The 44818-nt window shown below is 65.0% G+C and carries 48 protein-coding genes and 1 riboswitch (1 of these 49 running past the window's edge); of the genes, 24 read left to right on the top strand and 24 right to left on the bottom strand.

Translation table 11 applies throughout. The annotated features are described in order from the left end of the window. Together M2432_RS07685 and M2432_RS07680 are read left to right on the top strand one after the other, a co-directional pair. Positions 1 to 402 (top strand): integrase core domain-containing protein (locus M2432_RS07685; protein ID WP_280826152.1); only part of this gene is annotated, 402 nt, incomplete at its 5' end. A gap of 55 nt (positions 403 to 457) precedes the next feature. Continuing rightward, positions 458 to 670 (top strand): hypothetical protein, encoded by a 213-nt coding sequence (locus M2432_RS07680; RefSeq protein WP_280826151.1) that lies wholly within the window; start codon positions 458 to 460, stop codon positions 668 to 670. Here M2432_RS07680 and M2432_RS07675 read toward each other — a convergent pair. Next, entirely contained in the window at positions 648 to 1658 is a 1011-nt protein-coding gene (locus tag M2432_RS07675) for a VWA domain-containing protein (RefSeq protein ID WP_280826150.1), read from the bottom strand. The genes M2432_RS07680 and M2432_RS07675 overlap by 23 nt on opposite strands. Positions 1659 to 1832: 174 nt before the next feature. Between M2432_RS07675 and M2432_RS07670 the strand changes: the two genes are divergently transcribed. The 7 genes from M2432_RS07670 to M2432_RS07640 are packed head-to-tail and all read left to right on the top strand — an operon-like array spanning position 1833 to position 8844. Beyond that, positions 1833 to 4694, top strand: a complete 2862-nt coding sequence (locus tag M2432_RS07670; protein WP_280826196.1) for a Na+/H+ antiporter subunit A — start codon at positions 1833 to 1835, stop codon at positions 4692 to 4694. Then, complete coding sequence (locus M2432_RS07665) at positions 4691 to 5188, top strand: Na(+)/H(+) antiporter subunit C (protein ID WP_280826149.1); 498 nt, start codon at positions 4691 to 4693, stop codon at positions 5186 to 5188. The genes M2432_RS07670 and M2432_RS07665 overlap by 4 nt, the downstream gene beginning before the upstream one ends. After that, positions 5185 to 6777, top strand: coding sequence for a Na+/H+ antiporter subunit D (locus tag M2432_RS07660; protein WP_280826148.1), 1593 nt, complete (start codon positions 5185 to 5187; stop codon positions 6775 to 6777). The genes M2432_RS07665 and M2432_RS07660 overlap by 4 nt, the downstream gene beginning before the upstream one ends. Then, positions 6774 to 7307: a Na+/H+ antiporter subunit E gene (locus M2432_RS07655; RefSeq protein WP_280826147.1), complete on the top strand. Its 534-nt coding sequence runs from the start codon at positions 6774 to 6776 to the stop codon at positions 7305 to 7307. Before M2432_RS07660 ends, M2432_RS07655 begins: the two co-directional genes overlap by 4 nt. A gap of 31 nt (positions 7308 to 7338) precedes the next feature. Beyond that, positions 7339 to 7614 carry a monovalent cation/H+ antiporter complex subunit F gene (locus tag M2432_RS07650; RefSeq protein ID WP_280826146.1) on the top strand — a complete coding sequence of 92 codons (276 nt, stop codon included), beginning with the start codon at positions 7339 to 7341 and terminating at the stop codon, positions 7612 to 7614. Then, the gene (mnhG, locus tag M2432_RS07645) at positions 7611 to 7946 is read left to right on the top strand and encodes a monovalent cation/H(+) antiporter subunit G (protein WP_280826145.1); all 336 of its coding nucleotides are present in this window, start codon (positions 7611 to 7613) and stop codon (positions 7944 to 7946) included. The genes M2432_RS07650 and mnhG overlap by 4 nt, the downstream gene beginning before the upstream one ends. Then, positions 7933 to 8844, top strand: a complete 912-nt coding sequence (locus M2432_RS07640; protein WP_280826144.1) for a class I SAM-dependent methyltransferase — start codon at positions 7933 to 7935, stop codon at positions 8842 to 8844. Before mnhG ends, M2432_RS07640 begins: the two co-directional genes overlap by 14 nt. A 95-nt stretch (positions 8845 to 8939) precedes the next feature. Here the strand turns inward: M2432_RS07640 and M2432_RS07635 are convergent, their stop codons facing one another. After that, entirely contained in the window at positions 8940 to 9947 is a 1008-nt protein-coding gene (locus M2432_RS07635) for a serine/threonine-protein kinase (protein WP_280826143.1), read from the bottom strand. Positions 9948 to 10364: 417 nt separating this feature from the next. Between M2432_RS07635 and M2432_RS07630 the strand changes: the two genes are divergently transcribed. Continuing rightward, the gene (locus M2432_RS07630; protein ID WP_280826142.1) at positions 10365 to 10841 is read left to right on the top strand and encodes a hypothetical protein; all 477 of its coding nucleotides are present in this window, start codon (positions 10365 to 10367) and stop codon (positions 10839 to 10841) included. A 32-nt stretch (positions 10842 to 10873) separates the two neighbouring features. Here M2432_RS07630 and M2432_RS07625 read toward each other — a convergent pair whose 3' ends face one another. From M2432_RS07625 to M2432_RS07605, 5 genes are all read right to left on the bottom strand, one after another. After that, the gene (locus M2432_RS07625) at positions 10874 to 11509 is read right to left on the bottom strand and encodes an LON peptidase substrate-binding domain-containing protein (RefSeq protein WP_280826141.1); all 636 of its coding nucleotides are present in this window, start codon (positions 11507 to 11509) and stop codon (positions 10874 to 10876) included. A 2-nt stretch (positions 11510 to 11511) separates the two neighbouring features. Continuing rightward, positions 11512 to 12651, bottom strand: coding sequence for a glutamate--cysteine ligase (locus M2432_RS07620; protein WP_280826195.1), 1140 nt, complete (start codon positions 12649 to 12651; stop codon positions 11512 to 11514). After that, the gene (locus M2432_RS07615) at positions 12641 to 13363 is read right to left on the bottom strand and encodes a superoxide dismutase family protein (RefSeq protein WP_280826140.1); all 723 of its coding nucleotides are present in this window, start codon (positions 13361 to 13363) and stop codon (positions 12641 to 12643) included. Before M2432_RS07615 ends, M2432_RS07620 begins: the two co-directional genes overlap by 11 nt. A 10-nt stretch (positions 13364 to 13373) precedes the next feature. Continuing rightward, positions 13374 to 13850: a LytR C-terminal domain-containing protein gene (locus M2432_RS07610; RefSeq protein ID WP_280826139.1), complete on the bottom strand. Its 477-nt coding sequence runs from the start codon at positions 13848 to 13850 to the stop codon at positions 13374 to 13376. 92 nt (positions 13851 to 13942) lie between these two features. Then, positions 13943 to 14251: a DUF3263 domain-containing protein gene (locus M2432_RS07605; RefSeq protein WP_280826138.1), complete on the bottom strand. Its 309-nt coding sequence runs from the start codon at positions 14249 to 14251 to the stop codon at positions 13943 to 13945. A 117-nt stretch (positions 14252 to 14368) separates the two neighbouring features. Here M2432_RS07605 and M2432_RS07600 point away from each other — a divergent pair, with 117 nt between their 5' ends. The 7 genes from M2432_RS07600 (at position 14369) to M2432_RS07570 (ending at position 22495) form a co-directional block, all read left to right on the top strand. Further along, entirely contained in the window at positions 14369 to 14962 is a 594-nt protein-coding gene (locus M2432_RS07600) for a peptide deformylase (protein WP_280826137.1), read from the top strand. Then, complete coding sequence (locus tag M2432_RS07595) at positions 14962 to 15846, top strand: GNAT family N-acetyltransferase (protein WP_280826136.1); 885 nt, start codon at positions 14962 to 14964, stop codon at positions 15844 to 15846. The genes M2432_RS07600 and M2432_RS07595 overlap by 1 nt, the downstream gene beginning before the upstream one ends. A gap of 108 nt (positions 15847 to 15954) precedes the next feature. After that, positions 15955 to 17421, top strand: a complete 1467-nt coding sequence (locus M2432_RS07590) for a DUF3375 domain-containing protein (RefSeq protein WP_280826135.1) — start codon at positions 15955 to 15957, stop codon at positions 17419 to 17421. Then, on the top strand, positions 17414 to 18073 hold the full coding sequence (locus M2432_RS07585) for a DUF4194 domain-containing protein (protein WP_280826134.1): 660 nt from the start codon (positions 17414 to 17416) through the stop codon (positions 18071 to 18073). The genes M2432_RS07590 and M2432_RS07585 overlap by 8 nt, the downstream gene beginning before the upstream one ends. Beyond that, entirely contained in the window at positions 18066 to 21494 is a 3429-nt protein-coding gene (locus M2432_RS07580) for an ATP-binding protein (protein ID WP_280826133.1), read from the top strand. Before M2432_RS07585 ends, M2432_RS07580 begins: the two co-directional genes overlap by 8 nt. 12 nt (positions 21495 to 21506) lie before the next feature. Next, a complete protein-coding gene (locus M2432_RS07575) occupies positions 21507 to 22292 on the top strand; it encodes an exodeoxyribonuclease III (RefSeq protein ID WP_280826132.1) in 786 nt (261 codons plus the stop codon). Continuing rightward, a complete protein-coding gene (locus M2432_RS07570) occupies positions 22289 to 22495 on the top strand; it encodes a hypothetical protein (protein ID WP_280826131.1) in 207 nt (68 codons plus the stop codon). Before M2432_RS07575 ends, M2432_RS07570 begins: the two co-directional genes overlap by 4 nt. 24 nt (positions 22496 to 22519) lie before the next feature. Here the strand turns inward: M2432_RS07570 and M2432_RS07565 are convergent, their stop codons facing one another. From M2432_RS07565 to M2432_RS07555, 3 genes are all read right to left on the bottom strand, one after another. Then, positions 22520 to 23140: a hypothetical protein gene (locus M2432_RS07565; protein ID WP_280826130.1), complete on the bottom strand. Its 621-nt coding sequence runs from the start codon at positions 23138 to 23140 to the stop codon at positions 22520 to 22522. Positions 23141 to 23322: 182 nt separating this feature from the next. Further along, entirely contained in the window at positions 23323 to 23625 is a 303-nt protein-coding gene (locus tag M2432_RS07560; protein WP_280826129.1) for a hypothetical protein, read from the bottom strand. A 27-nt stretch (positions 23626 to 23652) separates the two neighbouring features. Next, on the bottom strand, positions 23653 to 25422 hold the full coding sequence (locus M2432_RS07555) for an MFS transporter (protein ID WP_280826128.1): 1770 nt from the start codon (positions 25420 to 25422) through the stop codon (positions 23653 to 23655). Between the two features lie 238 nt (positions 25423 to 25660). Then, positions 25661 to 25776: riboswitch (TPP riboswitch) on the top strand. On the opposite strand from M2432_RS07555, the gene thiC reads away from it, so the two are divergent. The 4 genes from thiC to M2432_RS07535 all read left to right on the top strand — a co-directional run bounded on the left by thiC (position 25767) and on the right by M2432_RS07535 (position 29739). Then, complete coding sequence (gene thiC / locus M2432_RS07550) at positions 25767 to 27407, top strand: phosphomethylpyrimidine synthase ThiC (RefSeq protein ID WP_280826127.1); 1641 nt, start codon at positions 25767 to 25769, stop codon at positions 27405 to 27407. It overlaps the preceding riboswitch by 10 nt. Positions 27408 to 28102: 695 nt before the next feature. Next, positions 28103 to 28237, top strand: a complete 135-nt coding sequence (locus M2432_RS07545) for a hypothetical protein (RefSeq protein ID WP_280826126.1) — start codon at positions 28103 to 28105, stop codon at positions 28235 to 28237. 100 nt (positions 28238 to 28337) lie between these two features. Continuing rightward, positions 28338 to 29135: a bifunctional hydroxymethylpyrimidine kinase/phosphomethylpyrimidine kinase gene (gene thiD, locus M2432_RS07540; RefSeq protein WP_280826194.1), complete on the top strand. Its 798-nt coding sequence runs from the start codon at positions 28338 to 28340 to the stop codon at positions 29133 to 29135. Beyond that, on the top strand, positions 29125 to 29739 hold the full coding sequence (locus M2432_RS07535; RefSeq protein WP_280826125.1) for an alpha/beta family hydrolase: 615 nt from the start codon (positions 29125 to 29127) through the stop codon (positions 29737 to 29739). Before thiD ends, M2432_RS07535 begins: the two co-directional genes overlap by 11 nt. 22 nt (positions 29740 to 29761) lie before the next feature. Here M2432_RS07535 and ubiE read toward each other — a convergent pair whose 3' ends face one another. After that, positions 29762 to 30487, bottom strand: coding sequence for a bifunctional demethylmenaquinone methyltransferase/2-methoxy-6-polyprenyl-1,4-benzoquinol methylase UbiE (gene ubiE, locus M2432_RS07530; RefSeq protein ID WP_280826124.1), 726 nt, complete (start codon positions 30485 to 30487; stop codon positions 29762 to 29764). 130 nt (positions 30488 to 30617) lie between these two features. On the opposite strand from ubiE, the gene M2432_RS07525 reads away from it, so the two are divergent. Together M2432_RS07525 and M2432_RS07520 are read left to right on the top strand one after the other, a co-directional pair. Then, positions 30618 to 32105, top strand: a complete 1488-nt coding sequence (locus M2432_RS07525) for an NAD(P)/FAD-dependent oxidoreductase (protein ID WP_280826123.1) — start codon at positions 30618 to 30620, stop codon at positions 32103 to 32105. A 43-nt stretch (positions 32106 to 32148) separates the two neighbouring features. Further along, positions 32149 to 32376 (top strand): hypothetical protein, encoded by a 228-nt coding sequence (locus tag M2432_RS07520; protein WP_280826193.1) that lies wholly within the window; start codon positions 32149 to 32151, stop codon positions 32374 to 32376. Here the strand turns inward: M2432_RS07520 and M2432_RS07515 are convergent. The 4 genes from M2432_RS07515 to M2432_RS07500 form a co-directional block, all read right to left on the bottom strand. Continuing rightward, positions 32331 to 33551 carry a TetR/AcrR family transcriptional regulator gene (locus M2432_RS07515; protein ID WP_280826122.1) on the bottom strand — a complete coding sequence of 407 codons (1221 nt, stop codon included), beginning with the start codon at positions 33549 to 33551 and terminating at the stop codon, positions 32331 to 32333. The two genes, M2432_RS07520 and M2432_RS07515, sit on opposite strands and share 46 nt — an antisense overlap. A 54-nt stretch (positions 33552 to 33605) precedes the next feature. Then, positions 33606 to 34799, bottom strand: coding sequence for an MFS transporter (locus tag M2432_RS07510; protein ID WP_280826121.1), 1194 nt, complete (start codon positions 34797 to 34799; stop codon positions 33606 to 33608). Further along, entirely contained in the window at positions 34796 to 35434 is a 639-nt protein-coding gene (locus tag M2432_RS07505) for a GntR family transcriptional regulator (protein ID WP_280826120.1), read from the bottom strand. The genes M2432_RS07510 and M2432_RS07505 overlap by 4 nt, the downstream gene beginning before the upstream one ends. A 72-nt stretch (positions 35435 to 35506) precedes the next feature. Next, positions 35507 to 36319 carry an LLM class F420-dependent oxidoreductase gene (locus M2432_RS07500; RefSeq protein ID WP_280826119.1) on the bottom strand — a complete coding sequence of 271 codons (813 nt, stop codon included), beginning with the start codon at positions 36317 to 36319 and terminating at the stop codon, positions 35507 to 35509. A 512-nt stretch (positions 36320 to 36831) separates the two neighbouring features. On the opposite strand from M2432_RS07500, the gene M2432_RS07495 reads away from it, so the two are divergent. Next, entirely contained in the window at positions 36832 to 37728 is an 897-nt protein-coding gene (locus tag M2432_RS07495) for a LysR family transcriptional regulator (protein ID WP_280826118.1), read from the top strand. A 70-nt stretch (positions 37729 to 37798) separates the two neighbouring features. On the opposite strand, the gene M2432_RS07490 is transcribed toward M2432_RS07495, so the two are convergent. The 9 genes from M2432_RS07490 to thiO form a co-directional block, all read right to left on the bottom strand. After that, positions 37799 to 38188 carry a hypothetical protein gene (locus tag M2432_RS07490; RefSeq protein WP_280826117.1) on the bottom strand — a complete coding sequence of 130 codons (390 nt, stop codon included), beginning with the start codon at positions 38186 to 38188 and terminating at the stop codon, positions 37799 to 37801. Positions 38189 to 38269: 81 nt separating this feature from the next. After that, entirely contained in the window at positions 38270 to 39727 is a 1458-nt protein-coding gene (locus tag M2432_RS07485) for a M28 family peptidase (RefSeq protein ID WP_280826116.1), read from the bottom strand. Then, positions 39724 to 41208 (bottom strand): M28 family peptidase, encoded by a 1485-nt coding sequence (locus tag M2432_RS07480; RefSeq protein WP_280826115.1) that lies wholly within the window; start codon positions 41206 to 41208, stop codon positions 39724 to 39726. The genes M2432_RS07485 and M2432_RS07480 overlap by 4 nt, the downstream gene beginning before the upstream one ends. Positions 41209 to 41248: 40 nt before the next feature. Then, positions 41249 to 41998: an ABC transporter permease gene (locus M2432_RS07475; protein WP_280826114.1), complete on the bottom strand. Its 750-nt coding sequence runs from the start codon at positions 41996 to 41998 to the stop codon at positions 41249 to 41251. Continuing rightward, positions 41998 to 42915: an ABC transporter ATP-binding protein gene (locus tag M2432_RS07470; protein WP_280826113.1), complete on the bottom strand. Its 918-nt coding sequence runs from the start codon at positions 42913 to 42915 to the stop codon at positions 41998 to 42000. Before M2432_RS07470 ends, M2432_RS07475 begins: the two co-directional genes overlap by 1 nt. Then, positions 42912 to 43679, bottom strand: coding sequence for an SGNH/GDSL hydrolase family protein (locus M2432_RS07465; RefSeq protein WP_280826112.1), 768 nt, complete (start codon positions 43677 to 43679; stop codon positions 42912 to 42914). Before M2432_RS07465 ends, M2432_RS07470 begins: the two co-directional genes overlap by 4 nt. Beyond that, complete coding sequence (locus M2432_RS07460) at positions 43676 to 44431, bottom strand: thiazole synthase (RefSeq protein ID WP_280826192.1); 756 nt, start codon at positions 44429 to 44431, stop codon at positions 43676 to 43678. Before M2432_RS07460 ends, M2432_RS07465 begins: the two co-directional genes overlap by 4 nt. Position 44432: 1 nt before the next feature. After that, on the bottom strand, positions 44433 to 44630 hold the full coding sequence (gene thiS / locus M2432_RS07455; RefSeq protein WP_280826111.1) for a sulfur carrier protein ThiS: 198 nt from the start codon (positions 44628 to 44630) through the stop codon (positions 44433 to 44435). Further along, positions 44627 to 44818, bottom strand: the end of a protein-coding gene (gene thiO, locus M2432_RS07450; protein ID WP_280826110.1) for a glycine oxidase ThiO. It continues 846 nt past the right edge of the window; 192 of the gene's 1038 nt are visible here — the last part of the coding sequence; its start codon lies beyond the right edge, outside the window; it ends in the stop codon at positions 44627 to 44629. Before thiO ends, thiS begins: the two co-directional genes overlap by 4 nt.

Raw genomic sequence — 44818 nt, 5'->3', positions numbered from 1 at the left:
CATTCCCGGCTGGCCTACACCGAGATCCTGCCCGACGAGAAGGGCGCCACCTGCGGCGCCTTCCTGGCCCGCGCAGCGCAGTACTTCACCAACCATGGCATCACCATCGAACGCGTCATCACCGACAACCACTTCAGCTACCGACGTTCCAACGACGTCGCAGCCATCATCACCGCCATCGGTGCCAAACACATTTTCATCAAGCCGCACTGTCCATGGCAGAACGGCAAGGTGGAACGCTTCAATCGCACCCTGCAAACCGAGTGGGCCTACCGCCAGATGTTCACCACCAACGACGCACGCAGCGCCGCCCTTGCTCCCTGGCTCGAGTACTACAACAATCAACGCCGCCACTCAGCCATCGGAGACCAACCTCCGATCAGCCGACTGTCACCAACCTGACCGCCGAGTACAGCTAGCTCTGAGAGGCCGGCATTGGTTCGCCGCCTACCGGTTGGTGTTCATCCTCGATGAGGTGCGTGACGGTGACGTCACGCTCGGCACCCGGGTGCACGCCCAGACCTGGGCCGTCTTCCCCGGAGTCAAGGGGCGCATCTACCGCACCCTGGTCATCGGGAGCCGCGGGCACCGCGTCGCGGTCTGGTCCATGCTCAATCGCATTGCCGCCCAAGCCCGTCAGAGACCAATCAGGTCGGTAGCCGCCGGTTGATGGCCAGACCCGAAATCACGGCCATGCTCAGCGCCAGCACACCCATGCGCAACCATGCGGTGCCGCCGGGGCCGCGGATGATCTCGTAGCCGATCTGCTGCTGGATGGCGTCGTAGCTCTTGGTCAGCTGGTCCAGGTCCGTTGCGGAGTACATCTGCCCGCCGGAGAGCTCGGCGACCCGCTTCAACGTTTTCTCATCCACCGGTACCTTCACCGGCTGATTGTCGACCTTCACCGTCCCGTTCTTGGTGCCGAACGAGATGGTCGAAATCGGTGTTCCCGCTTCCCTGGCACTGCGTGCCGCGGTGTAGGCGCCGTGCGGGCTGTCCGGATTGCTCGGGCGGTTCTCGGCGCCGTCGGACAACAGCACGATGCGCGACGCCGGCTTTTCGGTGTTGCCGCTGCCCAGCATCTCGTTGAGAGTGCTGATGGCGCGCAGGGCTGCGAAGATGCCGTCGCCGGTCGCGGTGCCGTCATCGACCGTCAGGTGGTCCAGCGCGGTAATCGTCGTCTGATGGTCCGGGGTCGGCGAGACCAACAGATTGGTGTTCCCGGAAAACGCCACCAGGCCCAGGTTCACCCCGGGCGTCAGCTTGTTGGCGAAGTCCTTAGCCGCCTTCTGCGCAGCGGCCAGCCGCGTCGGCGGGATGTCATCGGCCTCCATAGACCGCGACACGTCGATGACGAGCATGATCACCGCACGGTTGCGCGGGGTCTTGATCTCGTGGGTAGGGGCCGCCAGGGCCACGGTGAGCAGCAACAGCGCCAACACCGAGAACACGACCGGCAGATGCCGCCAGCGCGAGGGCTGCGACGGAACCACATCGGCCCGCGGCTGGTCACCGGCGTACCTGCGCAAGCGGTCACTGCGCCGTCGCTGCGCGACGAGGTACAGGGCAATCAGTGCCACTGGCAGCAAAGCAGTCAGCAGCATCCACGGATGTGCGAACCCCGACAACGACACCGATCCGATTCCCGGCAGACTCATCGGCGCCACGTCGCGTTCGTCACCATAAGTCAAAAGTGTAGAAGTCCCGGCGGCATTACTCCGGCGGCGGGCCTGTGGCCTGCGCGAACCGTTACCGTCCGGTTCGTGACGCGGCCCGTAAGCTGGCTCAGGACCATCCCTGACACCGGAACTCGACACCGAACCAGAGAGGCCATGCTCACCGTTCTCTACGCGCATGCGGTTGCCACCGCGGTCGCACCTTTACTGGTACAACGCTGGGGACGACGGGCGTTCTATCCCCTGGCCCTGGTGCCGGCCGGATCGCTGGTCTGGCTGGTCCAGAACTGGCCGGGAGCCGGCGAGCGGACCATGAATGTGCACTGGCTGCCGCAGCTGTCCATGGACATCACGCTTCGGCTGGACGCGCTGTCGGCGCTCATGGGCGCGCTGGTGCTGGGTGTCGGTGCGCTGGTGCTGCTCTACTGCGCCAGTTATTTCGAACACCACGACCCGAGCCCAATTGCTCCTCACGTGCGCAGTCACACCGAGAAGCGGCTGCCCAGCTTCGCCGCCGAACTGGTGGCGTTCTCCGGCGCCATGTTCGGGTTGGTGTGCAGCGACAACACTCTGCTGCTGTACCTGTTCTGGGAGCTGACCACCGTCCTGTCGTTCCTGTTGGTAGGTCACTACGCCGAGCGCGCCGCCAGCCGCCGCGCAGCCACCCAGGCGCTGCTGGTCACCACCGCGGGCGGGCTGGCCATGCTGGTCGGGATCATCATGCTGGGCACGTTGACGGGCACCTACCGGCTCTCCGAACTCGTCGCAGCCCCACCGTCGGGGACCGTGAGCGCAGTCGCCGCGGGGCTGGTCCTGGTCGGCGCGCTGTCGAAATCAGCCATCGTGCCGCTGCATTTCTGGCTGCCCGGCGCCATGGCCGCGCCCACACCGGTCAGCGCCTACCTGCACGCCGCGGCCATGGTCAAAGCCGGCGTGTATCTGATCGCCCGGATGACACCCGGGTTCGCCGATCACCCACCGTGGCGCCCGACGGTGGTGATTCTGGGCCTGGCCACCCTGCTTCTGGCGGGCTGGCGGGCGGTGCGCGAATACGACCTCAAGCTGATCCTGGCGTTCGGCACGGTCAGCCAGCTGGGGTTGATCACCGTGCTGGTCGGTGCCGGTGGCGGTGACCTGATGCTGGCCGGGTTGGCCATGCTGTGCGCGCACGCCATGTTCAAGGCGGCCTTGTTCATGGTGGTCGGGGTCATCGACCACACCACCGGCACCCGCGATATCCGCAAGCTGGCATGGTTGGGTCAGCGCAGCCCGGTGCTGCTTGCCATCGCGGTGGCGGCCACCGCCAGCATGGCTGCACTGCCGCCGTTCCTCGGGTTCGTCGCCAAGGAGGCTGATTTCGAAACCCTGTGGCACAGCCAGACTTTGGGTTCTGCCGGACCCTACGTGTTAGGTGCGGTGGCGTTCGGCTCGGTGTTCACCACCATCTACAGCCTGCGGTTCCTGCACGGCGCGTTCGCCCGCAAAGGCCGCGCAGAACCCAGTACCCGGGTCACCGAGATGCACCGCCCCAGCGTCGGGTTCCTGCTGTCCCCGGGCATCCTGGCCGTGACCGGACTGGGTTTCGGCGTGGTACCGACACCGCTGGACCATGCCATTGCCAACTACACCGCGACCATGCCCGGCTCGACGGGTTATCACCTGGCGCTGTGGCACGGCGTCAACCTGCCACTGGTGTTGTCGGCAGTGGTGCTGGCCACCGGCGCAACAGCTTTCGGCGCCAGGCACCAGTTGCAGCACTTCCGCGTGCCGTATCTACCGCTCGGCAACGCCGACCGCATCTATGACGCGGTGATCCGCGGCGCGGACCGCTTCGCCATCAGGCTGACGGCGTTTACCCAGCGCGGTTCGATCCCGGCTACCCAGTCGATGATCCTGTCCACCCTGATTCTGCTGCCGACCGCCGCCCTGGCCCTGGGCACCCGGGACCGGCCCGAATTGCGTTGGTTGCACTCACCGTTGGAAGTCGTCGTCGGCCTGATCATCCTGACCGCGGCAGTGAGTTCGACAGTGCTGCGCAACCGACTGGCCGCGGTCCTGGTCGTCGGCGTGACCGGATACGGCTGCGGTGCATTCTTCGTCTTCCACGGCGCACCAGACCTGGCGCTCACCCAATTCCTGGTCGAGACACTGACTTTGGTGATCTTCCTGCTGGTGCTGCGGACGCTGCCCGCCGAGGCGGGCCACGCAGACATGAAGCGCAACCGCCTCCCCCGGGCGGCATTGGCAATCGCGGTGGGAGTGGCGGTCACCGCGCTGGCGATCTATGCAATGGCCGCGCGCAACACCCGACCGTTGGCCGAACTGCTGCCCGACGCGGCCTACTACAACGGCCACGGAGCCAACACCGTCAACGTGCTACTGGTCGACATCCGGGCCTGGGACACCCTCGGTGAAATCTCCGTGCTGCTGGTCGCAGCCACCGGCGTGGCCTCAATGGTGTTCCGGCACAGGCGGTTCGGATCGGCGCCGCGTGTTCCCAAGGACCTGCGACCAACCCCGGATGTGACCTGGCTGCGCGGCAGCGAACTTCGCGATCCCCGTAATCGGTCACTGGTGCTGGAGGTCGCCACCCGGATGATCTTCCCGCTCATCATGGTGCTGTCGGTGTACTTCTTCTTCGCCGGACACAACACCCCCGGCGGCGGCTTCGCCGGTGGCCTGACGGCCGGGTTGGCCCTGGTGCTGCGCTACCTGGCCGGTGGCCGATACGAGTTGGGCGAGACGCTTCCGCTGGATGCCGGAAAGATTCTGGGTGCCGGACTGACCCTGTCGGCCGGCACCGCCGTCGGCTCGCTGCTGCTGGGTGCGCCGGTACTGTCCAGCGCGGTGGTGAAATTCACGCTGCCGGTACTGGGTTCGGTGAAGGTGGTGACGGCGCTGTTCTTCGACCTGGGCGTGTACCTCATCGTGGTGGGCCTGGTGCTCGACGTACTTCGCAGCCTCGGCGCCAAAGTTGACGAAGAACTGTCCACCAAATCCGAGGCGGCGCCGCGATGACCACCTATCTCGTGCCGCTGATGCTGATCGGCGGGCTCACCAGCACCGGGGTGTACCTGCTGCTGGAACGCAATCTGACCCGAATGTTGTTGGGCCTGCTGTTGATCGGCAACGGCGTGAACCTGCTGATCCTGGTCATCAGTGGCAGTGCGGGTAATCCACCGGTGCACGGTCGCACCAGCCACGGCCAGGAAGGTGTCGCGGATCCGCTGGCGCAGGCCATGGTGCTGACCTCAATCGTGATCACCATGGGCATCGCAGCCTTCGTGCTGGCCCTGATCTATCGCGCCTACCGGTTGACCACCGCAGAGGACGTCGGTAACGACCCCGAGGACACCCGCCTGGTGCAGTTGTCGTCGACTGACACCCCCGCAGTCGACGAGGACAGGCCCACACCGAAGCCCGGTGGTTCTGCACCCGATGCACCGGCCGAACTCGATGCCTTGCCCGACGATGATTCCTCCCGTCGCTCCGCTCGCCCGGAGCCGGCGTGACAGCCGCCGCGGCGCTCACGCCGCTGCCCGCGCTGATCCCGATACTCGCCGCTGCCGCAACGCTGTTCGCCGGACGGAGACCCCGACTGCAGCGCGCCATCACGCTGCTCGCGTTGATCGCCGTGGTCGGTGTGTGCGCAGCGCTGGTCTACCTCGCCGACCATGACGGCACCATCGCGGTACATGTCGGCGGTTGGGGCCAGACCGAATCCGGGATGGGCCCACTCGGAATAACCCTTGTGGTGGACCGGCTTTCGGCACTGATGCTCGTGGTGTCGGCGATAGTGCTGCTTGCGGTGGTCTGGTACGCCATCGGCCAGGGCGTTCGCGACGGCGGTGACGACCAACCGGTGTCGATATTCCTGCCAACGTATCTGGTGTTGTCGGCGGGTGTGTGCATCGCGTTCCTCGCCGGCGACCTGTTCAACCTGTTCGTCGGGTTCGAGGTACTGCTGGCCGCCAGCTTCGTGCTGCTCACCATCGGCGCCAGCGAGGAAAGGGTAAGGGCCGGAATCGGCTACGTCATGGTGTCCATGGTGTCGTCGGTGATCTTCCTTATCGGGATCGCGCTGACCTACGCCGCCACCGGCACCCTGAACCTTGCCGAATTGGCGGTACGCCTTGACGGCATCACCCCTGGCACCCGGGCCGCGCTGTTCTCGGTGCTGGTGGTGGCGTTCGGCATCAAAGCCGCGGTGTTCCCGCTGTCAGCGTGGCTGCCCGACTCTTACCCCACTGCGCCGGCACCGGTGACCGCTGTGTTCGCCGGCCTGCTCACCAAAGTCGGTGTGTACGCGATCATCCGCGCCCACACCCTGTTGTTCCCCGGCGGCGCGCTGGACGATGTGCTGCTGGTTGCGGCGCTGCTGACCATGCTGGTCGGCATTCTCGGCGCGATGGCGCAGAACGAGATCAAGCGATTGTTGTCCTTCACGTTGGTCAGTCACATCGGCTACCTGGTGTTCGGTATCGCGGTGTCCAGCCGACTCGGCATGGCAGGTGCCATCTTCTACGTCGCCCACCACATCGTGGTCCAGACGACGTTGTTCCTGGTGGTCGGCTTGATCGAGCGCCAGGCCGGGTCATCGTCGCTGCAGCGGCTGGGCGGGCTCGCCGCTGCCAGCCCGCTCCTGGCCTTCCTGTTCATCATCCCGGCGCTGAATCTCGGTGGCATTCCGCCGTTCTCGGGGTTCATCGGCAAGGTTGCACTGTTGCAGGCCGGTGCCGCCGAAGGCTCGTTCTTGGCCTGGATGCTGGTCGCCGGCAGCGTCGTCACCAGTCTGCTGACGCTGTATGTGATGGCCCGGGTGTGGACGTTGGCTTTCTGGCGGGCTCGCGCCGACGCGCCAGAGGGCATGCTGGCCGAGGCCGCACCGGCCGTGCTGTTGGAACCGGCACGTGACGTTGCGGTCGATGAGCGGGTGGACGTCGGCCGCATGCCGGTCAGCATGCTCGCCCCCACCGGCCTGCTCATCGCAGTCGGCCTGGCGCTGACGGTGCTCGCCGGGCCCATCTTCGGGTTCGCCGAGCACGCCGCCGACCAAATCCTCGATCGCAGCCAATACATTTCGGCGGTGCTGACGCCATGAGACAACATCTGGCTCGGGTCGGGCTGATCTGCTGGTTGGCAGTGGTGTGGGTCCTGCTGTGGGGCGACGCCTCAGCTGCCAACATCCTCGACGGCCTGGCCCTGGCTTTGCTCATCACGGTGCTGCTCCCGCTGCCCGCGGTTCCGGTGCAGGGCCTGGTGCACCCGCTGTCGGTGCTGCGACTGGTGGTGCAGGTCGGCTATTACCTGGTGCAGTCATCGATCCAAGTGGCTTGGCTGGCAATCAAACCCGGCCCGCCGCCACTTACTGCAGTGCTGCGGGCCCAGCTGACGCTGAAGTCCGATCTGGTGCTCGCGATGGCGGTCAACGTCATCAATCTGATCCCCGGATCCATAGTGCTGGAGATCGATCAGGCTCGCCGCCTGATCTATGTGCACGTGCTCGACGTCGGGACTGACCGTGCTCTGCAGCGCTTCTATCACCAGGTCGAGGAGGTGGAGCGGTTGATGATCGCCTCGTTCGAACGGGAATCGCATTGGGCGCCTGCTGAATATCAGGAGGGCGCGTGATTGGCCAACGAGTGGCGAAGGCGGATCGCGCATGAATACCGTGTGGATCATCGCCGCGGTCATGTTGAGCGCCGCCGCGGCCATCACGATGTTCCGACTGCTGGCCGGCCCCAACACCCTGGACCGTCTGGTCGCACTCGACACCTTTGTCGCGGTGACCATGTGCAGCATCGGCACGTGGGCCGCTTACAGCCTGGACACCACCGCCACCTATGGCATCACGGCGTTGGCTCTGATCAGTTTCGTCGGCTCGGTCAGTGTGGCCCGGTTCCGGGTCCGCGACACCGACCAGGAGCCGCCGCAATGAACGTGTTCGATGTCACCGCAGGGGTTTTGGTGCTCGCGGGCGCCCTGCTGGCGCTGACCGCGGCAATCGGTGTGGTGCGCTTCCCGGACACGCTGTCGCGGATGCACGCCGCCACCAAGCCGCAGACCCTGGGACTGTTGCTTGTGCTGATCGGCGCCGGCCTGCGGCTGCGCGGCCAAGCCGACGTCGGCATGTTGATCCTGACCGGCCTGTTCACCTTGATCACCGCGCCGGTTGTGGCCAATCGGGTCGGCCAACTGGCCTACCGTGAGCACAGTTACCGCGACGATCTGTTGATCCGAAACGAGATGGAAGAAGATGGCCAGAACTGACGACGATTCCTGGGACATCACCGAGAGCGTGGGCGCCACCGCGCTGGGCGTGGCATCGGCCCGGGCGGCCGAATCCGCTTCGGAGAACCCGTTGTTCGACGATCCCTTTGCGCAGATGTTCCTCGACGCGGCAATCGCGCAGGGCTGGTCGTCGCCGTTCTCCGATGCCGAGCCCGGCCCACGGCAGGCCGAGCGCCTCCAAATGGTGCGAGCGTATGCAGCGCTTCGCACCAAGTGGTTCGACGAGCTCTTCGCTTCAGCCTGCGCGCAGGGCATCCGCCAGGTGGTGATCTTGGCGGCCGGCCTGGATGCTCGCGCCTGGCGACTGCCGTGGCCCGATGGCACCACGGTGTTCGAGATCGACCAGCCAAAGGTGCTGGCGTTCAAGGAAGAAACGTTGGCCGCTCGCGGCGCTGAGCCGGTGGCGCGTCATGTCTCGGTGCCGATGGACCTGCGCCAAGACTGGCCGGAGGCGTTGCGTCAGGCCGGTTTCGATGTTTGTACGCCGACCGCGTGGCTGGCGGAGGGCCTGCTGCCCTACCTGCCGGCCGCTGCTCAGGATTTGTTGTTCGAGCGAGTGCACGAACTGAGCGCACCCGGCAGCCGGGTCGCAGTGGAAGGTTTCGGCACGGAGTACTTCAGCGAGGAGAACCAGCGCATTCGCCGCGAGCGCATGGAGGCGATCCGCGCCGAGGCCGCCCATAGCGGCCAGCAGTTGTCCGACGTCAGCGACCTGTTCTACATCGAGCCGCGCGAGGATGTCGCCGACTGGCTGACCCGCCACGGCTGGCAGGTGTCAGTCGAGAGCTCGGCCGACCTGGCCGCCCGCTACAAGCCCGAATTCGACACCAAGGTGCCAGAGGTAGGCAGTGAGTTCGTCGACGGGAAGTTGCCCTGACCGCTGTCGACAGCAGTCACTTCCGCCGCTTCAGTACCGGCTGGTGTTGGTTTATGCGGACCTGGAGTGCGGTATCACCCATGACGCCGTATCAGTTACCGCGAAGCTCTGCAGCGTCGAGGAGAGATAGCAGGGGTCAGCGTCGCGGTGTGCGCGATCCCATTCCCGGCACGGGTGGCCGCGACCAGGATAGAGTCCGATCCGTTCACCGGGATACCAACGGACCCCAGCCAATTCGGTCCCCACAGAGCAACCGCCGCAGATGCCAGCGCGATGCCGAACTCATCGGCGCTACCGTACCGATCGGCAGGATCGGTCGCGAGGCCACGCATCACGACATCGGCAATCGGCGTAGGCACCGAAGGTGCCATGTCCACCAACGGCCGAGGAGCGTCGAAGGCATGCATGAACAACGTATCGATGGGGTCTGGGGCCGACGGGAATGGCAGGTCTCCGGAAAGCAGTCGGTAAAGCATCGTAGCCAGGGCGTAGATATCGGTAGCTGGGCTCAGCTCCATGCCCCGGGCTTGTTCTGGAGCGATATACGCCGGGGTTCCGAACACCTCGCTTGGGTGGGTTGGGTGCGCGTCCTTGTCGCCGACGACCTCCGCGATGCCGAAGTCGGTCAACTTCACCGCTCCAGACGCCGAGAACATCAGGTTCGACGGCTTGATGTCGCGATGCAGGATGCCGGCCTGGTGGGCGGCCTCCAATCCGGCCGCGCATGACAACGCCACCGCCAATGCCGCTGCCGTATTGAAACCCGTTGTGGTGATTCGTTTTTCCACCGTCCCGCCGGGCAGATACTCCATCACCAAAAGGCACAGATCATCGTCTTCGATGTAGTCGTATATGGAGACCACGTGTGGGTGGTCCAGGCTTGCGATCAATCGGGCTTCGGTGGCGAACTGGCGACGTACGTTCGGGTCCGTGGCGAATTGCGACCGAATCTGTTTGATCGCCACCGGCCGCTCGAGTCTGCGATGCGTCCCGGCGAGCACCACACTACTGCCACCATGGCCGATCTGATCGCCCACCTGGTAGCCGGGCAACCGGTCCTGTACGCGTTGGCGATCGTCATGTGCACCATGCGCTGTGTTCATGTCATCGACCTCCTCTGCGGTGACGGTTTCGATGCGTTGTGCGGCCGACGCTAGGGATCGTTGGGCAACATCTCGCGAGTAGTCGGCTACTCGATAAATCGGCGGTCCCGGCGTACCTACCGCGGGTGAAATTCGGGTAGTCGACTACTCGCGACCACAGGGCCCAAAAAGCGCAACATCGTCGGTGTGCCGGCGAACCGATTCCGCCCGGCAAGACGCGTACAGCCAATACAGACGGGAGTCGTGATGAGCCTGGTTTCCTTGTCCTCGCTGGCTGTCGCACGCGACCTCACACCCGGCGGCCAGCCGCTGAGCTCCGTAAGTAAGGGGGTACCGGCGGCAGGGCCGACGATTGGTCCTACGCCTGCGAACGCGTCCACTCCACCAATCGGCTCGATCGCAGGATTTGCACAGCTATTGACTGCACAGATACCCAGTGAGGCGCTGATCGCGTACACGACGCTGTTGGCGTTGTTCTACACCTTGGGCAAGCCATATAACACCGGGCGCTGGGTGCTTTACGGATTATCCGTATTCGCCTGCGGTGCAACTCTCCTTGCCGCCTACTTTGCAAAGCGAAATTACACCCTTCAGGTCCCAGCTGGAGCCCCATCGCAAGCTCCAGCGGATCAAGGCAGTTCAGGGGTCCTGGGGTCGTTACGCCGGTTACATCTGCCATACCTGCCGACCTTTGCCGCAATTCTGTCGATGGCCGTCTACGGGTTGACAGTGCCCGGGTCACCGCTGCAGTTCGCAGTTTCGGGGGCAGCATTTTCCGTGCTGTCCGGATCTCTTTCAGTCGGTGGCGCTCTGGTGATGTCGATGATCGCGCCGTTCCTGGGTAAGGGGAATGACGCGGTCCCTGCAGCCAGTCAGAAAGTCGGCGTCTCGTAACTCGGGCTGTGGTGGTAGGCGAGCCCGCGTCCTCACTCCTCCGCCAGCTGAAACTCCACCAAGGCAGCCACCCCGTCAACCGCCTCATTCAACGCGGCCAACCGCGCCGCCGCATTCGGCGCCGCCAGCACCGAATATTTATCAGCCGGCCCGATCGGCAACCGCGACGCCAACGCGTACAACCGTTGTCCCATATCGGCATTCGCCGTTCCGGCGAAAATCTCCTCGCGCCTACGTAAGCGCCCGCCACTGGCCTCCGCCACCCGCGAGAACACCGCAATGATCCGGTCCTCCACCGCTTCCACATCCGCGTCCGACACCGCAGGCCCCGGCTCGTCGGGCCACACCTCCACCGTGGCACGTGGATACGGATCGTCGTTGTGCCACTGCAGAATTCGGATCCGCTCAGTCATCGAACAGGACAATCGGTAGCGGCCGACACCCTGCGCTTCACACGTATCGATGTGGGCCAACGCGCCGACGTCAAGGCGCGAGTCACCGCCACCGACCTCACGGCCCGCTGAGATCAGTACCACCCCGAACACTGGCTCGTCGGCGGCCAGGCAATCGCGCACCAACTCGCCGTAGCGTGGCTCGAAAATCCGCAGCGGCAGCCCCTCACCAGGAAGTCTGACTGACTCCAGCGGGAACATCGGTGTGACGGCCACGGCTACAACTCCAGCTCACACACCAATGAGTCGACGACCTCCAGTAGATCGCCATCGTTCTCCTCGGCCACCCGGCGCTGGCGTTGATACGACCCGCCCAGCGTATAGATGTCGGTCACCCGGGCCAGCTCGTCACTGCAATTCAGTGATGCCGCAACGGGTTCCAGCCGGTTGAGCAGTTCGTCCAGGTCCTCGGTGACCAGCCGCTCGTTGCTGTCAGCATCGAGGATGATCTCGGCGTCCAGGCCGTATCGTGCTGCGCGCCACTTGTTCTCCTGCACGTGCCACGGCGGCATGGTGGGCAGCTGCTCACCGGCATCGAGCCGACGGTCGAGGTCGACGATCAGGCAGTGCGTCAGCGCCACCAGCGCGCCCAGCTCGGCGATGTTGGAAACCCCGTCGAAAATCCGAACCTCGATGGTGCCCAAATGCGGCGACGGCCTGATGTCCCAACGGATTTCGTTCATGTGCTCGATGATGCCGGTCTTGCGCTGGTCGTGCACGAAGCGCTCGAAGTGCGACCACTTCTGGAAGTGGAACGGCAGCCCCGCGGTCGGCAACTGCTGGAACATCATGGCCCGGTTGCTGGCATAACCGGTGTCCTCGCCGTCCCAGTACGGCGACGACGCCGACAGCGCCAGCAGGTGCGGGTACTGGTTGAGCAGCGAGGTGATGATGGGCATCACCTTGTGCGCCGATGAGATCCCGACATGCACGTGCACGCCCCAGATCAGCATCTGTCGCCCCCACCACTGGGTGCGCTTGATCAACTCGGCGTAGCGCGCCCCTTCGGTGAGCTTCTGCATGGACCATTCTGCAAACGGGTGCGTGCCAGCGCAGAACAGCTCCATGCCGCGCTCGCGGACAATCCGGCGTACCGGCCCGAGGGTGGCGCGCAGGTCGTCCATCGCCTCGCCGCTATTGACGCACACCCCGGTGACAACCTCAATGGTGTTGCGCAGCAACTCTTTATGGACGTGCGGTGTCTCACCGATCTCGGCGATGACGGCCGCAGCCTCGTTGCTCAGGTCCCGGGTCACGGCGTCGACGAGCGCGAATTCCCATTCGACGCCGATGGTCGGCCTCGGCGACCCGGCGAAGTCGATCCGCGGTGGGGTGTTGGCGTTGGCGCTACCCGGCAGCGATGACACCGCAAGCCACGCGCTTACCGGAGTCGCCGGTGTTCAACGAAGCCTCGTCCGCACCTGGAGCATCACCTTGGATCTGCTTGTACCGGTCAGCCGGAATGTTGCCGAAGTTGTCGGACTTCTCGTGGATGATCAGCGCAGTCTTGCTGCCGCCCAACAGATCTGCGGCGGTGAAGGCGTCGGTGGTGGCCACCAGCGAGGCGCTGCCGTCGGCGCGGACCTGCAGCGAGGGCAGGTCGCCGCTCATCGGGTGCGCGTTGTGGCCCGGAGCCTGGAAGTGTCCACCGGCCGAGTTGAAGTCGCCGGGTGCGCCACCGGTCGGCGCCACCGAGTTCGCCTCGCACTTGCCCACCGAGTGGATGTGCAGGCCGTGGAATCCGGGGGCCAGGACGCCGGGCTCGGTGGTCTTCACCGTGACCGTCGCGACGCCACCGTTGAAAACGAATTCCGCCTTGGCGACAGTTGCACCCTCGGGGGTCTTCAGTTCGGCGACCAGCGTCTCGCCGGATGCCGGCGCACCTGCCTTTTTGCTCTGGCCGGACTCCGGCGCCGCAGAGTCGTGCGGGCCGTGCTCAGAACCCATCCAGATGGCCGGCGTGGTGCCCGGCACAGACGTGGCGACCTGACCGGGAGGCGCGCACGCGGCCACGATCGGAACGACGGCCGAGGCGGCGGTGAGGAAACGAAGCGGGGCGGAGATCGGCATGCTCGAGAGCCTAGCCGGTCACCAACACGATGACCCCCGGCGGCTTGTCACTTAGCGCCGGAATTCTGGGCTCGGCCGGAACGCTCAGAATTTTGCCCACCGCTTCGGCTGCGTCTTTCTCCCCGGGCGTATCGCCGTAGTACACAGTGGTGGCCGTCACGCCCTCAACGCTCAAGTTGTCGGTCTCGACGACGTTCCACTGCGCGTCATGCAGCTTGTTGGACACGGTCTGGGCCGCACCCGCCACCTGGGAGATGTTGTACACCCGCACATCGGCCTTGGCCGAGGGTGCCGCCGATGCAGCCGACGACGTAGCCGGGGCACCGGACGTCGCGCTTGTGGTTGTGGTGGTGGACGACGCCGAGTCAGCACTGTTGTTGTCCGAGTTGAGTGACTGGAACCCGACGAGCAGGAACACCACGCCCAGGAACAGCAGCACCATCACCATGGCGCGTAGGGGCAATCCGGAGGACTCTCGCTGATTCATCGCTCTCCACTTTATCGAGGCGAGTGCTCGGCTGTCGGCGGTGCCGACGTTTCACCCGGCTCGAATGACACTGAACGACTCAGTGACCTCCGCTACGTGATCTCGAATCCGAGCCGACGTGCCGCCTTGGCCTTCTGACGACTGGCGCGCTGCCGGCGCAACCGCTTGACCAGCATGGGGTCAGCAGCCAGCGCCTCGGGCCGATCGACTAGCGCATTTAGCACCTGGTAGTAGCGCGTCGCGGACATCGAGAACAGTTCCTTGATGGCGTCTTCTTTCGAGCCCGCAAACTTCCACCACTGCCGTTCGAATCCCAGGATGTCGTGTTCGCGGCGGGTCAACCCGTCGGAGGGCTCAGAGTCGTCGCCGGATTGCTCAGTACGCGCCATAGCGCCGTCCATTTCGCTCCTCGGACCCTTCTACGACCGTTCCAGTGGTGTCGGCGAACATTCAACCACGGCAGACGGGCTTGGACCGTGAACGTAACCCGCGCGTCGGCTGACCTAAACTTGCTCGTCATGGCCGTACGTCCGATTTGCATTGTTGGTGACCCTGTTCTGCACACCGCGACCACACCGATCCCGGTCGGAGCCGATGGCTCTCTACCTGCGGACCTCGGCGATCTGATCACCGACCTGTACGACACCATGGACGCGGCCAACGGTGTGGGGTTGGCCGCCAACCAGATTGGCGTCAGTTTGCGGGTGTTCGTCTACGACTGTGCTGACGACCGCGGCATGACGACCCGACGCCGCGGCACGGTGGTCAACCCGGTGCTGGAAACCTCCGAAATTCCGGAGACCATGCCCGACCCTGACAACGACGACGAAGGTTGCCTGTCGGTTCCGGGTGAGTCCTTTCCGACCGGCCGGGCCACCTGGGCCCGAGTCACCGGACTGGACGGCGACGGCAACCCTGTCACGCTGGAGGGCAACGGTCTGTTCGCTCGGATGCTGCAGCACGAGACCGGCCACCTGGACGGGTTCCTGTACCTGGACCGCCTGATCGGTCGTAACGCGCGCGCAGCCAAGCGGATGGTGAAATCCAACGAGTGGGGCGTGCCCGGCCTGAGCTGGATGCCGGGTGAGGTCGAAGACCCCTTCGGGCACTGATGCCCACTAACGGGCGGGTGGGCAGCCGGGTATCGCTGCGGTACCGGCTGCACGACGGGTCAACCGAGGCGTTTACCGACGTGGTCGGCCACCTGGAGGCGCTGACTCCTGTTGTGGTGGTACGCACCAAATCGGACGGGCACGTCGAGATCGACCCTGCCGATGTGGTGTCGGTGCGTGAGTTGTCGCACGCCCCGGTTCGCAACTCCGAGATTCGAGCAGTTGAGCATGCTGCCGCGCTGGCCTGGCCGGGCACCGAGCAGCACTGGCTGGACGGCTGGCTGTTGCGGGCCGGCGGCGGGGCGACCATGCGGGCCAATTCTGCTGCGCCACTGGACTTTTCCGCTGATCTGACCGCCTTGCCCGGCATCGCCGCCTGGTACGCCGAGCGGGGGTTGCCGCCCTGGTTGGCGCTGCCGGAACGGCTCCTGCCGGTGCGCGCCGCCGGTGTCCGGCCATCGCGGGTGCTGACGCGTGAACTGTCTGGTGGGCCGGACGTCGTCCTACCGTCCGGTCCCGATGACCGGTGGCTGCAGATCTACGGCGGTGACGTCCCTGTCGAGGTGCTGACCGCCGTCGTCGACGGTGACGTGGCGTTCGCAACAGTCGCCGACGCCGCCGTCGGCCGAGTGGCGCTGACCTCTGCGCCTGACGGCACTCGGTGGGCAGGGCTGTCGGCCGTCGCCGTGCTGGAGGCGCGGCGCGGCTGTGGCCACTCTCGTGCCGTCTCCGACACGTTGTTGGCCTGGGCTGCTAACCACGGCGCCGGCCAGGCCTACGTACAGGTGATCGATGACAACGTGCCGGCGATCGCGCTGTACGAGTCGATGGGTTTCCGCCTGCACCACCGGTATCGCTACGTCGCGGCCACCGACCTGCTGTGACGCCGACGCTGTCACCACACTGACCAAATCAGGACCACCCCGGGCCGACTTCCGGCCGGGGAACGCCAAGTATCTTTGACCGTCCGGGACGGGTATCGGGGGTTGTACGTGCACCAGAACGCGGCGTTGTCAGCCGCCGAGCTTCTCGAACTCAACCGTGAGATCCAGGGCTCGCGCGCGGTCCGCCTGCTGGCCACCAACAACCTCGGTGTCTACGCCACCTTGATGGAACGCCACCTGGCCGAGGGAATGGTCGCCGAGACCGATCTGGTGGTGCGGCTCGAGCGCGACTTGGAGTCGTTCGGCGAAACCGGCGACCAGCTCGGGCAGTCCGGCCTGGCCCTGGTCAAGACCTGGGCCAGCCAAGGTTGGCTGCACCGCGTGGCCGAGCAGCGAGCCGGCACCGAACGCAACGTCTGCTACCTGACCCAGGACGCGCGACGCGCGCTCGATTTCGTCCGCAGCATGCGCCGCGGCGACACCATCGCCACCGGCGGTTCGATCAACGGCATCGCCTCCCGACTGCGGCAGGTCGCCACTCGCGCCACCGGAGACCCCGAGCGCGTCCGAGCCGGCATCGAGGCCGAGATCGCCGTCCTGCACCGCGAACTCGACGACCTCGAGGCCGGCCTGCGCCCCGAACCGGACGTCACCGACATGTATGACGAAGCCCGCGCCATCGCTCTGCAGATGGAACGGCTGATCACCGACATCGGTTTGTACGGCAGCATGATCGAGCAGGCCACCCAGGCCCTTGACGACCCGATCGACACCAACGTCGAGTACCGCGACCGTCAGCGCCAGATGTATGCCGATTACCAGTCGGCCTGGGATTCGGCCGGCCGCGACTCCCACCGGGCATTCCTCCGGATGATCAACGACCCCGAGCAGCGCGCCGAGTTCGAGGCTGACATCGCGACCGTCGCCGCGGCACTGCCCGAGCTGGACCCGGCGCTGCGCAAAGTGATGGCCGGGTTCTTCGAGTTGATCGGCCACCAGATCGACGAGGTGGAACGTATCCAGCAGCGGTGTGCACAGCGGGTCAAGCGGTTCACCGCGTTCGGCACCATGGAGTCCAGTCGGGGCGTCGCCCGCCAATTGGGTGACGCCATCGCCGCGGCCCGGGCCCTGCTCAAGGAGTCGTTGACCGACTCTCGTTTGGACCTCGAGGTGCCGCTGGCCCGGCACTCGATCAGCTCGATCGGTGCGCTGAGTTTCAAGATCGGTGACCTGTCGGCACCCAAGCCCGCGGCGGCTGCCCAGGGCGAGGTGGACCTGTCCAGTTTCGCTGCGCTGACCACCCAGGTCGATGCGCCCGCCTTGTCGGAGCTGGTGAATTCTGCTGTGGCGCAACGGCCTTTATCACTTCCCGAAGCGGTCGCGCTTTTGGATTCACCGTATCTCGGGCATGTCATCGTGTTGTGGTCGTGGGCGCTCAAGCAACCTGCCACTTCCGTCGCCGGATCGTCCGCCGCGGTGCGGTTCCGTTCGCTCGACGGCCGTGACCGCGAAATGGAGGTCCCGCAATTGATGTTCACCGAGCCGGTGATGGGAGCAGGAGCTGTAAATGACTGACAACCCAGTCGATTTCGCGTCGCTGCCCGAGGTGGACAGCACCAGTCGCACTCCACAGCAGCGTCGTCCCCGGTTCGACGGGGACATCAGTGCTATGCCGGACCGAGCCTGCTGGGCGCTGCAGCACCTGCTGACCCGCCGCTACATCAGCAGCGAATCCGACCAGGACATCTACAGCTGGATCCTGGAGTACCGCACCGAATTATCGGTTCGGCTGTCCGAACTGGACCTGCAGCTACGCATTTCCGACGGCGTTGACATCGCGTTCATCGAGCAAGCTCGCTACGAGTCGGCCAAGGGCATCAAGCTGCTGCGCCGCGAGCCGCTGGGCACCTACGACTCCATCCTGGCGTTGCACCTGGCCCAGATGATGCGGGCCGGCGGCGACCAGAGTTATCTGATCACCCGCGACGAAATCCACGGCATGTTCACCGGGGTGCTCAACGAAACCGACCGGGACACCGTGACTTTCACTGCCCGTATCGATGCCGCCATCGCCCGGCTGACCGGGCTGGAGATCCTGCGGCGCAGCCGCGACGACGAGGACAGCTACACCGTCAGCCCGGTGATCACCGCCGTGATGACGGCCTCGGTGATCACCGAGTTGCAGCAACAGTTCGAACAGCTGGTCAAGGGCGGTACCGATGAGTGAGCAGTTCCACCTGTCCCGGTTGCAGATCATCAACTGGGGCGTGTTCGACGGCTATCACTCGATCCCGTTCAGCGTCGGCGGGTCGTTGATCGCCGGTGCCTCCGGCAGCGGCAAGTCGTCTCTGCTGGACGCTATTTCGCTGGGCTTCCTGCCTTTCAACCGGCGCAACTTCAACGCCTCCGGCGACAACACCGCAGCCGGTTCCAGCGCCGGCCGCCGCACGGTGGACAAGTACGTCCGCGGCGCCTGGGGACAGCGCAGCGACGCCGGCTCCAGCCAGGTCATGTACCTGCGCGGCGATGGCACCACCTGGTCGGCGGTGGCGGTCAGCTACACCAGCAACACCGGACGCACCATCACGGGCCTGGTCCTCAAATGGCTTACCGGCGAGTCGCGTTCGGATTCGTCCAGCCGTTTCGTCATCGGCGACGGCGACCTGGACATCGAGGACGTGTGCAACCGGTGGGCCGCCGGACGGTTCGACACCAACGTGTTCAAGGACATTCGGGGCGAGCGAAGCGACGGGAAACACATCCGGGGCGAGCGAAGCGACGGGAAACTTGGTGGCTGGCGCTTCACCACCAAGGTGGAATCGCAGTACCTGGCCCAGCTGTACGCATCGATAGGCATCCGGGCCTCCGAGGCCGCCCAGCAGCTGCTCGGCAAAGCGAAATCGCTGAAAAGCGTTGGCGGTCTTGAACAATTCGTCCGAGAGTTCATGCTCGACGAGCCTGACAGCCTGGCCCGGCTGCCCGAGGCGCTCAAGCAGATCGATCCCCTGGTCGAAGCGCGTGAGCTGCTGGCGGTGGCCCAGCGCAAGCGGAAGATTCTCGGCGATATCGAGGCGATCCAGGTGCGGTACGCCTCGGAGTCGAGCGACCTGGGCATCATCGATCTGGTCGATCTGCCTATGGTGCGGGCGTACACCGATCACGTGCGGCTGCGGCGGTGCCCGGCCGACATCGCGACGCTGGACACCACCATCGATCAACTGGAGAACGAATACGGTGATCTGACCAAGCAGCTGAATCTGGCCAAGGCCGAAGGTGATTCGCTCAACGCGCAGATCAACGGGGCGTCGGCGAACGTCGGCCCGCTGCAGGCCCAGGTGACCACTGCCGAGTCCCAGGCCGATGAGGTGGCGCGCAGGCGCGCAGGTTACCACGAGATGGTGGCCACCCAGGGCTTCGACGTGCCGGAAACCGCCGACGAATTCTGGAATCTGCGTGAGGAATTGACGCGGCAGGCCACCGACATGCTGGGCAAGCTGGAGTGGGGCCGGGACGCCTCCACCGACGCCGAATATGCGCAGAAGTCAGCGCGCATCCTCCGTGATAATGCCGCCAAGGAACTCAGACGCGTCGAGCATGTGGGCTCGGCATTGCCGGAGTTCGCGGTGACCATGCGGGAACAGATCTGCACTGCGGTCGGTCTGGATACAGACGAGCTTCCCTATGTGGCTGAGCTTTTCGACCTACAACCGGCTCAAAGCCGGTGGCGCGTCGCGGTCGAGAAGGTGCTGCGCGGTGTCGGCCTGCGGCTACTGGTTCCCGACCAGCACTACGCCAAGGTCCTGCGGTTCGTCAACGAGACCAACATGCGCGGCAGGCTTGCGCTCCATCACGTCCGCGCCGGTGCGTCAGGACGACAAGCCGAGCCGAACACGCTCGCAGGAAAGCTATTGCTGGTCAACCCGCAGCACGCCTGCGCTGCCGAAGCGGCAGACATCGTCGCCGCGGCCGGCGAGCACATCTGCGTGGACACTCCCGACGTCTTTGTTCGGTTCCGGCGCGCCGTTACCGATACCGGCCTCTACAAGGACTCCGAGCGTCTCGCGGTCAAGGACGATCGGCGGCCGATCAAGCCGTCCGAGTACATCTACCAAGGTGATATCAGCGCCAAACTGGAAGCGCTGCACGCCGAACTCACCGAGGCTGAAGAGGCCTTCAGCAAGGCCCGCCGAGCCGCCGATGAGATTGCCGCGCAACGCCAACGGTGGCGCGACCGGGCCAGTGCCTGCAAGGCGATCTACGAGCAGTTCGGCCAGTGGAGCCAGATCGACATCGACACCGCCGAGGGGCATGCCGACCGTCTTCGCGAACAGTACGAACTGCTGCTGGCCGACCATCCCGACATCGAGGCATTGAGCACACGGGCCGAGGAATGCTGGGTCGACATCCAGACTCTGATGACCCGGCGCGGTGCCATCGCAACCCGGCGCGACGATCTGGACAGCCGGCGCACCAAGCTCTTGGACCTGCAAGAGCGGCTGTCCCCGGTCGAGGTGTCCGAGCAGGCCACAGATCTGTTGCGGCGCTACGCATCCGAGGTTCCGGTGCCGCTGGAGCTACTGAATCCCGAACCGCACCGGGAGGCGCTGTTTGCCGCGATCCGTCGGGAACGCGACCAGCTGACCGAGAGCCGTCGCCGTTCCTATGACGAACTGGCCCGCATCGTCACCACGTTCGACACCTCGTTCCCGGATGCGATTCCGAACGATTCGGATGATTTCGACGAACGCATATACGACTACGTGGCGGTGTGCCGCCACATCGACGAGCGCGAGCTTCCGGATGCCTACGACCGGATGATGCGGCTGATCACCGAGCAGGCACCCGACGCGATCTTGACCCTGCACCGGGTGGCAGAGCAGGAGACCCGTCGGATCAGTGAGCAGATCGATCGCGTCAATACCGGTTTGGGCGCAGTGGAATTCAACCGCGGAACTCGGTTGACGCTGCGCGCCAATCCACGCAGCCTGGTCGCAGTCTCGGAGCTGACCGACATCGTCAAAGCCATTTCCCGACGTATCGCCGAGGTGGGTCTCGGCGATAAGAAGGCCATCCTCGATCAGTACGCTGACATCCTGAGGTTGCGAAATCGATTGGCCGGCAACAACCCCGAGGACCGGGCCTGGACCCGCGACGCCCTGGACGTGCGCAACCGGTTCACCTTCGACTGCGCCGAATGGGATGTCGCCACCGACGAGTTGATCCGCACCCATAGCAACGCCGGCGACAACTCCGGTGGCGAACAGGAAAAGCTGATGGCCTTCTGCTTGGCGGGCGCCTTGAGCTTCAACCTGGCCAGTCCTGCGCAATCATCAATTTCGGCTGCCGCCGACGGCGCCGACAACAAGCCGGTTTTCGCTCAGCTGATGCTCGACGAGGCGTTCTCCAAGTCCGACCCACAGTTCGCCTCTCAGGCGCTACAGGCGTTCCGCAAGTTCGGGTTCCAGCTCGTCATCGTCGCGACGGTGCAGAACGCCACCACCATCCAGCCCTACATCGACGGCGTGGTCATGGTGTCCAAGTCTGAAGCCACCGGCCGCAATGCCCGACCGGTGGCCACCGTAGCCACCAAGACCATCACCGATTTCACCGCCCTGCGCCGGGGATTGAAAGTCCCCGAGCCGGTCTGATTAGGAGCCGCCATGCGAATCGCCACCTGGAACGTCAACTCCATCCGCACCCGCGTCGACCGGGTCACCGACTGGTTGTCCCGCGCCGAGGTCGACGTGCTCGCCATGCAGGAGACCAAGTGCAAGGACGAGCAGTTCCCCCTGCTGCCGTTCGAGGCGCTGGGCTACGAGGTCGCGCACGTCGGGTACAGCCAGTGGAACGGCGTGGCAATTGCATCCCGAGTTGGGCTGGAGGACATCCAGATCGGCTTTGACGGCCAACCGCAGTGGCAGGATTCCAACGAAGCCCGAGCCATCGGCGCGACCTGTGGCGGAGTGCGGGTGTGGAGCCTGTACGTCCCCAACGGCCGCACCCTGGACGACCCACATCTGCCGTACAAGCTCAATTGGCTTGCCGCCCTGCGTGACACCGCGTCCGGCTGGATTGCCGACGACCCGACCCTGCCGCTGGCCCTGGTGGGCGACTGGAACATCGCGCCCACCGACGAGGATGTGTGGGACATGGAGGTCTTCCGCGACTCGACCCATGTCTCCGAACCGGAGCGAGCGGCATTCCGGGCCATGAACGACGTCGGCTTCACCGATGTGGTGCGCCCGTTCACCCCGGGGCCCGGCGTCTACACCTACTGGGACTACACCCAATTGCGCTTCCCGAAGAAGCAGGGCATGCGCATCGACTTCGTGCTCGGCTCACCCGAATTCGCCGCCAAGGTGACGCATGGAGAAATCGTCCGAGAAGAGCGAAAAGGCAAGCAGCCCAGCGACCATGCTCCGGTGCTGGTGGAACTCGCTCAGTGACGTCCGTGGTCAAGGCTGCCCAGCCGGCCAGTCTGCTCGCCCGGATCATCCACTTCGTCGCGCAACTTCTGTTGTCCCGAGTGCTGATTCGGGCCTTGACCAGCGCGGGGTGGTACGACGGGACGATGAGTGCAGGGTGGCATCGCAGCGTGCGCTCAATTGCCCAGCGGGGAGCGTCAGCGATCATGTCCACTAATCGCTGACCCTCACCACCGACCAGGTTGCGGCTAGACCAGTTCGGGCACCCTCAGGTGAGCGAACGCCACTTCAAACTCGCACTCGTCGAGCTCGCTTGCGCCCGCTTCCTTCATGCGCGATTCCTTGAGCGCTTGGGCCTCGCCACGGCTGCGATCCATGGCCTCGCGGCTGTCAAATGTCGTGCAGGACGCGCCACGACCGGTGGCCCGATCGACCATCAGGCTGAGGCTGCAGAAGCCCTCCAGCGCCTCGGCGTCGGGCAGGATAGTCGACCTGAAGTAGTCGATGGCGGCATCCGAGTGTGCCGGATCGGTATGCCCCCAGGTAACCCGCGCGCACGCGCCCTCGGGGATCTGGTGGGCGCGGTGCAATACTGCGATATCCCACTCGTCGACCGTCGCGGCTCCGCCGAACATCTGTACTGCCTGTTCGCGAATCGGTCGAACCTTATCGGCGTTGTCACGCATCGCCTCCTCGGATTCCCATGCGGTGGTGGCGATGCACCTGCCGGAATCTCGGTCGCACAGCAGCGACATGCCGACGAACCCATCGAGCCCTTGGAGTGCGGACATCACTTCATCGCGGACGTGCGCGACTCCTGCGTCGATAGCTGAGGGTTGTGCGTGAATAGTGGTAGAGCGTGCGTACACGACCCACCCCCTCTATATCGGGGCAGCGCCCCGGCGGCGCCGCCGGTCCACCGAATACGTTCCTCCGATGGCCGGTGCGTGGCAAGAGCCGACCGGCGCGCCGCATCGGTTGAGCCAGGCTGCGTCCCGCCGATTTCCGCAGCTCAGTAACGTCCTCAATGTGCGTGAAATACCGCCGGTATTCACGCCTCCCGCTCGACCGAGACGCCCGCGTCCTTGGCCGCCTGATGGTAATTCCGTAGCTCCACCCGCACCGCTTCGTCCAACGCCCGGTCCAGGCTCGCGTGGGCTGAACGGCGGGCTACCCGGCGCATGACGTCGATCAGGTCGGCGGCCCACGCGAGTTCGACATCGTTGGTGGGATACCAGCCGGTCCCGCGTTGTCTGGTTATCTCGGTATGTCCGCGGCCGGCCAGGATGCGCGCCGCGCCGTCGAGCTTCTTGTCGACCGCCGTCGTGGTCTTCAGGATGTCGGCCAGCGGCATGCCCCGGCACAAGTGAGGACGAGGAAGTTAGGCCTCGTTGTCGGCGTTGGGATCGGTTCCGTAGGTGCCGGGGTTGAACATCGAGGCTAGTGCGCCCAGCAGCATCATGACCGCCGCCGCACCGAACACCACGGTCAGCCCGGAGTGGAAGGGCTCGGTGATCAACTGCGGGAAGAAAGTCTGACCGGTCAGCGCCTCGGCGTTGACGCCCGGCTGCTGCAGGGCGTGGAACGGGGCCAGCAGTTCGGCCATCGGGTTATAGCCGAGGAAGGCCGCGAACAGACTGCCCACCGGGGGCAGTTGCGCCACCTGATGCGCAACATCGGCCGAAACCCCTTGCTGCTGAAGGCCGCTGAACAACGCGGACGGCAAGGTGTGCGACAGCCCGACGATCATCAGCGAGAAGAAGATGCCGATGGACAGCGAGTTTCCGGCGTTGAAGAACGTCGACCGCACGCCCGAGGCGGCGCCGCGCTGTTCGGCCGGAACCGCAGACATGATGGCGGCGGTGTTGGGCGCGGTGAAGATGCCGCCGCCAATGCCGTTGAGGAAGACCAGCACGGCGAACTGCCAGTACTCGAAGTTGACCGGGATCAGCAGCAGCGCGATGAAGGACGCCGCCATAAGCACCATGCCGCCGACGGTCAGCGGCCGGGCGCCGAACCGGTCTGACAGGGAGCCGGCGACGGGCGCGGACACCAGGAAGCCGACTGTGGCCGGCAACAGATAGATGCCCGCCCACAGCGGGGTGGATTCGTAGTTGTAACCGTGCAGCGGTAACCAGATGCCCTGCAGCCAGATGATCAGCATGAACTGCAGCCCGCCGCGGCCCACCGAGGACATCAGCCCGGCCAGGTTGCCCATGCCGAAGGCCGCCGATTTGAACAGCCGGATATCGACCATGGGCGATTGCACCCGCAGCTCGATCAGGCAGAACGCCACCAGCAGAGCCACCCCGATTCCGATGGACCCGAGCACCGCGGGGCTGGTCCAGCCGGTCGATGAGGTGCCGTACGGCTGGATGCCATAGGTGATGCCGATCAGCAGCACGGTCAGGCCAAGGCCGAAGGTCAGCGTGCCGGCCCAGTCCAATTTGCCAGCCGTACGGGTTCCGAGCTCGCGCAGTGACCGGTAGCTCCAGATGGTGCCGATGACGCCGATCGGCACGCCTACCCAGAACACGGCCTTCCAATGCCACTCGGAGAGGGATCCGCCGATGAGCAGACCCAGGAACGAACCGGCGACCGCGGCAACCATGTTGACGCCCAGCGCCATGCCGCGCTGGTTGGCCGGGAAGGCGTCGGTCAGGATCGCCGACGAGGAAGCCATCAGCATGGCGCCGCCGACGCCCTGGATGACCCGCCAGGCGATCAGCCATACCGCCCCACCGCCAAGTTGGAACGGATCGAAGGACAGCGCGATCGCGGCCAGGGTGAAGACCACGAAACCGATGTTGTAGATCCGGACCCGGCCGTACATATCGCCGAGTCGGCCGAAAGGCACCACCAAGACCGCGGTGACCACCAGATAGCCCATCAGCATCCACAGCAGGTAGCTGACGTTGCCTGGCGCCAGCGGGTTCAGCCCTATGCCGCGGAAGATGGCCGGCAGCGAGATCAGCACGATCGATGCGTTGACCGAGGCCAGCAGGATGCCCAGCGTGGTGTTGGACAGCACCACCCACTTGTAATGCGGGTGGTCGTGGTCCATCTGAACACGGCGCCGTGCCGTCTGGGCTTGGGCCGTCTCGGCCGCGGGGGCCAGGTCAGCCTCGGGTGTGCCGGTCTCAGCCGTCATATTTACATCTCAGCCGTCTACTCAATACTTGCCTGAACACGGTGGTTCAGGCCTTTCATTCGGAAACATATGTTAGCTATACAAAAGAACTGAGGCCAACCCGTTTCGGCAGAAGAATTCTGCGCCGCGGCGTGGCGAGTTGACAGTCAAACTCGGCGCATCGGCTCTGCCGGGCCTCAAGAGCGCCACGCCCGTCGGCCCGCTGCCCTTCCGTTCCTGCGCCCATCGGCTACCGTGGAGACGTCCGCGCGGGAGCGCACGCCTTGGTGCGCTGAGAGGACGGCTGTGTGGTGCCGTCGACCGTATGAACCTGACCGGGTAATGCCGGCGTAGGGAGTATGCAGATGACTGCAATTGCTGTATTCAACGACCTTTCTTGCGGCCCGATCCAGGGCAGCACCAAGGTTTACCGGGAGCTTCCGGACGGGGGAAAGGTCCCGTTCCGGCGGGTCAACCTGACCACCGGCGACCACCTCGACCTGTACGACACCTCGGGTCCGTACACCGACGAGAACGCCACCATCAATCTGGAGAAGGGCCTGCCCGGCCGTCGCGGAGTCGTCAAAGACAAGGGCACCCAGCTACAGCGCGCCCGCAACGGCGAGATCACCGCCGAGATGGCGTTCATCGCCGAGCGCGAGGGCGTGCCGGCTGAGCTGGTCCGCGACGAGGTCGCCCGCGGCCGCGCGATCATCCCCGCCAACCACAACCACCCCGAACTTGAACCGATGATCATCGGCAAGGCTTTCGCAGTGAAGGTCAACGCCAACATCGGCAACTCGGCCGTCACCTCCTCGATCTCCGAAGAGGTCGACAAGATGGTATGGGCCACCCGCTGGGGCGCCGACACGATCATGGATCTGTCCACCGGCAAGGACATTCACCAGACCCGCGAGTGGATCCTGCGTAACTCCCCCGTCCCGGTCGGCACCGTGCCCATCTACCAGGCACTGGAGAAGGTCAACGGCGATCCGACCCAACTCACGTGGGAGTTGTACCGCGACACCGTGATTGAGCAGTGCGAGCAGGGCGTCGACTACATGACGGTGCACGCCGGAGTCCTGCTGCGCTACATCCCGCTGACCGTCAAGCGGGTCACCGGCATCGTGTCCCGTGGCGGCTCGATCATGGCGGCGTGGTGCCTGGCCCATCACCAGGAGTCGTTCCTGTACACGCACTTTGAAGAACTCTGCGAGATCCTGCAGGGCTACGACGTCACTTTCTCGCTCGGCGACGGGCTGCGTCCGGGCTCCATCGCGGACGCCAACGATGAGGCGCAGTTCGCCGAGCTGCGCACCCTGGGCGAACTGACCAAGATCGCGAAAAGCCATGGCGTGCAAGTGATGATCGAAGGCCCGGGCCATGTCCCGATGCACAAGATCGTGGAGAACGTGCGCCTGGAGGAGGAACTGTGCGAAGAGGCGCCGTTCTACACTCTGGGCCCGTTGGCCACCGATATCGCACCGGCCTATGACCACATCACCAGTGCCATCGGTGCGGCCATCATCGCTCAGGCCGGCACCGCGATGCTGTGCTACGTCACCCCGAAGGAACACCTGGGCCTGCCCAACCGCAAGGACGTCAAGGACGGGGTGATCGCCTACAAGATCGCCGCGCACGCCGCCGACCTGGCGAAGGGCCATCCCGGCGCCCAGGACCGGGACAACGCATTGAGCCAGGCCCGCTTCGAGTTCCGTTGGCACGACCAGTTCGCGCTGTCCCTGGACCCGGACACCGCCCGCGAGTTCCACGACGAGACGCTGCCCGCCGAACCGGCCAAGACCGCGCATTTCTGCTCGATGTGCGGGCCCAAGTTCTGCTCGATGCGCATCACGCAGGACATTCGCGATGCCTACCCGGACGGGGTGGCACCGGAAGACATCGAGCGGGGCATGGCGGAGAAATCACAGGAGTTCGCGGAACACGGCAACCGGGTTTATCTGCCGTTGGAAGTGTCGGCACCGGCAGGCGGCCTGCAGGGCTAGCTTCTGTCGACGTCGGGCGACGAGCCACCGGGATTGCGCGGGATCAGTAATCAGCCGAGCTTTAGCCCGCCCAATGCGTGGAGCGCCTTCGTGAGGTTGGACAGTGCTTTCAACCCGCTATCTCTGTGCTCGACTAATTGCCGATGCCGGTCGCTCGACGGATTGTTGGCCCCCTTATGCCCTGTGACAGTGGAGGACGTACTTGGTGATGCCGCCGTGGTCTTAGGCCCGGTGGGCGAGGGCGAGAAGCGGGCACTGTAGGAGCCCGACCCCGTCGACCCGGCGACGTGGGGCGACGTGCCGGGAGAGACACCGTGCTGGCCGTCGTCGGCGGCAGCGGGGCTGGCAACTGCCAACCCCAGCGCGGCGGCGGCTACGGCCAGCAGCACGGAGTTGCGGGTGGTGGAGGGTGTGGCCATCTCAGGACCTTGCTTTCGCAGTTGGAGAGCCCCGGTTCGCCGAATACCCGACTGTGAACACTCTGGGGAGGTTGTCGAACACAACCTTTGCAGTTGCGGCCATGGACTGGGAACACAAGAGGCCCTGTTCGGCGAGTGTTTCTTGACCGATTCTCGCGATGATGTGATACGGCTCATAGCAAGTGCGTGCGAAGTGCAGTGGACCGCGCCCCGGACCGCAGCCGTCTGACGAGGGCTAGCCTGGAGCCACAGCTACCCGCGGGGAGGAGGTGGGGAATGTACGGCAATGGACTCACGGTGTCGGTGGTTGGCAATGATCCGGATACCGGCAAGCTCCAGCTGCACATCGAAGCCGATCCGAAGGCGTTGTTCACCCCGCCCTCGGTCCCGCCAGCACCAGGTACCCCATGATCGGCACCGACAGCTATCCGGTCCGCAACAGCTGGATAACCTTGGTGCCGTGACCGACGTACTTCCGCTGCCCCAGCCAGGCCAGACCCCGCTGCGGGTGATGACCATCGCCGGTTCCGATTCCGGCGGCGGCGCCGGAATCCAGGCGGACATGCGTACCTTCGCCATGCTCGGGGTGCACGGCTGTGTCGCCGTCGCCGCGGTGACGGTGCAGAACTCGTTGGGGGTCAAGGCTTTTCACGAGCTGCCGCTGGACATCATCAGTGGGCAGATCACCGCGGTTGCCGAGGACATCGGCATCCAGGCAGCCAAGACCGGCATGTTGGCCTCAACCGAGATCATCGGTGCGGTCAGTGACTGCTGGCGCGACCTGGACGAGCAGGTCCCCCTGGTGGTGGACCCGGTGTGTGCATCCATGCACGGCGATCCTCTGCTGCACCCGAGTGCGCTCAATTCGGTTCGCACCCAACTGTTTCCGTTGGCCACGTTGGTCACCCCAAACCTTGATGAGGTGCGGCTGATCGCTGGGATCGATGTGGTCGACCAGGCCAGCCAAAAAGACGCCGCCATGGCGCTGCTTGACCTGGGACCGCAGTGGGCGCTGGTCAAGGGCGGGCATCTGCGGTCTAGTGACCACAGTCCCGACCTGCTCTACAACGGCACCGACTTCTACGAATTCACCAGCGAGCGCATCGATACCGGCCACGACCACGGCGCCGGCGACACCCTGGCAGCGGCGACGGCCTGCGCACTGGCACACGGGTTTTCGGTGCCGGACGCGGTGGCCTTCGCCAAGGGTTGGGTCACCGAATGTCTGCGTGCGGCTTACCCTTTGGGCCACGGGCACGGACCTGTCAACGCGCTGTTCCGGTTGAGCCAGTTGAGCCATGAGTCTTGACGACATCGCCGGCGTGGCACACCAACCCGACGGCAAGCCGACAGGCGCGGTGCTGCTCACTCATGGCGCGGGCGGCAACCGCGACTCCCCGCTGCTCATCCGCATCTGCGACGAGTGGGCCCGCAACGGCTGGCTGGCAATTCGGTACAACCTGCCCTACCGACGCCGTCGCCCCAAGGGGCCGCCATCGGGCTCCGCAGCCTCGGACCAACAGGGCATCATCGACGCAATCGAGCTGGCGCGCACCCTGACCGACGGACCCGTGATCGCGGGCGGGCATTCATACGGCGGCCGGATGACCTCGATGGTCGCGGCCGACGGCGCTGACCTCGCGGTACTCACCTTGTTCTCGTACCCTCTGCACCCGCCCGGCAAGCCTGAGCGGGCCCGCACCGCGCACCTGTCCGCCATCACCAGCCCGACGGTATTCACCCACGGCACTGCGGATCCGTTCGGCACCATCGACGAGTTGCGAGCCGCCGCAGCTCTGATCGACGGACCTGCTGAGATCGTCGAGATCACGGGCGCCCGGCACGACCTCAATTCGAAAACCCTGGACGTTCCCACGCTCGCGGTGGACGCGGCAATGCGGTTGCGGCCCTGACGTCGGCAGGCTTGACCTGCGATTAGTCGGTCGGGCGCACGCCGAAATGCACCGCCGAGAACCCGGTGCTCAGCGAGCTGTAGCGGGTATCGATGAAGCCCGCTTCCTGCATCGCATCACGCAGTTCGTCCCGCGACAGCCAGGTGCGGATCGAATCCGAGGTGTAGTAGTGGGCGTCGCGATGCCAGGAGATGGCCCGGCCTGCTTTCGACGGCGCGATGCCGAAGTAAATCAGGTCGTGAAGGCGTTGCAGCACCTTCGAGGTCGGCCTGCTGAAGTCGAGCACCATCAATCGGCCGCCCGGCCGCAGGACGCGATGGAACTCGTGCAGGGCCTTGCCGCGGTCGGCCACATTGCGCAGCCCGTAGCCGATGGTGACCACGTCGAACGACGAATCCGGGAATCGCAGGTTCATGGCGTCACCTTCCTGGAAGTCGACGGGCCCGCGGTGCCGCTGCCGGGCGACGTCGAGCATCGCGACGCATGAGTCGACTCCCACGACCTGGCCTTCCGGCCCGACCGCTGCCGCCTCCAGGAACGCCAGATCACCCGTACCGGTCGCAACGTCCAGCACCCGCTCGCCGGAGCGCAGGGCGAGAAGCTCCATGGCCTGCCGCTTCCACAAGCGATGCAGCCCGAGCGTCCACAAGTCAGTCAATGGGTCGTAGCGCTTCGCCAACGACGTAAACAGCTCGTTGACATAGCTGCTTTTGGCCTCGTCTGATGCGTTCCACGGCCGTGTGGCCATTGTGAACCTCCGCAGTGTGAGCATTACCCAGTTCAATTGCCCGGGAATATATCACCGCTTTTCGCAGCTTGGGGCCTGATCAGCACCCGCCCTGCGCAGCAGTTTCTGTTACCTGAGGTACCGTTTTCCCATGACTTCGGAGCAATTCGATGCGGTCATCGTCGGGGCGGGATTCGCCGGTATCGGTGCAGCCATCCAGCTAAAGCGGCTGGGTATCGAGAACTTCACCATCCTCGAGCGCGAGGACGATCTGGGCGGCACCTGGTACGTAAATCACTACCCCGGCCTGGCCGTTGACGTGCCCACCACCACCTACTCGTATTTCTTCGAGCCCAACCCCAATTGGTCGCGGCTGTTCACCCCCGGCCCGGAGATCAAGCGGTACGCCGACGACATCGCCGCCAAATACGACGTGCGCAAGCACGTCCGGTTCAACACGGTAGTCGACGGCGCGCACTGGGACGAGGAAGCCTCCCTCTGGCGGGTGGCCGTCGCCGATGGCGACACCATCAGCGCCCGTTACCTTTTCACCGCAACCGGCTTTCTGTCTCAGCCGCACATTCCGGAGATCCCCGGTATCGAGAGCTTTGAAGGCCGGGTCATCCACACCACCAAGTGGGACGACGATTACAACCCGGCAGGCAAGCGCATCGCCGTCATCGGTACCGGCGCCACTGCGGTGCAGCTGATCCCGGAGCTGGCCAAATCCGCGGCCGATCTGACGGTGTACCAGCGCACACCCATCTGGGTGGTGCCGAAGATCGACGTGCGGTTCGGCGCCTTTGCCAAGCGGATGTTCGCCCGGGCGCCGGCTACCCAGCGGGCGCTGCGTGCGGTGACCGATGCCATCTACGAGTTCATGGTCTCCATCGGCGTGGTCAACTACAAAATCTTCCGGGGACGCGGCAACATCTCGGCTTCGGATCTGTCAAAGATCCACCGCTTCCTCACCATTCGCGACAAGGATCTGCGCCGCAGGCTGACCCCGGACTACGACTTCGGTTGCAAGCGGCCGACTTTCAGCAACGGTTACTACCAGGCGTTCAACCGGCCGAACGTCCACCTGCAGGATTCCGGTATCGAGCGCATCGAGGCCGACGGCATCGTGGGCAGGGACGGCAACAAGGTTGCCATCGACACCCTGGTGCTGGCCACCGGTTTCGACCTGTGGGAGGCCAACTTCCCGGCTATCGAGGTGATCGGCCGGGAAGGCCGCAACCTCGGAAAGTGGTGGCGCGAGACCAGGTTCCAGGCCTACCAGGGTGTGTCGATGCCGTACTTCCCGAACTACCTGAGTCTGGCCAGCCCCTACGCATTCCTCGGGTTGAACTTCTTCAACACCATGGAGTACCAGATGCGGCTCATGGACCGGCTTTTCACGGAAGTCAAGCGACGCGGGGCCACCACCTTCGAAGTGACCGAGGAAGCCAACACCGCCTACCTGGACAAGATGACCGAGTTGCTCGAGAAATCGCTGTTCACCCAGGGCAATTGTGCCAGTGCGCACTCGTACTACTTCAACCCCGCGGGGGAGCCCACCCTGCTGCGGCCCATGTCGACCCGCGAGGCTATCCAAGAGGCCTCCGAATTTCCGTTGACCGATTATCGAATTGCCTGACCAGAGAGGATCATTGGTGGACAAGACCAAGCTGTCCGGGATCATGCTGGCCCTTGCCGGGTTGTTGCACTTCGTCAAGCCGGAACTGTTCGAGCCGATCACCGCACCGGCGTTCCCGCGTGACACCCGGAAGCACCTTTACATCAACGGATCCCTGGAGACTGCGATCGGCGTCGGCTTGATTGTCCCCCAGACCCGCAAGGTCGCCCGCGTCGGTGCCATCGCCTATGTCGCGTACCTGGCCGGCAACGCGGTCCGCAACCGGTCCTGACCGAGCAACGTCAACTCCACCAGCGCGCAGACGCATCGGCGCGCCTCGGTGGTGTTGCGGTAGCTGAGTAGTCGACCGAGGTCGACCACCAGCGACATGGCCGCATGCACCACGAAAACTGCTGCGGCGGTAGCTAGTTCATCCCGGGTCGCGACCAGCAGGTCGGCCCAGGTCTGTACCACGTCGTGCTGCATGCCGCGCAGAATGTGCCGATCGGCGTCGGCCATGTTGAGTCGCTCGGTGTAGTAGACGTAGTCCAGTTCGGGGCTGTCGAACGAGCGGGCGACATATACCTCGACAAGTGAGGTCAGCGCGTGGACCGGTTCGGGTTCGGCGGCGATAGTGGCTGCCATGTCGGCCGACAACCGGTCCGCGGCGCGCCTGAAGCCGGCGGCGAGGATGTCACTCTTTGACGCGAAGTACCGGTACATGCCCGACGCCGGTAGTCCCACCGCAGACGCGATGTCTTCGACCGTTGTGTCGCGGTATCCCTTCTCGTTGAACTGCCGCATCGATTCATCAAGCAGCGCTTCATATTTCGAGATGGGCAATGGCTCAGGCGGCGTTGGTGGAGCAGCATCGGTAGACAATTCGGGCACGTCGGCGCTCAAGAGGGCCGCCGCCGCCTCGGCGAGGACGACCCGGATACGGGCGGCAGCCAACGTCGCTCGGTGGTCGACGATGCTGCCCAGCACGCTGAGCAGCGCCGTGGAGATGGTCCAGCACTGCCGCGAGGACAGCTCCGGACGTAGCAGTCGCAACGGCCGATGGATGCGTTGGTGCACCGTGCGCACCTGGGTGTCCAAGATCTGCTGGGCCTCGCCGTACAGGTAGCGGACCTCCCACCGATACAGTCCACCGGCCTCCCGGTTGGCCAGCGCGGTGTCGATCAGCGCGGCGACCAGACGGTCCAGATCGCCCTGCGGATCGCCGGAGTCCTCGGCGATGCCGGTGGCGTCGACCAGCTGCTGGCCCAGGCTCAGCACCGCTTCGCAGAACAACTCGTATTTACCGGAGTAATGCCGGTACAGCGCCGCGGCCGAGATGCCCACCCGCGCGGCGATGTCCTCCATCCGGACACCGTGGTAGCCCAGTTCGCTGAATGCCTCGGCCGAGGCCCGGGCGATCTGCGCTTTGCGGTCCTTGGGGCGTCGACGGCTGGGCGCCTTAGACATCACAAGTCATCACGCTAACCGAACTGCACACCTGCGGATGAGCACGCCCGGAAATCAGGCCGGCTGCAGGTGCCGGGACCAGCCCGAAGCACAGATGGCGGTACTGACCGCGGCAAGCAGCCCCAAAGCGGTGAGCATCGCCGGGTAGCTGACGTAATGGGCCAGCGCGGCAAGCAGGGCCGGCAGCAAGAAGCCGATGTAGGCCAGCGAGTAGTAGACGCCCGAGACGCCGGCCAGTTCATGCGGTTCAGCGATGCGCTGGATCTCCAGCAGACCGGACACGATGCCGATGCCGTAGGCGGCGCCGAGCAGCATCGCCACCAGCACCGCCACCATGGGCGATCGCGTGATCGCCGTGGCCACCGCAGCGAAGACACCGAAGGACATCAACACCATCGAGACCACCACGGCACGCGCACTTGCATGATCGTCCAGGCGCCGCGCAATGGGCTGGACCAGCACACCGCACACCAGGGTCAGCACCGTCAGCCCGGCGGTGTACAGCAACGCCCATTGGCCCAACCGGTCCGAGACCAGGGTCGGCACGATGGCATACGCGATGGCTGCCGATCCGAAGATCCACGGTGCCATCGGCGCCACCACTCGCACGAATCGACGATGGGTGGCCGCCGGAACACGGATGTGGGACAACAGGTTTCCCTCGAGCGGGTCGGTCCGTGTCTCGACCCCGCTAACCATGACCAGCCACAGCGCGGGCAGACACAGCGCGGCCTGCACCAGGTAGGTCAGGGTTAGTGGCAAGGGCGCGAACTGGGCCAGCAGACCTGAACACAGCGGTCCGGCCGCCAGGCCCATGGACAGCCAGATCGAGGCGCGGCGGGCTCCGGTGCCTGCCGCGACATCGTCGTATGGCGGCGCGGACAATTCGGCGACCCACGTGGTACCGACGGCCATCGCGATGCCCACCGACAGGCCGGACAGCAGCCTTCCCACCAATAGCGCAGGGAATCCGCCAAATTCTCCGGCGGCCAGGATCACGCTTCCGATCACCGAACTGATCAGACCGGCCACCATCACCGGGCGTCGGCCGTATCGGTTGGACAACGCGGCTGCCACCAGCAAGCCCGGAATCAGCCCGAGCACATAGGCACCCAGCAGCACGTCGACGTCGACCCGCGAATAACCGGACCGCTGAACGTATTCGATGAGCATGGGGGTGAACTGGTTTCCGCCCCAACCGATGCAGAAAACACCGACGGCGACGGCCAGCCACGGCTTGACGTTCATCGCAGCACCACCCGGTAAGTCGATTCCAGGTGCGAAAGCAGCTGAGCATCAAAAGATTCCACGTCGCGACGACCGATGACCCCGGCCAGTTCGGCGTGCTCGGTGATCAGCCGGTTGACCACGCTGCTGTCGGCCTGCACAGCGTCGGCCATCATCCGGCGCTGCCGGTCACCCAGCGAGCAGTAGAAGCGCTGGGCGATGCAGTTTCCGGCGGCGTCGACGATGTGCCGGTGAAAAGCGTCGTCGAGTTGGGCGAAGGCTTGCAGATCATCGACCGCATCGCGCTGGCGCTCGACTAGCACGGTCAGCTCATCGTAGGCAGCGGTGGCCGCAGCATCCGACCGGCACAGCCGCCTGACCGCACTGCCCTCCAGCGCCAGGCGCATCTCCAGCAGGTCGGTGGACTCGTTCGGCTGAATCGGGACGACGACGGCGCCCCGGCGCGGCAGCATCTGCAGCAGGTCCTCGGCGGCCAGCCGCAGGAAGGCCTCGTGTACCGGGGTACGACTGATCCCCAGTTGTGTGGCGACCTCAACCTCGCTGAGCAGCTGGCCTCCCGTGACGGTGCCGCCCAGGATCTTGTCCTTGGTGTCCTGGTAGGCGCGCTCGCCGGCCGGGGTCTGATCGATGGACATCCAGGCATGTTATCCCTTGCATGCAAGGATGCATGCAAGCGGTTGAGATAGATCACACCCGGGAATAGTCCGTCAGCCGTTGTATTTGTCGCGCCAGGAGATCCATTGCCGCAATGGCTCCAGATCGTAATTCGGCCCGCCGATGGTCCAGGTGAACGTGGTGAATCCGAGCTCGCGGAGCTCATCGGGTTTGGCCAAGGTGTCTAACAACTCGGCGGGAATCGCGGGCGACGGCACGATCTGCGCCGAGTGCTCGATCTCACTTGGGTCGCGCCCGACGGCGCGGCAGTGCCCCTCCAGCACATCGAGTTTGCGGCGCAGAGTTTCCCCGTCGCCGAAGGCATGCCAGATATCCGCATGCTGGGCGACAATCCGCAGCGTCTTCTTCTCCCCGCCGCCACCGATCAGCACCGGAATCTTGCGAGTCGGCGGCGGGTTCAGCCGGGCCAGCCGGTTCTCGATGCGCGGCATGGCGGCGGCGAGGTCGTCGAGCCGCTGGCCGGCCGTGCCGAAGGTATACCCGTATTCATCGAAGTCCTTCTGAAACCAGCCTGAGCCCATGCCGAGGATGAGTCGGCCGCCACTGATGTGGTCGACCGTGCGCGCCATGTCGGCCACCAGATCCGGGTTGCGGTAGGCGTTGCAGGTGACCAGAGCACCGATCTCCACCCGTTTGGTTGATTCGGCCCAGGCGCCCAGCGTGGTCCAGCATTCGAACACTTTGCCGTTCGGGTCGCCGTCCAGCGGAAAGAAGTGGTCATAGTTGAAAACGATGTCAACGCCCAGGTTTTCGGCATCCTTGGCGGCCTGGCGAATCTGGTCATAGTCGGCGTGCTGAAGCTGCAGGTGGACGCCGATTCGGATCCGTCGATTCGCAGTGGTCATGGTCAGATTCCTTTCGGTAAAGAGGTATGGTGCGGAGCTGCCAGCGGACCCAGCAGAGCAGGAATACCCACAACAGCGGGGGGATAACCGCCCAGGCGCTTCCGGCCGGCAGCGCTCCTGCTGCCAAATAGCCTGCGGTGGCCACGAAATCGACGATCTGAATGCCGATCATGGTGTCGATCCAGAGCCGGTGACGTTCGGGCGCATGTGCCGCGGCGAACATGCCGATGCCGTAACCTACACATCGCGCCGCCGGCGGCGCAAAAAGCCAGTGCACCCGGTCCGGCTCAGCTGCAAGCCCGCCGAGTAGCCCTGTGGGATCGAGCAGAAGTGTTGTGCCGAAGAGCATTTGGATGATACCTACGGCAACCAGGGTCGTACGGACTAGACGCATGGTGGTTCCCGGTCACGTTGGTAAGGCTGCGCCGGGCGACACTGCTCGGCCCGCACCTTCCAGGTAACCACTGACATTCGAATACGTAAAATTCGGATCTTTAATAAATCGATTCACCATGCGTATCGTTATTTGCGTGTATGTCGACGAACTTCGCTGGTTCGTGGTGCTGGCCGAGACCGGTCATATGACCGAAGCCGCCGCCAAGCTCAACGTCAGCCAGCCGACCCTGTCTCGAGCACTGGCGCGCCTGGAACATCAGGTCGGAGCGCCGCTGTTCGATCGGCTGCACCGCCGCCTGCAACTCAATGGCAACGGCGACATCATGCTGGCCCGCTCCCGGCGGAGCCTAGACGAAATCCGTTTGGCCAGTGAGGAAATCCAAGCACTACGTGACCCCGACAGCGGAACGGTACGGCTGGCGTTCGTGCGCTCAGTGGCCAGCTGGTTCGTTCCAGAACTGCTGAGTCGATTTCGCCAGCAGGCGCCACAGGTGCAGTTCGACCTGCGCGAAGGTCCGGGTGGTGAGGTCACCGAACTGCTCGCTACCGGCGAGGTCGACCTGGCGATCACCGGCCCGCACCTGGATGCCGAACAGTTTCACTGGCACAAGCTGGTCAGGGTGCGGCTGTGTCTGGCGGTACCCCGTGACCATCGGCTCGCGCGCCGTCGCAAGGTCCGGCTGACCGACTGCGCCGACGAGTCGTTCATCCTCGCAGCCGACCCGTTCGGGCTACGTTCCGCGACCCAGAACATGTGGGCAGCCGAAGGCATCAGCCCGCCAATTGCGTTCGAGGTGGCCTGGCTGCCGACCGTGGAAGGACTGGTCGCCGCCGGCTTGGGTGTGGCGATAGTGCCTGCGCCACAACCAGATCGCGGCGACCCAGCCGTGGCCTACATTCCGCTGTCCAATCCCCGGGCCGAGGGCTCGGTCGGGGTGGCTTGGGCGCGGCGGCGCACTGTTTCTCCGGTCGCCCAACGATTCGCAGACTTCGCCAGAAATGCGCCGCACTGATCGTGCGAGTGAAAACGGCCGCCACCTGAACTATGTCGGTGGCGGCCGCTCCTAGATGGTAAGAGGTAGCTCAGTGACCCTGCTGCCACTGCTGGCCACCGTTGTAACCGTGGCGCTGCGGTTCCTGGGTGACGGTCTGAGTAGCCGTCGAGGTTTCGGTCGAGGTCTGCACCGAAGTCGACGTCTCGGTCTGTGTCTGGGTGTCGGTCTCGGTGTTGGTCACTGTCGCCGGCGCAGGAGCCTGCTGCTGGCCACCACCGGAATTGCCGCCGCCGGAATTGCCGCCACCGCCGCCTCCACCGTGGTGCTCCTTGTTTGTGGTGGTCGGGGTCGCGGTGACGGTGGTGGTGGTCGCGGGCGCGTTGCTGCCGTGCGACCCGCACGCTACCGTCAACCCACCCATGGCCAGGACTGTCAAAGCACCGGCAGCCGCCGACCAACGGCGATAAGTAGTTTTCACGGGCACTATTTGTATCTCAGCAATCGGGACGTGCCCACCGCAGGTCGGGACCAATCGGCTTGGAGTTTGCTGGCAGTTCCCTTACCGGGCGGGTTGGCGGTGCCGTTGGTCACGCAACGGCACACCGTTGACGCCGGTCAACGACTGCGCGTACGTGCCAACTGCAAAGGCAACGGCCGGCCCCATGACGCCTAGCGCCGTTCGGTTCACTGCCTCAACGGTGTCCTGTCCGGTCCGGAAACCCGGATCGAACGCGACCCCCGCCTGGCCACCCCACAACCGGGCTTGGACAGCGCTCTTGCGCTGCGACTGACCCGCCGTCACGCCCCCAATGGGCACCCCAGCAGTGAGAAATGCAGCGGAGTCATCGGCCAAACTCAGCGGCATGTCTGCCGGACGCTGGCCGGCCAGATACAGGTAGCCGGCCAGAGTCCGCTCGACGCCCGCCGAGCCAGTCGGCACCTTGTCGAGCGGGATCGCCGGGTTCGGCTGTCCGGACTGGTCACCGTCGTAGCTGAAGAAGCCCGCGTTGGCTGATCCGAGCGTGTCGAAATTCAGATACAGCGCAACGTCATTGAGTGCGTCAAGGTCCAACCCGTTCACGTAGTTCGCCACGCCTTCTTGGCCTGCTGCCCCAGAGCCCCAGAACGTGAACCGAACCGCGTTGGCCACATCGGGCGAACCGCCCAGTGCAGCAGCAGTTTCCAACAGCGCGGCCATCCCGGTCCCGGCATCGTTGACACCCGCGGTGTTCGGTGGGCTGTCCAGGTGCGAACCGGCCATCACCACATTGTGGGTATCTCCGGTCTTGGTCTGCGCCAACACGTTTCGTGAGGTGGTCATCGAGGAACTGCCGTCCAGAATCAATCGCACCGGCGCGCTGGTGCGAAGCACCGCGCTGTCAGCTTCGCGGCCTATAACCCCGACTGGCACCTTGAGCTGTTCGTAGTAGCCCGGGGTGAACAGCCCACGCGGACTGCCGTCCGGCCCCGGCACACTGACCACCAGCACCGCAGTCGCACCTCGTGCAAGCGCCGCATTCTGCTTGTCCACCACCGAACATCCGGTGTCATCGACCACGGCGATGGCACCCGTGAGATTGAGCTGACCGTAATCGGCGGCGGTGCAGCCAGCCGGCTTGGACGCATGCAACGCGGGAGCGTTGAGCCCGCCTGCCGGCGTCTGCACCAGCAGGGACGCCTGGTCAACCGGCAGTTTTCGACCGGCAACCGTCAAAGCCGGATTACCTTGCGGCCCCGGTGCAAGCCGGCGGTACTCGGTGACCTTGACGTCAAACCCCTTGTCCTTCATGAATTTCGAGACGTAGTCGACGCTGGCGTCAAATCCCGGACTGGTGTCGGCGCGGTTACCCTTGTTGGCCGCAGCGATCTCGGCCAGCTTGTGCAGGTGGGTGTAAAGCCCGTCCACTCCAATCTTCGCGGCCAGCGCCCGCCCGAGATCGGCTGTCGGCTGGTGCGGCGGCGGCGAGCATGCCGAGAGCATCGTTATCAGCACAGCGGCGGTGAGAACACGCTTCATGAGGGAGGCACCACATACCGGGTACGGTCCTGACGGATCGGCATCCCGTTGCGCCCGCCGAGATCCTGCGCATACAAGCCAGCACTGAAAGCCACACCGCGGCCCAATATTTCGAGCGCGGTGCGGTTTATGCACGCCAACGTATCCGAAGCCTGGTGATAATGCGGGGCAAATGGCTGGCCTGCTGTGCCGCCCCAAAGCCGGGCCTGGTCCTCGTTCATATTCTCCTCATCGCCGGAAAACAGCCCGCCCGAGGGAATCCCCGCCTTGGCGAACGCTTCGTAGTCGGACCGCCCATCGAACTTGGTGTCCTGTGCCTGCTTGCCCGCAGAACTGAGATACTCCACCAGCGTCCGTTCGAGACCGACCGACCCTTCGGGCATCGGCGGCGCGGTGCCGCCGGGCGCCAGTGCTGTCGACTGGTCACCGTCGTAGGTGAAGTACCCCGCGTTCGGCGAGGCGATCATGTCGTAATTCAGGTACAGCGCAATGTCTTTGAGTGCGTCGTAGTCCAACGACTCGACATAGGTGGTCGAGCCGACCAGGCCTAGCTCCTCAGCATCCCAGAACGCGAAGCGCAGCGCGTTGTGCACCGACGGCGAACTGCCCAACTGAAGTGCGGTTTCCAGCACCGCTGCCACGCCTGAACCATCATCGTTGATTCCGGGACCGGCCTTGACGCTGTCCAGGTGAGCGCCGATCATCACCACATCATGGGCCGACCCGGTCTTGGTCTGGGCAATCACGTTGCGGGTGTGAATAATTCGCACGCCGGCGTCGAGCTTGAGTGCGACGGGCCCCGGATTGGCCCGCAGCGTCGCCCCGTCGGCCTTGGTGATGAACACCGACGGGATCTGTACAGCAGTCTTGGCCCCCAGGGTGCCGCCACGGGCCCGGTCGACGTTGTCAACGTTGTCGGCGACCACCAACGCCCGCGCACCCCGGGCTGCGGCCGCGGCCTCTTTGACTGCGAACGAACACGTCCCTCGGTCCACAAGTGCCACCGCACCCGTGATCGGCAGACCGTCGTAATCGGCACTGTCACAGCCCTGCCCCTTGCCGGCGAGCACCGGCACCAAGGGGGCATTGATCCCCGGGGTGCCCGCGGTGTAGTCCAATGCCTTAGCCGCCACCGGGGTCCCGCCGACCGTCAGGTTGGGCTTCTGCGCGTAGGCCTGCTTGATGTCCAGCTCCGGATCGAAAACGTCGAACCCCTTGCTGCGCAACGCCTTAATCACATAATCCACGCTGGCTTGATAGCCCGGTGTGGTGAACGCGCGATTGCCGCCGTTGGCATCTGCGATGGCCTGCAGCGCGGCAAGGTGGCCCATCATCGCGTCGATGGTGACACTGTGGGCCAACTGTCCGGCGAAGGCTTTAGCGGACTTGTTGGCGGCCCCGCTGACATCAACGGTCGGGCACGCGCATCCCAGCGTCCCGGCCGCCACCACGGCAGCGAGGGACACAGGGATGCGCAGCATGACACCACGGTAGCGCGCGGAAGGTGGGCCGCGGGCCGCATCATGGATCGCGACGACCGACCACTGCCACCGCAGCAACGAACACCACCACGACCACTCCAGCGAAGTACAACGCCGCACCCGTCGGGCCCCACCACATCGGGAATGTCTGAAACCACGGGGTTTTGGTGAATGTGTACACGTTCGCGAACGGCAACAGCGGCCCGACCCGCCCACTGACCTGCGGAATGGTGCCCAGCAGCGGTTCAATCACGAACGGCAGCAGTACCAGCACCGCCACCACCGCTGCGGTGTGCCGCAACAACGCGCCCAAGCCCACTGCCAGCACCGCACCGAGCACACCGAACATGGCCAGTGCACCGACCGTCTGCCATACCGCAGGACTGGTCAAGCCCAACCCGTCGGCAGTGGGGCCGGCCATCATCGAATTGCCCAGCGCTATCGACCCTAGAGTCATAACGGCCGTGACGATCCCGGAAAATATCGCGGTTACAACGGCTTTCGCAATCATGACCGTGCTGCGTCGCGGGGTTGCCAGGAAACTCGTGCGGATCATCCCGGTGCGGTATTCGGCGGTGACCGTCAGTGCGGACAGAATCATCAGCACCGGCACCCCGAACCTTGCGACGCCCAGGGCGGCCCGCTCCGGAGGTAACAGGCCGTAGGGCAACACCGCCGCTTGAATCGCCGAGAACCCCAGACTCAAGCCGAGCACGACGAGGGTGAGCCAGATGGGCGCCCGAGTGCTCTGCAGCTTGAGGCGTTCGGAATTGATTGCCGCCAGATTCATCAGGTTGCCCTCGCCTTCTGCTCGGCCCGGTAATCGACGGCGGCATCGGTCCGCTGCAGATATGCCTCCTCCAGTGAGGCCTGCCGAACGCTCAACTCGTGCAATGTGATTCCGTGGGCAGCGGCCGCCTCGCCGATCTGTTCGGTCGACGTGCCAGTAGCCAGCAGTGCATCACCATCATGCCGTACCGAGACCTGCTGTGCGGTAAGCACTTCAGCCAGTCGTTCCAATTGCGGACTGCGCACCCGCACTGTACCGACGCCGGAAGCGGCCAGGAACTCCGGCATGGTGGTCGAGGCGATGAGCCGGCCCCGGCCGATCACCACCAACCTATCAGCGGTGTTGGCCATCTCGGCGAGCAGGTGGCTGGACACCAGCACGGTGCGACCCTCGGCCGCAAGTTCCCGCATCAGGGTGCGGACCCACCGGATGCCCTCCGGGTCAAGGCCGTTGACGGGTTCATCGAAAAGCAGCACCTCGGGGTCACCCAGCAGAGCCGCGGCGATACCCAGGCGCTGGGCCATGCCCAGCGAGAACGAACCGGCCTGCTTGCCCCCGACCTCTGTCAGACCGACCAGGCCCAAAACTTCCTCCACCCGGCTTGCCGGCAGTCCGTTCGCGGCGGCCATCCACCGCAGATGCGCCCGAGCGGTGCGGTTGGGATGGACCTGTCGAGCGTCCAGCAGAGTACCGACGCTGCGCAACGGCCACTTGAGGTCTCGGTACCGCCGGCCGAGCACGGTGGCCGTGCCCGCGGTGGGCCGGTCCAGCCCGACGATCATGCGCATCGTGGTTGATTTGCCCGCCCCATTCGGTCCAAGAAAACCGGTGACATGGCCGGGTTCGACGGTGCAGGTCAGATCGTCGACCGCCCGGGTCCGGCCGAAATCCTTTGTCAGCCCGGTCAGTTGGATCATCGGTGCAGCACCTTTAGGACGAGATCGGCGACAGCGCGCATGCCGGCGGCATTGGGGTGCAATGGTGCCACCCGCCCTGGTAGCGGCCAGTGGAACGCCGTGACCCAGGGCTGCTTCGACCACCCGTGCCGGTCGCAGCTGGCCGCCGCAGCGGGCACCAGTTCGCAGCCGGTCGCCTCCGCTGCGGTAGCGGTCAGCTGCGCCAGTCGTGCGGCGATATGTCGGCCCAGATCGGCGTCGGCGTCGCTGATCGGGGGTGCCGGCACACCGGCCGGCGGCAGCAAGGTCAGGTAGTCGACGAACAACACCCGCGCCCGCGGTGCTCGCCGGCGAACCTCAGCGCCAACGGTTTTCAGGGATTCCCCGACCTCATCCAGAGCACGGTCGCGGGCGGCGGCATCGAGTTGGCCGCGCAGCAATCCGCCGATCAAGGGAACGGAGCGCAGGACGCGGGGCAGACATGCGGCGAGCAACATCGGGACGTAACCGGCGTCGTTGCCGCCGATGGTGATGGTGACCAGCGATTCGGTACCTTCGAGCGCCTCGACCTGAGGTGCTGCCCTGAACTGCTTGTCGGACAACACATGTGCGGTGGTCGCGCCGGAAAAAGTCACGTCCACAAGCTCATAGCCGAGTTGGGCAGCCACCAGGTGCGGGTAGTTGACCGCCGAACGACCAGACCGCGATGGTGCGCCGGGCGCGCTCGGCCGGATGCCCGGACCGGCGGCCATCGAACTGCCCAGCGCGACGTAGCGACGTGTCATAAGGCCGGGCTGGACGCCTGCGCCCAGAATCGTTTGGGGATGCGACCGGCTTGCCGAGCCAGCCGTCCAGCGGTCACCGCTGCGGCCATGGCAGCTGCCATCGCCGGCGGGTCAGAAGCCCTGGTCACCGCACTGGCCAAAAGCACTGCGTCACAGCCCAATTCCATGGCCAGAGCGGCATCACTCGCAGTACCGATTCCGGCGTCCAGGATCACCGGAACGCCCGCGGCAGCGACGATCATCTCGATACTGTGCGGGTTGCAGATACCCAGCCCGGTGCCGATCGGCGAGCCCAATGGCATCACCGCGACGCAGCCGGTGTCCTCCAGCCGTTTGGCCAGCACTGGGTCGTCGTTGGTGTAGGGCAGCACGTTGAAGCCGTCGTCGACCAATTGTTCTGCGGCACGTACCAGTTCGATGGCGTCGGGCAACAGCGTGCGCTCGTCGGCGATCACCTCAAGTTTGACCCAGTTGGTCCCGAGCGCTTCCCGAGCCAGTTGTGCAGTGAGCACGGCCTCCGCTGCGCTCCGACACCCCGCAGTGTTCGGCAGAGGAGCAATACCCAAGGTGTTCAGCAGATCCAATACACCGGTTCCGGATTCGGCATCCACCCGGCGCATCGCCACGGTGGTCAGCTCAGTGCCCGACGCGACCAGCGCCTCCTCCAGAACGGTCAGGTTGGCCGCCCCGCCGGTACCCATGATCAGCCGGGAACCGAACTCACGGTCCGCAATCCGCAACACGTCCTGCACCTCAGCCACCCTGCACCGCCGTAACCACCTCGATCTTGGCGCCGTCGATCAGCGCCTGGTCCCAACTCGATCGCGGTACCACCGTCCAGTCGATGGCCACAGCGATACCCTTGTCCGGAAAACCAAGGGAATCAACCAGTTCGGATACCGTCGTGCCCTCGCCGATCTCCACGTCCTCGTCGTTGACTGTGACTTTCATCCGGCGACTCCATATCGTGAGTTGAGTTCTTCGGAAATCCGTTGTGCGGTCCAGGGCGCCAGCAAAAAGCCCGAACGACCGTGGCCGGTGGCCACCAGGGTGCGCTCATCCAGCCGACCCACGATGGGCAGGCCGTCGGGCGTCATCGGCCGCAGGCCAGCCGCACACTCGGCCAATTCAAACTCACC

It is taken from the genome of Mycobacterium sp. OTB74, assembly GCF_029892685.1.
Classification (GTDB): Bacteria; Actinomycetota; Actinomycetes; order Mycobacteriales; family Mycobacteriaceae; genus Mycobacterium.
Note: the sequence above shows the minus strand (reverse complement) of the source record. Positions and strands in the feature narration are given on the sequence as shown.

Bases quoted from the DNA above. Each gene is read 5' to 3' on its own strand.
- M2432_RS07495 (WP_280826118.1), top strand. From the start codon at position 36,832: ATGCGTATCGTTATTTGCGTGTATGTCGACGAACTTCGCTGGTTCGTG.
- thiD (WP_280826194.1), top strand. From the start codon at position 28,338: ATGACCATCGCCGGTTCCGATTCCGGCGGCGGCGCCGGAATCCAGGCG.
- M2432_RS07665 (WP_280826149.1), top strand. From the start codon at position 4,691: ATGACCACCTATCTCGTGCCGCTGATGCTGATCGGCGGGCTCACCAGC.
- M2432_RS07485 (WP_280826116.1), bottom strand. From the start codon at position 39,727: ATGAAGCGTGTTCTCACCGCCGCTGTGCTGATAACGATGCTCTCGGCA.
- M2432_RS07475 (WP_280826114.1), bottom strand. From the start codon at position 41,998: ATGAATCTGGCGGCAATCAATTCCGAACGCCTCAAGCTGCAGAGCACT.
- M2432_RS07470 (WP_280826113.1), bottom strand. From the start codon at position 42,915: ATGATCCAACTGACCGGGCTGACAAAGGATTTCGGCCGGACCCGGGCG.
- M2432_RS07605 (WP_280826138.1), bottom strand. From the start codon at position 14,251: ATGGACGGCGCTATGGCGCGTACTGAGCAATCCGGCGACGACTCTGAG.
- M2432_RS07480 (WP_280826115.1), bottom strand. From the start codon at position 41,208: ATGCTGCGCATCCCTGTGTCCCTCGCTGCCGTGGTGGCGGCCGGGACG.
- M2432_RS07515 (WP_280826122.1), bottom strand. From the start codon at position 33,551: ATGTCTAAGGCGCCCAGCCGTCGACGCCCCAAGGACCGCAAAGCGCAG.
- M2432_RS07600 (WP_280826137.1), top strand. From the start codon at position 14,369: ATGGCCGTACGTCCGATTTGCATTGTTGGTGACCCTGTTCTGCACACC.
- M2432_RS07500 (WP_280826119.1), bottom strand. From the start codon at position 36,319: ATGACCACTGCGAATCGACGGATCCGAATCGGCGTCCACCTGCAGCTT.
- M2432_RS07640 (WP_280826144.1), top strand. From the start codon at position 7,933: ATGGCCAGAACTGACGACGATTCCTGGGACATCACCGAGAGCGTGGGC.
- M2432_RS07615 (WP_280826140.1), bottom strand. From the start codon at position 13,363: ATGCCGATCTCCGCCCCGCTTCGTTTCCTCACCGCCGCCTCGGCCGTC.
- M2432_RS07670 (WP_280826196.1), top strand. From the start codon at position 1,833: ATGCTCACCGTTCTCTACGCGCATGCGGTTGCCACCGCGGTCGCACCT.
- M2432_RS07575 (WP_280826132.1), top strand. From the start codon at position 21,507: ATGCGAATCGCCACCTGGAACGTCAACTCCATCCGCACCCGCGTCGAC.
- M2432_RS07585 (WP_280826134.1), top strand. From the start codon at position 17,414: ATGACTGACAACCCAGTCGATTTCGCGTCGCTGCCCGAGGTGGACAGC.
- M2432_RS07580 (WP_280826133.1), top strand. From the start codon at position 18,066: ATGAGTGAGCAGTTCCACCTGTCCCGGTTGCAGATCATCAACTGGGGC.
- M2432_RS07525 (WP_280826123.1), top strand. From the start codon at position 30,618: ATGACTTCGGAGCAATTCGATGCGGTCATCGTCGGGGCGGGATTCGCC.
- M2432_RS07560 (WP_280826129.1), bottom strand. From the start codon at position 23,625: ATGCCGCTGGCCGACATCCTGAAGACCACGACGGCGGTCGACAAGAAG.
- ubiE (WP_280826124.1), bottom strand. From the start codon at position 30,487: ATGGCCACACGGCCGTGGAACGCATCAGACGAGGCCAAAAGCAGCTAT.
- thiC (WP_280826127.1), top strand. From the start codon at position 25,767: ATGACTGCAATTGCTGTATTCAACGACCTTTCTTGCGGCCCGATCCAG.
- M2432_RS07505 (WP_280826120.1), bottom strand. From the start codon at position 35,434: ATGTCCATCGATCAGACCCCGGCCGGCGAGCGCGCCTACCAGGACACC.
- M2432_RS07675 (WP_280826150.1), bottom strand. From the start codon at position 1,658: ATGAGTCTGCCGGGAATCGGATCGGTGTCGTTGTCGGGGTTCGCACAT.
- M2432_RS07510 (WP_280826121.1), bottom strand. From the start codon at position 34,799: ATGAACGTCAAGCCGTGGCTGGCCGTCGCCGTCGGTGTTTTCTGCATC.
- M2432_RS07650 (WP_280826146.1), top strand. From the start codon at position 7,339: ATGAATACCGTGTGGATCATCGCCGCGGTCATGTTGAGCGCCGCCGCG.
- M2432_RS07555 (WP_280826128.1), bottom strand. From the start codon at position 25,422: ATGACGGCTGAGACCGGCACACCCGAGGCTGACCTGGCCCCCGCGGCC.
- M2432_RS07520 (WP_280826193.1), top strand. From the start codon at position 32,149: ATGCTGGCCCTTGCCGGGTTGTTGCACTTCGTCAAGCCGGAACTGTTC.
- thiS (WP_280826111.1), bottom strand. From the start codon at position 44,630: ATGAAAGTCACAGTCAACGACGAGGACGTGGAGATCGGCGAGGGCACG.
- M2432_RS07465 (WP_280826112.1), bottom strand. From the start codon at position 43,679: ATGACACGTCGCTACGTCGCGCTGGGCAGTTCGATGGCCGCCGGTCCG.
- M2432_RS07595 (WP_280826136.1), top strand. From the start codon at position 14,962: ATGCCCACTAACGGGCGGGTGGGCAGCCGGGTATCGCTGCGGTACCGG.
- mnhG (WP_280826145.1), top strand. From the start codon at position 7,611: ATGAACGTGTTCGATGTCACCGCAGGGGTTTTGGTGCTCGCGGGCGCC.
- M2432_RS07635 (WP_280826143.1), bottom strand. From the start codon at position 9,947: ATGAACACAGCGCATGGTGCACATGACGATCGCCAACGCGTACAGGAC.
- M2432_RS07610 (WP_280826139.1), bottom strand. From the start codon at position 13,850: ATGAATCAGCGAGAGTCCTCCGGATTGCCCCTACGCGCCATGGTGATG.
- M2432_RS07535 (WP_280826125.1), top strand. From the start codon at position 29,125: ATGAGTCTTGACGACATCGCCGGCGTGGCACACCAACCCGACGGCAAG.
- M2432_RS07655 (WP_280826147.1), top strand. From the start codon at position 6,774: ATGAGACAACATCTGGCTCGGGTCGGGCTGATCTGCTGGTTGGCAGTG.
- M2432_RS07545 (WP_280826126.1), top strand. From the start codon at position 28,103: ATGTACGGCAATGGACTCACGGTGTCGGTGGTTGGCAATGATCCGGAT.